The sequence below is a fragment of the Gammaproteobacteria bacterium genome (assembly GCA_016705365.1).
Classification (GTDB): domain Bacteria; phylum Pseudomonadota; class Gammaproteobacteria; order Pseudomonadales; family UBA5518; genus UBA5518.
In genome coordinates this window covers 683,497-739,899 of sequence record JADIYI010000008.1, presented here as the reverse complement: position 1 = coordinate 739,899, position 56,403 = coordinate 683,497, and the positions used below count along the sequence as shown (strand labels likewise).

Annotated in this window: 58 protein-coding genes and 2 pseudogenes (2 of these 60 cut by a window edge); 29 read left to right on the top strand and 31 right to left on the bottom strand. The window is 62.6% G+C overall.

Translation table 11 applies throughout. The annotated features are described in order from the left end of the window. The 14 genes and pseudogenes from IPF49_10985 to IPF49_10920 form a co-directional block, all read right to left on the bottom strand. Window positions 1-101 carry the start of an isoprenylcysteine carboxylmethyltransferase family protein gene (locus IPF49_10985; GenBank protein MBK6288138.1) on the bottom strand. The gene continues 484 nt to the left of window position 1, outside the view, so only the first 101 of its 585 coding nucleotides appear in the window; the start codon lies at window positions 99-101; its stop codon lies beyond the left edge, outside the window. Between the two features lie 101 nt (window positions 102-202). Then, window positions 203-766, bottom strand: a complete 564-nt coding sequence (locus IPF49_10980) for a DUF3365 domain-containing protein (GenBank protein MBK6288137.1) — start codon at window positions 764-766, stop codon at window positions 203-205. 43 nt (window positions 767-809) lie between these two features. Next, window positions 810-1,346, bottom strand: coding sequence for a DUF924 domain-containing protein (locus IPF49_10975; GenBank protein MBK6288136.1), 537 nt, complete (start codon window positions 1,344-1,346; stop codon window positions 810-812). A gap of 147 nt (window positions 1,347-1,493) precedes the next feature. After that, window positions 1,494-2,351 (bottom strand): methyltransferase domain-containing protein, encoded by an 858-nt coding sequence (locus IPF49_10970; protein MBK6288135.1) that lies wholly within the window; start codon window positions 2,349-2,351, stop codon window positions 1,494-1,496. A gap of 193 nt (window positions 2,352-2,544) precedes the next feature. Then, window positions 2,545-2,817 (bottom strand): hypothetical protein, encoded by a 273-nt coding sequence (locus IPF49_10965; protein MBK6288134.1) that lies wholly within the window; start codon window positions 2,815-2,817, stop codon window positions 2,545-2,547. Window positions 2,818-3,018: 201 nt separating this feature from the next. Beyond that, window positions 3,019-3,435 carry a VOC family protein gene (locus IPF49_10960; GenBank protein MBK6288133.1) on the bottom strand — a complete coding sequence of 139 codons (417 nt, stop codon included), beginning with the start codon at window positions 3,433-3,435 and terminating at the stop codon, window positions 3,019-3,021. 63 nt (window positions 3,436-3,498) lie between these two features. Beyond that, on the bottom strand, window positions 3,499-4,374 hold the full coding sequence (locus tag IPF49_10955; GenBank protein ID MBK6288132.1) for a hypothetical protein: 876 nt from the start codon (window positions 4,372-4,374) through the stop codon (window positions 3,499-3,501). Further along, window positions 4,334-4,963, bottom strand: coding sequence for a hypothetical protein (locus IPF49_10950; GenBank protein MBK6288131.1), 630 nt, complete (start codon window positions 4,961-4,963; stop codon window positions 4,334-4,336). The genes IPF49_10955 and IPF49_10950 overlap by 41 nt, the downstream gene beginning before the upstream one ends. Window positions 4,964-5,293: 330 nt before the next feature. Then, the gene (locus tag IPF49_10945) at window positions 5,294-5,614 is read right to left on the bottom strand and encodes a type II toxin-antitoxin system RelE/ParE family toxin (GenBank protein MBK6288130.1); all 321 of its coding nucleotides are present in this window, start codon (window positions 5,612-5,614) and stop codon (window positions 5,294-5,296) included. Further along, on the bottom strand, window positions 5,602-5,859 hold the full coding sequence (locus tag IPF49_10940) for a type II toxin-antitoxin system prevent-host-death family antitoxin (GenBank protein ID MBK6288129.1): 258 nt from the start codon (window positions 5,857-5,859) through the stop codon (window positions 5,602-5,604). Before IPF49_10940 ends, IPF49_10945 begins: the two co-directional genes overlap by 13 nt. Window positions 5,860-6,274: 415 nt before the next feature. Next, on the bottom strand, window positions 6,275-6,487 hold the full coding sequence (locus tag IPF49_10935) for a BrnA antitoxin family protein (GenBank protein ID MBK6288128.1): 213 nt from the start codon (window positions 6,485-6,487) through the stop codon (window positions 6,275-6,277). Then, the gene (locus tag IPF49_10930; protein ID MBK6288127.1) at window positions 6,484-6,645 is read right to left on the bottom strand and encodes a BrnT family toxin; all 162 of its coding nucleotides are present in this window, start codon (window positions 6,643-6,645) and stop codon (window positions 6,484-6,486) included. The genes IPF49_10935 and IPF49_10930 overlap by 4 nt, the downstream gene beginning before the upstream one ends. Next, a pseudogene (locus IPF49_10925) lies at window positions 6,642-7,724 on the bottom strand (IS630 family transposase). The gene IPF49_10930 and the pseudogene IPF49_10925 overlap by 4 nt, the downstream one beginning before the upstream one ends. 38 nt (window positions 7,725-7,762) lie before the next feature. Further along, a complete protein-coding gene (locus IPF49_10920; GenBank protein MBK6288126.1) occupies window positions 7,763-7,930 on the bottom strand; it encodes a BrnT family toxin in 168 nt (55 codons plus the stop codon). A 165-nt stretch (window positions 7,931-8,095) separates the two neighbouring features. Here IPF49_10920 and IPF49_10915 point away from each other — a divergent pair, with 165 nt between their 5' ends. From IPF49_10915 to IPF49_10895, 5 genes are all read left to right on the top strand, one after another. Continuing rightward, complete coding sequence (locus tag IPF49_10915; protein MBK6288125.1) at window positions 8,096-8,347, top strand: type II toxin-antitoxin system prevent-host-death family antitoxin; 252 nt, start codon at window positions 8,096-8,098, stop codon at window positions 8,345-8,347. Beyond that, window positions 8,344-8,598, top strand: a complete 255-nt coding sequence (locus tag IPF49_10910; protein ID MBK6288124.1) for a Txe/YoeB family addiction module toxin — start codon at window positions 8,344-8,346, stop codon at window positions 8,596-8,598. Before IPF49_10915 ends, IPF49_10910 begins: the two co-directional genes overlap by 4 nt. A 167-nt stretch (window positions 8,599-8,765) precedes the next feature. Further along, on the top strand, window positions 8,766-9,512 hold the full coding sequence (locus IPF49_10905) for a site-specific integrase (protein ID MBK6288123.1): 747 nt from the start codon (window positions 8,766-8,768) through the stop codon (window positions 9,510-9,512). Next, a complete protein-coding gene (locus IPF49_10900; protein ID MBK6288122.1) occupies window positions 9,452-9,679 on the top strand; it encodes a tyrosine-type recombinase/integrase in 228 nt (75 codons plus the stop codon). The genes IPF49_10905 and IPF49_10900 overlap by 61 nt, the downstream gene beginning before the upstream one ends. Then, on the top strand, window positions 9,676-10,791 hold the full coding sequence (locus IPF49_10895) for a transposase (GenBank protein MBK6288121.1): 1,116 nt from the start codon (window positions 9,676-9,678) through the stop codon (window positions 10,789-10,791). Before IPF49_10900 ends, IPF49_10895 begins: the two co-directional genes overlap by 4 nt. A gap of 298 nt (window positions 10,792-11,089) precedes the next feature. Here IPF49_10895 and IPF49_10890 read toward each other — a convergent pair whose 3' ends face one another. The 5 genes from IPF49_10890 to IPF49_10870 all read right to left on the bottom strand — a co-directional run bounded on the left by IPF49_10890 (window position 11,090) and on the right by IPF49_10870 (window position 15,701). Beyond that, window positions 11,090-11,881 (bottom strand): GIY-YIG nuclease family protein, encoded by a 792-nt coding sequence (locus IPF49_10890; protein ID MBK6288120.1) that lies wholly within the window; start codon window positions 11,879-11,881, stop codon window positions 11,090-11,092. Window positions 11,882-11,978: 97 nt separating this feature from the next. Continuing rightward, complete coding sequence (locus tag IPF49_10885) at window positions 11,979-12,347, bottom strand: hypothetical protein (protein MBK6288119.1); 369 nt, start codon at window positions 12,345-12,347, stop codon at window positions 11,979-11,981. A 100-nt stretch (window positions 12,348-12,447) separates the two neighbouring features. Then, entirely contained in the window at window positions 12,448-13,404 is a 957-nt protein-coding gene (locus IPF49_10880; GenBank protein ID MBK6288118.1) for a restriction endonuclease, read from the bottom strand. Then, window positions 13,401-14,864, bottom strand: coding sequence for an Eco57I restriction-modification methylase domain-containing protein (locus IPF49_10875; GenBank protein MBK6288117.1), 1,464 nt, complete (start codon window positions 14,862-14,864; stop codon window positions 13,401-13,403). Before IPF49_10875 ends, IPF49_10880 begins: the two co-directional genes overlap by 4 nt. A 120-nt stretch (window positions 14,865-14,984) precedes the next feature. Then, complete coding sequence (locus tag IPF49_10870) at window positions 14,985-15,701, bottom strand: hypothetical protein (GenBank protein MBK6288116.1); 717 nt, start codon at window positions 15,699-15,701, stop codon at window positions 14,985-14,987. A 168-nt stretch (window positions 15,702-15,869) separates the two neighbouring features. Here IPF49_10870 and IPF49_10865 point away from each other — a divergent pair, with 168 nt between their 5' ends. Beyond that, complete coding sequence (locus IPF49_10865; GenBank protein ID MBK6288115.1) at window positions 15,870-16,838, top strand: integron integrase; 969 nt, start codon at window positions 15,870-15,872, stop codon at window positions 16,836-16,838. A gap of 17 nt (window positions 16,839-16,855) precedes the next feature. On the opposite strand, the gene IPF49_10860 is transcribed toward IPF49_10865, so the two are convergent. Continuing rightward, window positions 16,856-17,254, bottom strand: a complete 399-nt coding sequence (locus IPF49_10860) for a CBS domain-containing protein (GenBank protein MBK6288114.1) — start codon at window positions 17,252-17,254, stop codon at window positions 16,856-16,858. 206 nt (window positions 17,255-17,460) lie between these two features. Here IPF49_10860 and IPF49_10855 point away from each other — a divergent pair, with 206 nt between their 5' ends. After that, window positions 17,461-18,960, top strand: coding sequence for a mechanosensitive ion channel (locus IPF49_10855; protein ID MBK6288113.1), 1,500 nt, complete (start codon window positions 17,461-17,463; stop codon window positions 18,958-18,960). A gap of 46 nt (window positions 18,961-19,006) precedes the next feature. Continuing rightward, entirely contained in the window at window positions 19,007-19,876 is an 870-nt protein-coding gene (locus tag IPF49_10850) for an NYN domain-containing protein (GenBank protein ID MBK6288112.1), read from the top strand. A 104-nt stretch (window positions 19,877-19,980) separates the two neighbouring features. Here the strand turns inward: IPF49_10850 and IPF49_10845 are convergent, their stop codons facing one another. The 4 genes from IPF49_10845 to recC are packed head-to-tail and all read right to left on the bottom strand — an operon-like array spanning window position 19,981 to window position 28,975. Then, entirely contained in the window at window positions 19,981-20,397 is a 417-nt protein-coding gene (locus tag IPF49_10845; protein ID MBK6288111.1) for a hypothetical protein, read from the bottom strand. A 27-nt stretch (window positions 20,398-20,424) separates the two neighbouring features. Beyond that, complete coding sequence (gene recD, locus IPF49_10840; GenBank protein ID MBK6288110.1) at window positions 20,425-22,275, bottom strand: exodeoxyribonuclease V subunit alpha; 1,851 nt, start codon at window positions 22,273-22,275, stop codon at window positions 20,425-20,427. Next, the gene (gene recB, locus IPF49_10835) at window positions 22,272-25,760 is read right to left on the bottom strand and encodes an exodeoxyribonuclease V subunit beta (GenBank protein MBK6288109.1); all 3,489 of its coding nucleotides are present in this window, start codon (window positions 25,758-25,760) and stop codon (window positions 22,272-22,274) included. The genes recD and recB overlap by 4 nt, the downstream gene beginning before the upstream one ends. Continuing rightward, a complete protein-coding gene (recC, locus tag IPF49_10830; protein ID MBK6288108.1) occupies window positions 25,757-28,975 on the bottom strand; it encodes an exodeoxyribonuclease V subunit gamma in 3,219 nt (1,072 codons plus the stop codon). Before recC ends, recB begins: the two co-directional genes overlap by 4 nt. Before the next feature lie 180 nt (window positions 28,976-29,155). Between recC and IPF49_10825 the strand changes: the two genes are divergently transcribed. From IPF49_10825 to IPF49_10810, 4 genes are all read left to right on the top strand, one after another. Continuing rightward, window positions 29,156-30,061: a prenyltransferase gene (locus tag IPF49_10825; GenBank protein MBK6288107.1), complete on the top strand. Its 906-nt coding sequence runs from the start codon at window positions 29,156-29,158 to the stop codon at window positions 30,059-30,061. 11 nt (window positions 30,062-30,072) lie between these two features. After that, window positions 30,073-30,453: an MmcQ/YjbR family DNA-binding protein gene (locus tag IPF49_10820; GenBank protein ID MBK6288106.1), complete on the top strand. Its 381-nt coding sequence runs from the start codon at window positions 30,073-30,075 to the stop codon at window positions 30,451-30,453. Window positions 30,454-30,673: 220 nt separating this feature from the next. Then, window positions 30,674-30,922, top strand: a complete 249-nt coding sequence (locus IPF49_10815) for a hypothetical protein (protein MBK6288105.1) — start codon at window positions 30,674-30,676, stop codon at window positions 30,920-30,922. Window positions 30,923-31,026: 104 nt separating this feature from the next. Next, window positions 31,027-31,239, top strand: a complete 213-nt coding sequence (locus IPF49_10810) for a hypothetical protein (GenBank protein MBK6288104.1) — start codon at window positions 31,027-31,029, stop codon at window positions 31,237-31,239. 3 nt (window positions 31,240-31,242) lie between these two features. Here IPF49_10810 and IPF49_10805 read toward each other — a convergent pair whose 3' ends face one another. Together IPF49_10805 and nudE are read right to left on the bottom strand one after the other, a co-directional pair. Continuing rightward, window positions 31,243-32,031 (bottom strand): 3'(2'),5'-bisphosphate nucleotidase CysQ, encoded by a 789-nt coding sequence (locus IPF49_10805; protein ID MBK6288103.1) that lies wholly within the window; start codon window positions 32,029-32,031, stop codon window positions 31,243-31,245. Beyond that, a complete protein-coding gene (gene nudE, locus IPF49_10800) occupies window positions 32,028-32,588 on the bottom strand; it encodes an ADP compounds hydrolase NudE (GenBank protein MBK6288102.1) in 561 nt (186 codons plus the stop codon). Before nudE ends, IPF49_10805 begins: the two co-directional genes overlap by 4 nt. A 113-nt stretch (window positions 32,589-32,701) precedes the next feature. On the opposite strand from nudE, the gene IPF49_10795 reads away from it, so the two are divergent. The 6 genes from IPF49_10795 to IPF49_10770 all read left to right on the top strand — a co-directional run bounded on the left by IPF49_10795 (window position 32,702) and on the right by IPF49_10770 (window position 39,088). Further along, window positions 32,702-34,072 carry an FAD-binding protein gene (locus tag IPF49_10795; protein ID MBK6288101.1) on the top strand — a complete coding sequence of 457 codons (1,371 nt, stop codon included), beginning with the start codon at window positions 32,702-32,704 and terminating at the stop codon, window positions 34,070-34,072. Between the two features lie 11 nt (window positions 34,073-34,083). Further along, on the top strand, window positions 34,084-35,373 hold the full coding sequence (locus IPF49_10790) for a DSD1 family PLP-dependent enzyme (GenBank protein ID MBK6288100.1): 1,290 nt from the start codon (window positions 34,084-34,086) through the stop codon (window positions 35,371-35,373). A gap of 73 nt (window positions 35,374-35,446) precedes the next feature. After that, window positions 35,447-36,118, top strand: a complete 672-nt coding sequence (gene yrfG, locus IPF49_10785; protein MBK6288099.1) for a GMP/IMP nucleotidase — start codon at window positions 35,447-35,449, stop codon at window positions 36,116-36,118. Next, entirely contained in the window at window positions 36,111-36,506 is a 396-nt protein-coding gene (locus IPF49_10780; GenBank protein ID MBK6288098.1) for an RNA-binding protein, read from the top strand. The genes yrfG and IPF49_10780 overlap by 8 nt, the downstream gene beginning before the upstream one ends. Next, entirely contained in the window at window positions 36,503-37,378 is an 876-nt protein-coding gene (hslO, locus tag IPF49_10775) for an Hsp33 family molecular chaperone HslO (protein ID MBK6288097.1), read from the top strand. Before IPF49_10780 ends, hslO begins: the two co-directional genes overlap by 4 nt. A 138-nt stretch (window positions 37,379-37,516) precedes the next feature. Next, complete coding sequence (locus IPF49_10770) at window positions 37,517-39,088, top strand: phosphoenolpyruvate carboxykinase (protein ID MBK6288096.1); 1,572 nt, start codon at window positions 37,517-37,519, stop codon at window positions 39,086-39,088. Window positions 39,089-39,142: 54 nt separating this feature from the next. On the opposite strand, the gene IPF49_10765 is transcribed toward IPF49_10770, so the two are convergent. Next, window positions 39,143-39,802, bottom strand: coding sequence for a hypothetical protein (locus IPF49_10765; protein ID MBK6288095.1), 660 nt, complete (start codon window positions 39,800-39,802; stop codon window positions 39,143-39,145). A gap of 62 nt (window positions 39,803-39,864) precedes the next feature. Between IPF49_10765 and IPF49_10760 the strand changes: the two genes are divergently transcribed. From IPF49_10760 to IPF49_10715, 10 genes and pseudogenes are all read left to right on the top strand, one after another. Further along, on the top strand, window positions 39,865-40,359 hold the full coding sequence (locus IPF49_10760) for a GNAT family N-acetyltransferase (protein MBK6288094.1): 495 nt from the start codon (window positions 39,865-39,867) through the stop codon (window positions 40,357-40,359). 166 nt (window positions 40,360-40,525) lie between these two features. Beyond that, a complete protein-coding gene (locus IPF49_10755) occupies window positions 40,526-40,852 on the top strand; it encodes a TraR/DksA family transcriptional regulator (protein ID MBK6288093.1) in 327 nt (108 codons plus the stop codon). A 21-nt stretch (window positions 40,853-40,873) separates the two neighbouring features. Beyond that, complete coding sequence (locus IPF49_10750; GenBank protein ID MBK6288092.1) at window positions 40,874-43,276, top strand: AAA family ATPase; 2,403 nt, start codon at window positions 40,874-40,876, stop codon at window positions 43,274-43,276. Beyond that, window positions 43,273-44,049: a hypothetical protein gene (locus IPF49_10745; GenBank protein MBK6288091.1), complete on the top strand. Its 777-nt coding sequence runs from the start codon at window positions 43,273-43,275 to the stop codon at window positions 44,047-44,049. Before IPF49_10750 ends, IPF49_10745 begins: the two co-directional genes overlap by 4 nt. Window positions 44,050-44,164: 115 nt before the next feature. Continuing rightward, a complete protein-coding gene (locus IPF49_10740; GenBank protein MBK6288090.1) occupies window positions 44,165-44,644 on the top strand; it encodes a peroxiredoxin in 480 nt (159 codons plus the stop codon). A gap of 11 nt (window positions 44,645-44,655) precedes the next feature. Next, complete coding sequence (locus tag IPF49_10735) at window positions 44,656-44,895, top strand: CDGSH iron-sulfur domain-containing protein (protein MBK6288089.1); 240 nt, start codon at window positions 44,656-44,658, stop codon at window positions 44,893-44,895. Beyond that, window positions 44,873-46,947: pseudogene (locus tag IPF49_10730) on the top strand (molybdopterin-dependent oxidoreductase). Before IPF49_10735 ends, IPF49_10730 begins: the two are co-directional and overlap by 23 nt. Further along, on the top strand, window positions 46,944-47,960 hold the full coding sequence (moaA, locus tag IPF49_10725; protein ID MBK6288088.1) for a GTP 3',8-cyclase MoaA: 1,017 nt from the start codon (window positions 46,944-46,946) through the stop codon (window positions 47,958-47,960). Before IPF49_10730 ends, moaA begins: the two are co-directional and overlap by 4 nt. Before the next feature lie 82 nt (window positions 47,961-48,042). After that, window positions 48,043-48,966: a MoxR family ATPase gene (locus tag IPF49_10720; protein MBK6288087.1), complete on the top strand. Its 924-nt coding sequence runs from the start codon at window positions 48,043-48,045 to the stop codon at window positions 48,964-48,966. Beyond that, window positions 48,966-50,330 (top strand): VWA domain-containing protein, encoded by a 1,365-nt coding sequence (locus IPF49_10715; protein ID MBK6288086.1) that lies wholly within the window; start codon window positions 48,966-48,968, stop codon window positions 50,328-50,330. The genes IPF49_10720 and IPF49_10715 overlap by 1 nt, the downstream gene beginning before the upstream one ends. On the opposite strand, the gene IPF49_10710 is transcribed toward IPF49_10715, so the two are convergent. Both IPF49_10710 and IPF49_10705 read right to left on the bottom strand, forming a co-directional pair. Continuing rightward, entirely contained in the window at window positions 50,327-51,823 is a 1,497-nt protein-coding gene (locus IPF49_10710; protein ID MBK6288085.1) for a DUF3300 domain-containing protein, read from the bottom strand. The genes IPF49_10715 and IPF49_10710 overlap by 4 nt on opposite strands. A 79-nt stretch (window positions 51,824-51,902) precedes the next feature. Then, the gene (locus IPF49_10705; GenBank protein ID MBK6288084.1) at window positions 51,903-53,273 is read right to left on the bottom strand and encodes a M20/M25/M40 family metallo-hydrolase; all 1,371 of its coding nucleotides are present in this window, start codon (window positions 53,271-53,273) and stop codon (window positions 51,903-51,905) included. A 121-nt stretch (window positions 53,274-53,394) separates the two neighbouring features. On the opposite strand from IPF49_10705, the gene IPF49_10700 reads away from it, so the two are divergent. After that, complete coding sequence (locus IPF49_10700; GenBank protein ID MBK6288083.1) at window positions 53,395-54,399, top strand: LLM class F420-dependent oxidoreductase; 1,005 nt, start codon at window positions 53,395-53,397, stop codon at window positions 54,397-54,399. Here the strand turns inward: IPF49_10700 and IPF49_10695 are convergent. Then, the gene (locus tag IPF49_10695) at window positions 54,363-56,201 is read right to left on the bottom strand and encodes a DUF1631 family protein (protein MBK6288082.1); all 1,839 of its coding nucleotides are present in this window, start codon (window positions 56,199-56,201) and stop codon (window positions 54,363-54,365) included. The genes IPF49_10700 and IPF49_10695 overlap by 37 nt on opposite strands. 134 nt (window positions 56,202-56,335) lie before the next feature. Next, on the bottom strand, window positions 56,336-56,403 hold the 3' portion of the coding sequence (locus IPF49_10690; GenBank protein MBK6288081.1) for a PilZ domain-containing protein. Its footprint extends 262 nt past the window's final position; the window shows 68 of its 330 coding nt (coding positions 263-330); the start codon falls outside the window, past its right edge — the gene reads right to left on this strand; its stop codon occupies window positions 56,336-56,338.

The window sequence follows — 56,403 nt, the reverse complement described above, 5'->3', positions numbered from 1 at the left end:
GGGAGCACGAACGGGTTCTTTCCGGTTCGCCTGTAGACGAGTACCGAGCGCCAGATGAACGCGAAAGTGAAGTAGATCAGGAAATAGATCAGGAGTGCCATGTACTGATCCTGCTCGGACTGACAGTCAAAGAGAATCGGTCTTCGGGCAGCGCGTCTGGCAACCGCTCCCGATTCGCCGGAAGGCGAACGCGGTCGCGCACCTAGATCGATCTGCGCACGCTGATGGCGCCACGAATCTGGCCGACAGAGTACCCGGTGGCGAGATCATCGGGGTAGAGCTGCCCGAGAACGGATCTGACGCCGGGAGCGAGTTGATCGACCGGACCGTGACAACTCAGGCAAAGCGGCTGCGTCGGCAGCGCCTTCACGTAACGGTATTCATTGTCGACCATCTCGCCCCGTTCGAGTTGCGCAGGAGGTTCCCCGGCAGCGGCGCGCCTGTCGAAATCCTCGAGGGCCGCCCTCTCCCAGGCATCGGGAACCGCGCGCGCATCGTTGCGCGTCTTGAGGCTGACCCGCCTGATCTTCCAGCCAGTCTGTGCGGATATCTCGACCGCCATCTTCGGCGCCATATCCTTGCAGACCGGAATCGCGCCTGCGGGGCCCGATCTGCCGATTTCTTCCTGCAGAGCCGCCAGCAGCCTTGGCGGCAACATCGTGGCCACCTTGCGTGCTTCGAGCAGTTGCGCGTCCTCCCCCGCATTGGCGAGCGGGCCAAGCAAGGAAGCAACAAGTGCGCAGGCGACTATCAGCGATGTCTTCATGGAATACTCCCGTGCATGGTCAGACTCATCAAATTTACATTAATCAGAATTTTGAACCCGGTTGCTTGAGAAATTCGATTTCTTCCGCACTGGAGACCCGGCCGAGAATCCGGTTGCGATGCGGGTAGCGCCCGAAGCGATCGATTATTTGCTTGTGCTTCAATTCAAACTCGTAGTTCTCCTTCGCTGCATGTTCGCGATAAAGAGCCTCAGCCTGCACGTGAACCAGTCTCGACTCGCTGTGCATGAACGGCAGCAACAGGAAACCGCACTCCAAGGGCGAAAGCACCTTGTGAACGCCGGCGCGGACAGCTTCCTGCGCCAGAACCAGGGCCACGGGATCCTGCGCGAATGCGGCCGGGGTGTCCCGATGAATGTTGCGCGAGAACTGGTCCAGCACGATGATTTCCGCTAGGCGGCCTTTTGGCTCGACGCGCCAAGAAGCCAGCTCCCCGCGAGCGGCCTGTTGCAGCAGGGGCAGGAAGCGATCCTCGATCCTGCGGTCGAAGACAGGATCGGCAGCCCACCACATCCGTGGTGCGGTTTCCTCAAACCAGAAAACCAGGACTTCGTTATGCATTCCAGCACTCGCATTGCGCGCATTCAAGGGATCGAGGTTTCGACGCGGACCGTACCCTGGCGGATTGCGGCGAATCATTCGACCACACTCCGGCGAAGCAACCATGCCGCCCGCGGCAAATCCCGTTCTTCACCGGACAACCGCGTGTCAAATGCCGTTCGTCCCGCGATCTGGCTTTACCGCCAGGGTCTCGATCAGGCTCACACGCTCCTCATCGAGATTGCGATGCAGGTTGTAGGCCTTGGTCTGGATGTCGTTGCCTACCAGCAGATACACCCCCAGCACCGGCAGATTCGGCTCTCCCGCGGGCTCTTTCGCATTGGCAAAAGCTTTCTGCGCGAGATCCGTCTTGTCATTCCAGACTTCAATGACAAAACCGGCCGCTCTCATTGCTTCGCGGAACAACTCCGGTGACAGCAGATAACTCATGGAACCGTCCTGCGCCCACGGCACCGGAAAATACAGTGGCGAGTTCCTGTTGCCGCACACTTCATAGAACACGGCACGCCCACCGGGCTTGAGCACCCGACAGGTTTCTCTCAACCACGACAGTTTGTCCTCGACATTCATGTTCATTTGCAGCGACCAGACACCGTCGAAAAAGTTGTCTTCAAACGGCAATTCGAGCGCGCTGCAGGCGTGGAACGCCACCCGCTCCTGCATATCGAGCAGTTGCGTCAACCGGTTCGCGGTATCGATGTATACATCGCTCAGATCGACACCGGTAACACGGCAGCCGGTTTCGCGTGACAAACGACGGGTTGAGCCCCCGATGCCGCAACCGACATCCAGGATATGCATGTCGGGGGTAAATTCCGCGAGCCTTATCAGTTCCCTGGTTGCGGTATCACCGCGGATATGAAATTCGTCCACCGGCTGAAGATCATCCAGGGTTACGTTCGCCAGATCCTTGCCGAGCTTATCGAGCCCTTCGATTATTTTGCCGAACAAATCATCTGGCGAGTAATAGCCATGGATGTGTTGAATATTCCTGCTCGTGCTCATTTCCGTTTGTGCAGCACATCAGGTCGCGGTGCGCCGACCGCGGCCATAGCTTCGGCATGCAGTGCAGTTGCAGGCGGTTGCACTGTCGGGTTGGCCTTCAACCTGCCATCGCACTTCACTGCAAAGACACAAACCGTTGATCATTGCAGTCGCTCCTCCAGGTTTCCCTGTACCGCTTGGCTGGCAGTACCGGTTATTGCTTCGGCGCATAGGTATCCGGGGCTCCGACTGGTACGTTCGGGTACTTCGCCAAACTTGCCTGATAATTCAGCAAGAGCTTCGTGATCGGATACTGAATCCAGCCATTATAGGGTTCCGCAACTGCGCGCATTTCGCGGGGATCGCGAGTCAGGTCAACGACTTTTGGCACGGTTGAGAATCTAAGGATCGGATCATACTTCGCTTCCTGCCAGGCGAAATGCACCTTCCAGTTACGCCACTTCACCGCCCGCAGGTCGTCACCCACGAAGATCAGTTTTCCGTCCAGTACAACGGCCATTGCCGTTAAAATAGTGGCGTTTCAATGACGGTTAACATGGCGCGACCATACGCCTAAGGCGTATATCTGTCGAGACCTTGTTTGGGAGCCGAACGATGAAGCTCAGCCGTGTCGCGAAGCGGCGTCGGCTGGAGTGATTGGTCGGGTAGTACCTACGAAGCTCGATCTCTAGCCCTTCTTCGCATCGAATTGCCCAAGTGTGATCCCGAATCCACGCTGTGCTGCAGTGTTGAGAAAATATTCCTTGTAGCGCGTGAAGAGTCCATCCAGGTGCCGGTCTATCTCCTCTTGCGTGTAGTCGACGGCATTAGTCGTCTGAATCTCCAAATCCTTTGCGCGCGCAAGGGCATCGTCGGCGTCGTCGACGTTGAATACGACGTTGAGAATGCTTTCGCCTCGTTCATCGAGTAGAGGCGTCAGGAAGCATTCGCGCTCTTTCCCGGGGATTGGCGCGCAGAGTTCGATGCCTGCGTTCCAGCTGATCGCGACTTGAATCCCGAACGGCTCTCCTGTCCAGTTTGCCTCGTGAAAGGTCGCGCCGAGCAGATCGGTGTAGTAGCTCTTCGCCTTCTGGAGATCGTGCACTGCCAGGATTATCCGATTCACGCCTCTTACTATCATGAATGTTCTCCTACTCTCTGCATGACTTTACACTGCCCAACGACGAAGCTCAGCCGCGCTGCGCGGCGGCGTCGGCTGGAGTACTGTAATGGACTCTCCCCGCGCCACGCTTTCTGGCATTGTGGTTTCACCTTTTTCTGTTGCGGAGGATGGTGCCATGAATCGTAAACGCATTTCCGTGGATTTGGCAAAGTCTGTGTTCCAGGTTGCCGAGTCGGTTGTGCCCGAAAAGTCAGCGGGCGGCTGCGGTCGAACAGAAAGGAATTTGCCGCTTATCTCGCGACACTTCCGGAGCCGGTGGAACTGATCATGGAATGCTGCGGCAGTGCCCACTATTGAGGCCGGCTTGCCGGGCAGCTGGGTCATCAGGTCGTGCTGGTGCACGCGCGGGCCGTCAAGGGTTATCCGCTGCGCAACAAGACCGACCGTAACGACACCGATGCGATCCTCGAGGCTTCGCGCTCGGAGAAGGTGAAGCCCATTCCGGTCAAATCGGCTCTCCGGCAACAGATCCAGCAGGTGCACATGATGTGTACGACGGGTCAGCTCGTGCACCCGGTCCTTCAACTTCGCGATGGCCTTGTCGGCCACCTTGAGTCTCAGCCCGTGCCGGCTGATCGTGAAGCCGAGGAACGTGCGGTTCCACGGACGATCCACCTCGCTCTTTCGCGTATTCACTGTGAGTCGCAGTGAGCCTTCGACAAAGCGCTTCACGCTCTCTATCACCCGCTCGCCCGCCCGTGCGCTCGCCAACATGATCTGGCGGTCGTCCGCGTAGCGGGCAAAGCGGTGGCCGCGCCGCTTCAGCCTGCTCATCAACCGGTCGTGATTGACGCGGTCGAAAAACGTTTCCAGATCGAGGTCAACCACCCACGCGCGCCCGTCCCGGATATCCGCCTGCAACTGACGCACCGCGTGGTGGGCCGAGCATCGCGGGCGAAATCCCTAACTGCGCGGATGAAAATGCACATCCCATTGCGCCTGTACAACACTGCGCAATGGCCTGTTGGATGAATCGGTCGAGCACCGTCGGTATCCCCAGCAGACGCACGCGCCCGTCGGGTTTCGGTATCTCCACGCGCCGCACCGGTTGCGGGTGATAGGTCCCCGCCATCAGTCGCTCGCGCAGCTCCAACCAATGCACTTTCAGGTGCTCCGGCAATTCATCGACGGTCATCCCGTCAATGCCCGGCGCGCCTTTGTTCTGGCGTACTTGCTTCAGGGCGCGTTGCAGATTCGAGCGCTCCATCACCCGCTCCAGCAACGCGTTTTTCGGAATCGACTCCGGCGCGTCCGGCTCTCCACCGACAGGGTCATCACGCGAGCATGTCGCGTCCAGCGTAACCCGGTTCTCAGATACGGTCCCGTCAATCATTGCCCTCGTCCTTCGTCCTCCATCGTTCGGGCCTTCGACCGGCGCCATCCAATCTACCATGCCCTCTGCTGACTTCTCCACGGTATGCGGCATCCATTGCTGGCCGCCTTGCTTCATTACTCCGAAGCACCGGGGAGACCTCCCCGGGTAAGACGCGTCACTGTCGCGGCATGAGCGCCGGATTTACAAAGTGCATCCCAATCGCAGATGGAGGGCGGTCACGTGCCCGCTCGCCCCGAATGCACACCGTGCAGCGATACCTGCTGGTGCGTCAGTTCCCCGCGTACCCGCATCGCTTCTGCGTGCAAGACAGGTCCGCACTGCAAACCGCTCTGCTACGCCGAATCTTCGCCCGAGCTATTTCCTATATAAGACGCGCCATCACTCAAACCCGGTCATGTCCAACCTGGGATGAGGTCGCGGCTGCGCGCGACCTATCCCTATTTGTTAGATTTTTGGCGTCTTTTCACGAGATGTTAGCCAAGTCTTGCGAAGCAACTGCTCCGAACGCATGACATACAAGATATACACACGCTTTGCATCTGTCCTATAAAATACCCTGCACGGTGGTTCGGTTATCTGCCTGTAGCGAGCGCCTTTCAGCTCTGGGGGTTTGCTTCCGCTCTTTGGATGAGTCTCAAGTTGCTCCACGTGCCGAAATACACGCTGCACAAGTTCTGAGGCTGCGGCCGAGTTCTCAATGGCGATGTAATCCGCAATCGCGTCCAGATCTGCGAGCGCAGGTTCAGTCCAGATTATTTCAACCATCGGGCCATGCGGGCCTTGGCTTGCGCATGTGATGCGGTGCGCCCGTCCGCCACCGCCATTTCTCCGCGTGCGATGCCTTCTAGCACAGCCAGTCGCTGCTGAAGCAGTTCATAGCTCTCCACGTCCAGCAGATATGCGCTTGGCAATCCGTGCTGGGTGATGAGAATTGGCTTTTTGCTCCGCTCCAGATCCGAGAGGAGCTCGGTTGCCTGCCGCTTAAGCGTAGTAACGAGTTCGGTTCGCATAGAGTGATACTATAGTGGCATTCGACTGAGGGCAACTGGCTTCATCAAAAATCTAACGTTCGAACCAAGCGGGCGACAGCGGTGGGGTGCTTGGCCCCGGATGGCGAAAATGCACAGGGTGGCACACCGGAGATGCCAATCGTGACGGCGAACAGGATTCAGCGCCGTTCAATACACTGCTGAGAGGACGAACAAACCCGCTTTGCCACAGTACAGCGATACCTGCTGGTGCGTCGGTTCCCCGCGTGCCCGCATCGCTGCTGCGTGCAAAACAGGTCCGCACTGCAAACCGCTCCGCTACGCCGAATCTTCGCCCGAGCTATTTCCTATATAAGACGCGCCATCACTCAAACCCGGGCTTCTCCAACCTGGGATAGGTCGCGGCTGCGCGCGACCTATCCCTATTTGTTATACGTCAGCTCGCCCATTTTAGAAGGAGCTTTTTGTTCTCGGCCGCACAATCCCGCAGATACAAATTCATCAGGCTTTGGTATGGAATTCCGCTTTGTTCTGCAAGCGACCGAAAGTATTCAATCGTATCTTCGTCGAGCCGAATCGTTAATTGCTTTTTCGGCTTTTGAAGGTACGGATTCTTTACTGATTTTGAAAAGTCGTAAGATTTCTTCATTGCAGGAACTCCGAATACTGAATTGTCTCCGAGCGATTAGCTTTCCTCGCCGAAATGATTCGAATCACTTCATCATTCTTCCGATAACAATGCACAACAACCAACACCCGAAGCCGAACACTTAGCCCCAATAGAATGAATCTAGTGTAGGTCGTCATACGGTTTGTAACTTATTAAGTTTTTCTCTACCGCGCATCACCTTCTCCAGAATGTCGCTCGCAGATTTGGTCCATATGTAAGGCGCTGGTGCTTTATTGTGCCTTTCAATGAACGCCATGACCGACTCTTCCAACTCGCCCACACTACTGAATACACCCCGCTTCAACTGCTTCTCAGATAGCTCGCGAAAGAACCGCTCCACCATGTTTAACCACGATGCGCTGGTCGGCGTGAAGTGCACATGGAATCGCTTGTGGTACTTCAACCAGCTTTTACTTTCGGATGCTTATGCGTTGCGTAGTTGTCACAAATAATGTGAATCTCTTTATCCTTGGCCGTCGTCTTGTTGATCTCGCGGAGAAATACCAGCCATTCCTGATGTCGATGCCGCTGGGCACAGGTACCCAGCACTTCACCCGTCAGGGTGTTCAGCGCGGCAAACAGCGTCGTAGTGCCGTTGCCTTTGTAATCATGCGTCATGGTCGCTGCCTTGCCTTTTTTCATGGGCAGGCCCGGCTGCGTTCTATCCAGTGCTTGTATCTGACTTTTTTCATCACAACTGAAAACGATGGCATTTTCAGGCGGTGATATATAAAGACCGACAATCGCCTCCAGCTTCTCGGCGAACTCTTTATCGTTTGATAGCTGAACGTGCTTATCCGGTGCGGTTTCAAGCCGTGGCGCTTCCAGATCCGGGCCACCGTTGACATGCTAATGGCTGCTTTCTCCGCCATCAGGCGCTGGCCCCAATGGGTGGCATTTTCCGGCGTCGTTTGCGTTGTAAGCCTGATCACCTGGGCAACCTTGCGTGAACTGATCTTCGGTTTGCGCCCTGGTCGCGGTGCGTCCTGGCTGATGCCATCGATTCCACTCTCGGCGTAGCGCTGTCTCCAGCGACCCGCCTTCTGTCTTGTAACGCCCAGCGCTTAGCAATCTCTTCGTTCGTTCGACTCTTGCCGGCCAGCAAGACAATTTGCGAACGTTCTGCGAGGCGGACCGATACCGAGCGTGACTTTGATAGTTTGCTCAGGTGCGCAACTTCCTCGTCGGATAAGACAATTTTTACTGCAACGCGCACAAAAAGCCCTCTCTGTCTGCAAGAGCCTATATGTTACACTATTTATGGCGACCTACACTAGATTCATCATCAGAGTGTTCCGGATCAGGAATTAGGCGAGCATTTTCATCCAGAAAGGCAGATCGACCCTCTTCGAAGGATACGCCGTGCTTGCGTCGATTTTCCGACGCCTTGCGTTTGTCCCACTGATATACCAGATCACTCATTGCATGAGTGTAACTACACTGTAGGGCATGTCAAGATGACGTATAACGACGAAGCTCAGCCGCGCCGCGAAGCGGCGTCGGCTGCAGCGACTGGTTAAGCGTCAATTGTGGTGCTTGATAAAAGAGAGAAGGCATGTACAATATACTGTACATATGGAGGGGATTATGGATGCTATTACGTACACGACTGCCAGAGCGAAGCTTGCAGACACAATGGATCGTGTTTGCGATGATCATGAAGCAATCATCATCACGCGAAATGGCCAGCAATCTGTTGTAATGATGTCGCTGGATGACTTTAAGGCAATGGAAGAAACAACGTATCTTCTCCGAAGCCCAAGAAACGCTAAACGCCTGCTTGAGTCTATTACTGCCCTTGAAAGTGGTAGAGGAAAGACACGGAAAATTCTCAAGTGAAGCTGGTCTTCTCAGAGCAGGCATGGGAAGACTACCTTTACTGGCAGAAAACGGATAAGAAGATTCTCGTTCGGATCAATTCGATTATCAAGGATATAACCCGATTGCCTTTTGAAGGAATAGGCAAACCTGAGCCACTTAAGCACGCGTTGTCTGGCTATTGGTCTCGACGGATAAATGACGAACACCGGATGGTCTACAAGGTCTCCGATGATTCCGTTTGGATTGCACAACTGCGCTTCCATTATTGACGCATAACGTTGGAATTCAGCCGCGCCGCGAAGCGGCGTCGGCTGGAATGACTGGTTGGACGAAGCCGCTACGCGGAGGAATCGTCTGCTGCGAGGCCACGAATTATGCTGCATCCTCACCCCCTCAATGGCGAGGGGTTTGATTCTGCAAGTGAGGATAAACGAGCATGAAGACAACGGACTCGGCTGCTGGGCACTTTGATCGACAATACCAGACACTTCTCAAGCACCTCAAGCTCAAGGGGCTGCAACCCAAGACCATCGAGGCATACTCGCGCGCAATCCGCCGCACCGGCGACTACTTCGATCAGCGCATTGACACGCTGTCCGAGCAGCAGTTGACGGACTACTTCACCGACCTGGTGGCATCGCACTCGTGGAGCACGGTCAAGTTGGACCTGTACGGGTTGAAGTTCTATTACACGTATGTCTTGCGCAAACCCTGGGTGGCGCCCGGTTTGATCAAGCCACCCAAGATCCAGCGTTTGCCGGACACCGTTACGGTCGAGGAAGCCAGGCGGCTGTTCGCCGCCACCCGCGTCGTCAGTTACCGGGTGTTCTACTTCACGCTCTACAGCTTGGGATTGCGTCTGGGCGAAGGATTGCGACTGCAAGTCGGGGATATCGATGCGCCACGCCGGCGCGTGCACATCCGTGACGCCAAGGGCAACAGGGATCGCTTCGTGCCCCTGCCACAGGCAACCCATCAGCTTCTGCGCCGCTTCTGGCAGGTGCATCGCAACCCCGTGCTGTTGTTCCCCAATCGCCTCGGCGGCTTGAAGGCGGCGGCGAGCGCCTCGACACCGATGGATCGCGGCGGTGTGCAGACCACGCTGCACAAGGTGGTCAAGGCCTGCGGTCTAAAAAAAAGATCACGCCCCATTCGCTTCGACATAGCTATGCAACCCACCTGATCGAAGCCGGTGTCGATCTGATCGAGGTACAGAAATTCCTCGGCCATCACTCCATTCTCACCACCGCCCGCTACACCCACCTGACCGAGCAGACCAAGCATCACGCCATCGACCGCATCAACGGCCTGATGGATGGCTTCGACATCACCTGGGGGAAGGTCAAATGATCCGCCTGGGCGCAATCATCGATACCTTCGAGGCCGACTTCCTGGCGCAGTATCGGGACCGACTCACCTCTGAGCACTATCGAGCACTCGCGGCGATGAAACAGTGCCGCACGCAGGCAAGCCCGATGATGCAGGTCCAATGCACGGGATGCGCGCACCAGAAGCGGGTGCCGCATTCCTGTGGCCATCGCCACTGCCCGCACTGTCAGCACCACGAGAGTCAGCAATGGCTGGAACGGCAGATGCAAAAGCAGGTCCCCGCCGAGTACTTTCTGCTGACCTTCACCCTGCCGGCCGAATTCAGGGCGCTGGCCGGGGTGCACCAGCGCGTCGTCTACGCGTTGCTCCTGCGCTGTGCCTGGGAGACGGTGCGCAGCTTCAGCCAGAACGACAAACAGTTGCAGGGCACACCCGGCGCGATTGCGGTGCTGCACACCAACACGCGCCGACTGGACTACCACCCCCATGTCCATCTGGTCATGCCGGCGGCGGCGCTCGACGGCCAGCGCAAACTTTGGCGAACCAAACGGCGAAAGGCCAAGGGCGGCTATCTGTTCAGCCATAAGGCGCTGGCCAAGGTCTTCCGGGCGAAGATGCTATGGAGCATCGAAGCCGCGGGATTGACGCTGCCCCGGCGTCACCCACACAAGTGGGTGGTGGATTGCAAATCCGTCGGCAACGGCGAGAAGGCGCTTGTCTACCTGGGCCGTTATCTTTACCGGGGCGTCATCGCCGAAAAGGATATTCTCGCTTGCGACAATGGCCAGGTCAGTTTCCGTTATCGCAACGCCAAGACCAGGCAGATGGAACGCAGGACCGTTTCCGGCGCGCAGTTTCTGTGGCTGGTCTTGCAGCATGTGCTGCCCAAAGGCTTCCGTCGTGCGCGCAACTTCGGCTTTCTGCATCCCAACTGCAAGCGTCTGATCGCTTTGCTGCACGTGCTGCTCACGTTCGCTCCGGCTCGGGCGTTGCCTTGGGTCAAGGAGCGAGCGCCGATCGTGTGTTCTTGCTGCGGGGCAGTGATGGTGATCGTGCGAACGCGGATTCGATCGGTGGTCTGCGCGAGCGAGCCAGTGCCCCTTGTTCACTCAGGGAGCGCATTGACTTTGTAAGCACAACGCCCCCTGCAACGTGGCGCAAGTCAGCTCCCGCAAGCTGAGGGATCGGCTTGCCTTGCATCAGGGCAAATCGCCACAACGTAGCTCCTCTATCGAACGCAACGTGCATCGACTGGCGCAACGGCAAACAGGAAACGATGACTCCAGCCCCGCCCTCCCGGTAAAGCGTCAAACCGGAGTACTTCCCAAATACCTATTTTCTGTGCGGACCAACCGGCGCTCCGGGACCGGGCTCGTCCAACAAACGGTTCAGATCGTGGCTCGCTTCGCGATCACGATCTAACCTTATTCGTTAGCCATCATTGCTCAAGAGTCGTATTGATACTGGTGACATTACGTGCACTTCGATATCCTGCATGACGGTGGCGCTTGACTGGAACCAATCTCTTAGCCTAGTTCCACCCATAATTCTCGGAGTTTCATTTGAATTCGCTCTACGATTTATAGTGCCCAAAGTTGACTTGGCTGATTTACCAAGAAACAGCTCTATAGTCTCGCCGTCCGAGCCTATGTAGCGCTGAGCATCGACCCCTACATTGAAGAATCCAGCCTTCCGATATGTAGGTTGCAGGGTGAATTTGAAACGATGCAAGACTGGCGGAAGAGCCAAATGTGCATCTTCAACGACTTGAACTTTCTCGACTCCCTCGGTAGCCATGAGGGACGGCTGTTGATACAGCACAGTTGCAGGCTTCGGCTGAGACCCGTTCCAGTCCGGATTCATTACCCTGATGATGTCATCTTCAAGTGCAGCCGCCAAATTCAGATGAAAGACTCCATAGTGGATTAGTCCTCTGTCTGGCAACGCAAATATCTCAATAGTAGCCCCCGCGGCTATGGCGTCCTTGAGAAGGTTGTGATTCTTTATATTCGTTGACTGAGTCAGGCCAGGATTCTTGTATCCATAAAGTCTTTCCGACAAGGACCTAACGGACTTTCCGACATACTTAACTTGCCCATCGCAAACGAACGAATAGAGAATATTCCTCTCGCTCGCATATCGGATGAGGTTGAATGATAATTTTCCATCAGTAAGGAGCCAGTGACCTACTGCTTTGAAGCCGATGTCGAGGAGGCGATTCATGATGGCTAACGATTGAGCTAAGCCGCAGCCGGCGAGGAGCGAAGCGACGAGACGGATGTCGGCTGGAGCGATTGGTTGGGCGTCAGCGTCGCTTCCATCACGGTATGCGCAAGTCCGCTAGGTACCTGTGAAGTTCAACCATGAGCATCTCTTCCTCGTACGGCGGCTCCATTTTGCCGAGCTCACGATACTGAGTCTGCGCAATGTAAGGAACCATTGGGATGAAATTCCACGCCCAGCGCATTGCTCGTCCAAACAACGGATAACAATCCCAAAACGCAGTAACCACGACATTTCCTTCCGGCATGGGCTGAAGGTCCAACCTATGCAGTACATTGCCGCTCCACCATTGCAACTCCAGGTTCCCGGCGTCGTAGTGAGTGTCACTCGCAACGCTTAGTTCCCGCGTCAAAGCAACTGCGCGGGCGGCCCGTTCAATTTCTTTAGGAAGCAGTGGACCGTTCATCGCGCTTTGGCCGCCAGCCCCTTCCACTGCCGTTCACATGACGCCCAACGTTTGAGCTCAGGCCGCGGCCCGTCAGGGCCGTCGCGCCTGCAGCGAATGGTTATGGCGCACCGTACGGACCTAGAAACCTCTCACCATTGAAGTGAATTAGATGCGTTGGATCGCTTGCGCACCACACCTCGGTTTCCCATGCGACCACTGACAAAAACTTTCTGAAAACTTCTCCGCGGTCAGGAAACGCTGTGACATACACAAGACCCGCTGTAGATTGCTGGAACAACTCTGCAAGCTCTACGTGGCGACCGCTATCAACCGGCCCGCCGCTTGCCACTGCCTCTATAAGAACAAGCCAGTTGCGCTCTCGGTCATACATAACGACGTCAGGCATTTTTCCATGCTGCCCAACTTGAACGCCGAGAGATGAAAGCAACTGAATGTCGAAGTAACCCCACTTCGCACCGGTATCTCCGACATAGACCAACTCGCCGCCCGGAACATAGTTGGAGCCAAAGTCTTCGATAATCGCTCTTATGAGGTCCGAATGAGGGCCAGCGCTGAGCGTGATCTCTTGGTTCTCTCTAACTCGAACTGGAACACGATGCCTATCACGCGCTTTCGCGTACTGCGCAGCGAGCGTTCCGCGCGCTTCCAAGAATGCTGGAAGTGAGTCAGCCCATTCTTTAGAGCCAAACTTCTTCAAAAGCTCGAGCGAGCCAGCCTCAACTTGGTAACAGTTGTCAGAACTGTTTACGGGTCGATCTGGCTTGTCTGGGTTATGCAGTACGATGCCGGCAGATACGAGTTGCTTCACGCTGTATTTTCTTACGCTTTCCCTCGTGTTTTCTGCGTAGTTGACGCCCAACTGCTCGCGAGCGAAATCAAGGATGGCTCGGATGCCGAGCAAAGGATTCTCTGCCTGGCGCCACTGCTTCTGAGGAGAGATGTTGAGGAGCGCAAGAAGGCAAATTGCAGTTCTGTCGTTAAGTTGCTCGCGTGGCATTCCAAGCTCTCGAAGAACCTGGAGAGCTTCTGAGATTCGAATTTCTGGCGTTGTCATTTGCCGCACACCCTTAAAACTGCCATATCAATTTCCTCCTGCTCTATTCCAACTGAGTCTGCAATCTTGCCAAGCGAAATCAGTGCCTCCCGACTCGGATAGCGCATCAATTTTAGGTCTGTGGCATTAACTTGCGTATGCCCACTAAACTGACGAAAGCCCTCGTCTACCATGGTTGTGTTTAAGTACATGGCGAGACCTTTTGCGAGGTGCTCCGACATTCCATGGCGATCCTCATGGAAAACATTCAAGTGGTTCTCGAATCCAAGCACCTCGGCACCAGAAAACCCCGAAGGATCTACAACGCACGCGACAACACGACGGCGCTCTTCTTTGGAGGAAAAGCGACGCACTGCGCAGTAGAACCCAGTTGGATAGAACCACTTCTCCGTCTCGGAATTTCTGACCATAGCATTGGGCTTTTTAATGCCTTCCTGCGGCCAAGCGATGCCATGCCCGGAGAAATGGGCCGGATAAAGTAGTGGCGCGGTTCCTGACTCCGGCATGGTTCTCAAATATTGCTTTAGCCTGAAATCAACAACTGGCCCGGTTGAAATCCCCACTCCGATATCGGCAAGTGAGAATGATGCGATTCCCGTGCTCTCGATACCTACTTTCTTGCTTGAGGAAGGAACGTGAATGAATTTTTCACGATCTCCCGGAATGACAATTCGCTCAAACACGTGGCTATGACTAACTAGATCATGAAATCTGTCATCCGTTGATGACGTGATTTCAACATCTCCCTGAATGCCGCCAACCTCAAGGTGGATGATTACGTTCTCTTGCAGAACGTCGTCGTCTTTGAATGCAGTGCCTCTCGACTCAAACAAGTGAATTCTTTGAAGTGCACACCTAGAAAGTAGCAACTCACGGAATGGCCTGTAATATGGCCCATTGCAAAAGCTTCTAGGAATAATTGCGACGATATGTCCGCCCTTTTCCATCAAAAGAATTGACAGGGCAACAAATGCCGAATACAGGTTTACCGTCTCTATGCCCACATCTTTGAGCATTAGGCGATACCGAGACGAACTTCCGATTTTCTTGTACGGTGGATTCAGTATGGCGTGAGTAAAACCTCGCTCCGCTCCGAATTGAATTCGATTTACAGAGCCTTCAATAAAATCTTCACTTTTGATTTCATAGTTGAACGCCAGTGTCCTCGCGTATGGCGAGAGCGTTTCCCTGAGTTCAGGGTATAGAACATTGTCAATTTCATATGCCGTTAGAGATATTTCCTCGAAGTCAAATCCGCCTGCTGCGCATCTCTCAAGGAATGCACTAGACAACGAACCAATCCCTGCGCCCGCATCCAAGAGTCGGCACACTTTTGAGTTGGCGAGTGGAAACATGGCAGCCATGAACCGTGCCGTAGATTCGGGCGTGAGGAACTGACCGAGCTGCGACTTATGTTTCGCATCGGTTGCCCGTGACACACGCAGCCTAGATTTTTCCATCTCTTGCAGCAAAACCTCTACTCCTGTTGTGCGCCATAACGACGAAGCTCAGCCGCAACGGGCGAGGAGCGAAGCGACGAGACCGTTGTCGGCTGGAGCGATTTGTTGGGTGGCATTCGGTTACTCCTTCGCTGACGGAATTTCATCTGACTGCAAAGTGCGTTTGATGAGGTCTATATTCATGAATCGGACAGCGCCAGCCTTTGAATAGAACACAATCGCCTTTGCTCCATCCAGCAAATGAAAGCCAAGAAGGCCGTCGGCATCAGTCACCAAGTCGTGTAATTCTGATCCGTTAGGTGCAGCGATTGCTATGCGACGCAAAACGTTTGATGCTTTGCCGTTTTGTTGTGCGGGTTCGATTTCTAGGAGCAGTGCGATGGCAATTCTGGATGCCTCACATTCAAAATAAGCGTCACCTCGATGCTTGCATTCTGGCGGGTCCGTTACAAACGATGTTGATTGAATGGCTTCGTCGTTGCTCTTAAAAAGCCATCGTGCCTTCTGTGTGGTGGTATCAAAGAAAAGCAGGTTTCGCGTGTTCGAAACGCCGCCGCTCGAACCAGAACCAATATATTCAGACTTAGTGCCAAGAGGTGCATACAAAATCGAAGTCCCTTTCACCTCGGAAAAGCTGCCGAAGCGAAGAGCCTTATAGTCGATGCTCGTTCCAGCAATTTCTGTGATTTTCTTTTCTGGGCGCTCGTGAGCAGCGAATATTCCAAGATTAACAACTAGCAAGAAGAGTCCGACTAAACCGCCGATGCTCAGAACGAGGAGTGAGACCCCATTTGCTCGCCAAATGTATTTGAATATTCTCTCCGATCGATCTTCCATATGACTATCCTATGACGCCCAACTAATAATTCGGACTTTAATGCGAAGCAGATTATCACGTCGAATGTGACGTGTAATCTGCGGCGGGTCGACGATGTTGTTGATTCGGAACAGCCGAGGCCTTATTTTGTGTTCCCACGCGTCAGTATCCAGGGAGGGAACGACGTCATGGAGAAATCCCCTCGGCTTCTCGAGCAGATGCGCGAACGGATCAGGCTCAGGCATTATTCGATCCGCACCGAACATTCCTACCTTCAATGGGTGCGTCGCTACATCCTGTTTCATGGCAAGAGGCACCCCTGCGAACTTGGCGCCACGGACGTTGAAGCATTTCTGACGCATCTTGCAGTTGCCGGAAATGTGGCTTCTTCTACCCAGAACCAGGCGCTCAGCGCACTGCTCTTTCTGTATCGCGAAGTATTGCGGATCGATCTCCCGTGGCTGAATGATGTGGTTAGAGCCACCAGGCCTCGCCGCCTGCCGGTCGTGCTCGATACACGGGAGGTGACATCCTTGCTTGCGCAGCTCGACGGGCAGCGCTGGCTGATGGCCGCATTGCTGTACGGGAGCGGTCTGCGCCTGATGGAGTGTGTTCGGTTGCGCATAAAGGACGTCGAGCTCAAGCGGTTGCAACTCGTTGTTCGTGACGGCAAGGGCGGCAAGGACCGCCACACCATCTTGCCGGCGAGTCTCGTCGAACCGCTGCAGCGACAGATGGACAGAGCACGCATACTGCATGATATGGATCTGGATGGCGGCTTCGGCGCGGTTTATCTGCCCTTCGCACTGGAGAACAAGTATCCCGGCGCCGCCCGGGAATGGGCGTGGCAGTACGTATTTCCCGCCGCGTCGCGCTCGCTCGATCCGCGCAGCGGTATCGAGCGCAGGCATCACGCCGACGAACAATCGCTGCAGCGCGCCGTCAAGCAGGCCGTGCGATCGGCGGGAATCGACAAACCGGCGTCGTGCCATACGTTGCGGCATTCGTTCGCGACCCATCTGCTCGAGAACGGCTATGACCTGCGCACGATACAGGAGCTGCTCGGACACAGTGACGTGCGCACCACGCAGATCTATACCCACGTGCTCAACCGCGGCGGGCGCGGCGTGATCTCTCCGCTCGATCGGCGCAGCTGAAAAGCGGCGCAAAAAGCTCAGTCGCGCTCGGTTCTGTCCACCGGGCTCGAAAACTCCTTGACCGCGCGCAGGATCTGGCGAATGGTGATCTGTCCGACCAGCTTGCCGTCATTGCTGATTACCGGACGCCGTCTGATTTTTTTCTCCAGCATGTCCGCAGCCACATCAATGATCTGGTCCGTGGGCGACGCGGTATGGAGATTCTGGCTGGTCATGAACTCCCCGACCGTGCCGATGCCGCTGTCGTTGTAGGTTGCGCTCAGCACGCCACGCAGGCAGTCCGTCTCGGACAGCACCCCGATGAGCGTGTTGTTTTCATCGACCACGCACAGGCCGGAAATCTTGTTGACCAGGATCAGGTGGATCGCATCAACCAGGTTTGCGTCGGCCTGAACCTTGACCGGGCTCTGCACCATGTAGCGCTTCAACTCGATATCCTTCAGCATGATTATTCTCCCTTTTGGCGTTGTGAAAGCCCGGAGTTCGGAAGCAGCCTCATCATACACGCGCCGTGTGCCTGCCACTACTGCCGGGGAAGCGGCCGTGCGGCGATGGGCGCGCCGCGGCCTTTGCGCTATGTTATGGGCCTACGATTTCTTGCTGGCAGGGGGGTTTGCTCATCATGGAGGCGGTTTTTCGTCCGGAGCTGGGAATAGCGATACTGGTCGGCGTGCTGGTCGCACTGCTGATGCTGGCGCTGCGACCGGCGAACGGACCCAGTGCGCGCAATGCGCTCGGCTTGCTGCTGCTCTGCGTGCTTGCCGAATTGGTTGCCATGGGGAGTACCGGCCTGGACTATCCCCGGGCCACACGCATCGCCGCCAATTTTGCCAGCTTCGTGGCCGGAGTCGCACTGGTCCGGCTTGGCACAATGATGCTGTTTCGGTTGCTGCTGTCGGCCCTGCGGATCTCGGTGGTACGGATTGCCGAAGACCTTGTCAGCGCCGGGGTGCTGCTGGTCTGGGGCTTTGTCTGGCTCGGTCTTGCGGGCGTCGACCTCGCGAGCCTGGTCACCACGTCGGCGGTAATCACCGGCGTGATCGCCTTTTCGATGCAGGACACGCTCGGCAATATCCTCGGCGGCATCGTGCTGCAGCTCGACGAGTCGATGAAAGTGGGCGACTGGGTACAGATAGATGATGTGCGCGGCCGGGTAACCGACGTGCGCTGGCGCTTTACCGCGATCGAGACCCGCAACCGGGAAACGGTGTTCGTGCCCAATAGTGCGGTGGTGAAGAACCGGTTCACGGTGCTCGGCTCGCGCGCCGACAGCGAAGTGCGCTGGCGCCGCTGGGTGTGGTTCGCGATCGATCTGGGCGCGGCCCCGGCGCGCGTATGCAGTGTGCTGGAGCATGCCGTGCAGGATGCCGAGATACCCTGGGTGGCCAGGGAGCCTGCCCCCTCTGCCGTGCTGATGGATGTGACCGAGGGTTACGCACGCTACGCGCTGCGCTACTGGCTGCGCGAGCCGCGTGAGGACGACGGCACCGACTCGCGGGTACGCTCGCATGCGCTGGCGGCACTCGAGCGCGCCGGCATTCGCCTCTCCGTGCGGCGCGAGGAGCGCCTCGTGGTGGCGGAGGACGACGCCCGGCGCGAGGCCTTGGCCGCGGACGAGCAGGTGCGTCGCCTGCATGCGCTGGGCCGCGTGCCGCTGTTCGCCTCGCTGTCCAGTGTCGAGAAAAGCGAAGTGGCGCGCCACCTGCTGCATGCGCCATTCCTGCAGGGTGACGTGGTCACCCGCCAGGGCGCGGTAGCCCATTGGCTGTACCTGGTGATCTCCGGCGATGCCCGCATCTGCGACGACAGCGGCGGGGAGCGCAGGGCGATCGCCTCGCTCGGACCGGGCGATGTATTCGGGGAGCGCGGCATGCTGACCGGAGAACCACGCAGCGCGACCGTGATCGCGACCAGTGACCTCGAGTGTTACCGCCTCGACAAGGCCGGCTTCGAGGGCGTGATGCGCGCGCGCCCCGACATCGCCGAGGAAATGTCGCGCATACTGACGCAACGGGTCGCGGAACTCGATGCCTGGCGCGCGGCCGGACATGCAAAGGGAGCGCCGCCGCCGACACGCACCGACATGCTCGCTCATATCCGCAGGTTCTTTGGTATCGACTGAGACGCGCACACCCCATCACCTTCATTCAAGAAAATGGAATTGCCTCATGAACGAGAAATCTGCCACCCAGAACATGGCGCTGTTTTGCGACTTCGAGAACGTTGCCCTTGGCGTGCGTGATGCAAAATACGCGGCGTTCAACATCCAGAAGGTGCTCGAACGCCTGCTGCTGAAGGGCAACATCGTGGTGAAAAAAGCCTACTGCGACTGGGATCGCTACAAGGAGTTCAAGAAAGCGATGCACGAGGCGGCATTCGAGTTGATCGAGATCCCCCATGTGCGCATGTCCGGCAAGAATTCGGCCGATATCCGCATGGTGGTCGATGCGCTCGACCTTTGCTACACCAAGTCACATGTCGACATGTTCGTGATCATCAGCGGGGATTCGGATTTCTCGCCGCTGGTGAGCAAGCTGCGCGAGAACAACAAGACCGTGATCGGCGTGGGTGTGAAGAATTCGAGTTCCGATCTGCTGGTATCGGGCTGCGACGAGTTCATCTATTACGACGACCTGGTGCGCGAGCCCGAAAGCAAGCGTCGGCGTCGCCCACGCGCGCCCGCGAAGAAGGCCGCGCGCAAGGAATCCGAGCCGGCTGCCGGCGACGACGGGAGGCCGCCGGTCAACGCGGAGCCGAAGCGCGACGAACCTGCAGATGACAAGCAACAGGAAGCGCTCGACCTGGTAATGGCAACGGTCGAGGATCTGTTCGAGGAGCGCGGCCAGGAAGAAAAGGTCTGGGCATCAATGGTCAAGCAGACGCTGAAGCGGCGCAAACCGGGTTTCAACGAGACCTACCACGGCTTTCGCACCTTCGGCAAACTGCTCGAGGAACTGCAGGCGCGCAACTTGCTCGACCTCGAGCTCGACGAGAAATCAGGCAGCTATATCGTGCGCAGCTTCCACCACGACGAGTAGAAATTCGTGGCGGGAAAATTCGTGCACAACCTGCACGCGGCCAGCAGGACCTGCACCACCAGGATGCGCTTCATCGGATCAACTGCTGTTGCGTATTGCAACACTCAGTGCAGCGAGCCACCGCGCCGCGGTGGCGCGGGCTCTGAATCGCCCGCGTCCTGCTCGCCGGCACCGGCGGCATTCATCTCTTCCTGGGCCAGCTGGTCTAGCACGATACCTCCGACCTGGTCGAGCAGCGCCTGCAGCACCCGGCCCTGCTCATCGGCACCGCGCACATCGAGCGTGTAGATGATCGTGATGAGTGCCTCGACCGCCATCGTCACGCTGGCGGCGCCGGGACGCAGCTCGGGCGAAGCAAGCTGGTGCGACTCGTACTCGAGTTCCTCGACCAGTTGGGCCGCAAGCCGCTGCAGGCTGCAGGCCGGACAGACGCCCTCGTCACCGCTGTGGGCGCGCTCGAGCCGGCGCAGCATTCTGCGCATCTGCACCATGGATAGCCGTCTGCCAGTCGTCTCGCTCATGCCGTTCTCCTTCCGGGGCGCAGGGGATTATACGCGCGCATCGCGGCACTCGGGGCGGGTCAGGCGCTCCCTCAAACCGCTTACGCGTTTGGTCGCGGTGAACCAGCGCTCCTCGAGCCGCGCTTCGGGCAGTATGAAGAGCACACGCCGGCGCGCCCGCGTGATCGCGGTGTAGAGCATTTCGCGGCCCGCCAGGCCCGGCGCACTGGACGGCGGCGGCAGCACCAGGCAAATCTCGTCGAACTCCGAGCCCTGGCTCTTGTGCACTGTCATCGCGAATGCGGTTTCGTGATCAGGCAGGCGCCCGGGCGGCAAGCGTCGCGCGCTGCCATCGGGTGCCCGGAACAACACCTCGTGGTGCCCCTCGAGCCCCGGCACCACCAGCCCGAGGTCGCCGTTGTACAGCCGCAACCCATGATCGTTGCGCGTCACCAGCAGCGGGCGTCCGGCATAGAAAGGGGTGCTGTCATCGATCAGGCCAGCGCTGGCCAGCGTGCGTTCGATCGCGCGATTCAGACCCGCCACCCCGAACTCGCCCTCGCGCAGCGCGCACAGCACGCGAAAACGTTCCTGGAGCGCGAGCAGCTGTTGCGCGTCGGCTCCGGCTCGCAGCGCCCCGAGCAACTCGGTGTAGCCGGCGCGGATTGCCGCCATTTGCGAATCGCCGAGATGTTCTCCGTACACCGTGCGCGCGATGGCCGGATCCGCGCTGTCGAGCAGGGCGTTGGCGCGCTCGCCGTCACCGGCATTGACCGCCGCCGCCAGGCGCCCGATGCCACCGCCGGCATCGAAGCGATAACTGTGACCCAGCAGCGCGATCGTATCCTGCACCGGTGAACACGCTTCTTCCGTCGCAACCACGCAACCTGCGAGCGCCTCGATTTCCCGTGCACGTGCCGCGCTGTAACGACCGGAACCCGTGCACAACGCACCGAACACGCTGCCGGCCTCCACCGCATCGAGCTGCTCGCTGTCGCCGAGCATGACCAGGCGCGCATGCGCCGGCAGCGCGAGCAACAGCGCATCGAGCAGGCGCAGGTCGATCATCGAGGATTCATCGAGCACCACCAGGTCGGCGGGCAGCGGATTTTGCGCATCGTGACGAAAGCCGTTGCTGCCCGCGCCGAGCAGGCGGTGCAGGGTCTCCGCGCCCTGGGGCAGACGCTCGAGCAGCGCTTGCTCGACTGTGCCCGCCGCGCGCATTGCCGCGACTTCGCGCGCCAGCGATTCCCCGACCCGCGCCGCGGCCTTGCCCGTGGGTGCGGCGAGCCGCATCACCAGCGATTTACCCGCGTCACGCGCCGCGGCCGCCAGCAGCACCAGCAATCGCGCAACCGTGGTGGTCTTGCCGGTACCGGGTCCACCGGTGATCACCGCGAAACCGCGGGTCAGCGCAACAATACAGGCAAGCTTTTGCCCGCCGGCGCCGGGCGAGTCCTCGCCAAACAAGCGCCCGAGCAATTCACGCGTTTCATCGCCAGGCAGGTGAGCGCGCGCCGCGAGTTCCAGCAGGCGCGCGGCCACCCGCTGTTCGCTTTGCCAGTAGCGTTGCAAATAGAGCCTGTCGCCATCGAGCACCAGCGGACACGAAGCCATTGCTCCACCGTGCGCGCAGATCGCCGGCTCGCGCGCCAGCGCCGCGCGCAGTGCGGCCACATCGAGCGCCTCGCCGAGTGCCGCAAACGGCTTGCCATCCACCGCTCCCAGGTCCACGCACACATCGCCGTTGCCGAGCGCGATGCTGCAGAGCGCCCCGGCGATCGCGATCGCCTCCGGTTCCGCCACCGCATGGCGTGCCAGTGCGCAGCCAAAGTGGTAATCGATCGCACGGATCAGGCCCTCTGCCTGCAACGCACGCAACCCCTCGCGCGTGATCATGTGCTGCGCCCCGCGAACAACGCATCCAGCGCATCGATCAGTGCCTGCGCGGGCCGCGTGTGGAACACGCCGTAAGCGGCGCCCGCCGCCCGCCGCATGCCGCGCAGGTAGAGGTAGTACACGCCACCCAGGTGCAGGTCGGGATCATAGGCGGCGCCAAGCCGCGCCCGCAGGAAGCGCTGCAGCGCCACGCTGTAGAGCACGTATTGCAGATCATAGCGATGCTCGGCGATGGAGGCCTCGAGCATTGGCGGCGCGTAATCCTCGACGCTGGCACCGAGGTGGTTCGATTTGAAGTCGGCCACGAAATAGCGCCCGCGATACTCGAACACCAGGTCGATAAAGCCGCTCAGCATGCCCCGGATCGTCGCGAAGCCAAGCGCGGCGCCGCGTGCGGCGAGCGGTTCGTGCTGCAGCAGCAGACGGTTGAGTTCGCTTGCGGCGAGCGGCGCGAGCGGCAGCTCGAATCCCATTTCGACGATACGCTGCGCGGCCGACAGATCCGCGAGCCGCAGCGATTCGCCGTCCAGGGTGCAGCCGAGCACATCGTCGATCATCTGCTCCAGTGCCGGCTGCCATTGCGCTTCGCGGGCGCTGCGTGCCAGCGCCGTGGCGATCAGCCCGGCATTGGCGGGCGCCGCGGCCGGTTGCGAGAAATCGACCCGCTCCAGCAAGCCGTGCAGAAAGCTCCCCGCTTCCGCGCCGCGCTCGAAACCGAAAATGCCGCGGTCCCCGCCGTCGCGGCGACTGCGTTCGACACCACCCAGTTCGGGCTGGCGGAATGCGCGCTCGGCGCGTTCGGAGACCGTGCGCACCAGCGCGGAATAGCTGGTGGCACTCCAGTCGCGCTCGATGGCGGCCGTGAACTCGCGCGCTGCAAGCTCCTCTGGCTCTTCCTTTTCCGTGCACGCCAGGGGCAGTGCCGCTTCGGGATCGAACAGGACCGCGCCGGGCAGCGCGATCAGGCGCTCCAGAGCAGCGCGCGCCTCACCCTCCTGCGCACCCAGCAGGTAGCCGAACGCGGTTCTCTCGAGATCGCTCTTCTTCGAGCTGCCGTGCACGATGTCCGCCACGCCGAGCACGCAGCAGTGCACCGCGCGTGTCAGACCGACGTAGAGCAGCCGCATGTCCTCGGCGAGCCGCTCCTCGTCGGCGCGCGCCAGGGAATCCTCATTGCCCTCGAGGTCGTACCGCAAATGCAGGCTCTCGCGATCGTGCCACAACGGCTCGTCGGCCTTGCGGTAGTGCGCCGGAAACGGCAGATACACCACCGGGTACTCGAGACCCTTGCTGGAGTGCAGCGTCACGATCTGCACGCGCCGCGCGTCGCTCTCCAGACGCAGCTGCTGCTCCTCGCGCTCTCCGTCGGGGTTTGCGATGCGCTCCGCTAGCCGCGCGAGCAGTGCCTCGTCACTGTCGAGCGTCTCGCGCTCGGCCTGCAGCAACTCCAGCAGGTGCAGACAGTTGGTGAGCCGCCGCTCGCCATCGGGTTGCGCCAGCACGCGCGCCGGCACCTCGTGCTCGAACAGCAGGCGGCGCAGCGCGGCCTGCACGCCATGCTCGCGCAGGCGCCGGGCATGCACGAAGAAGCGCTGCTGCACCTCGAGCAACGCGCGCTCGTCGCCGAGCAGCGAATCGAGTTCGGCGGCGCCGTAGCCGAGCAGCGCGCAGCCGAGTGCCGCGCGCAGATGGCGCTCGGAGCCCGGATCGAGCACCGCGGCAAGCAGCTGGTGCACATCCAGCGCTGCGGCGCTGCCGAATACACTGTCGCGTCCGCGATACACATACGGAATCGCGTAGCGCTGCAGTTCGCTCGCAAGCGCCAGTGCATCCGGCCAGCCGCGCACCAGGCAGGCGATATCCCCGGCCTCGAGCCGGCGCTCGCCAATGCGCACCGACACATCGGCAAGAAGACCCGCCATATGGCCTGCCGCGAGACGCGCCATCCGCGCGCGATAGTCGCCGGTGCCGATCGGCCTGTCATCGAGATGCGCCAGCAGTTGCAGCGGCGCGAGCGGCTCGCCGTCGCGCGTGAGCGGCTTCGCGTCGGGCCGGTGCGAAGGCCGCACCTCGACATAGGGCATGTCTCCCTTGCCGCGGAACGGATCCTTGTCCTTGCGCAAGCCGAACAGCGCGTTCAGCGACCGTATGAGCGGCTCGACCGAACGGTAGTTGGTATCGAGCGTGTAGCTCTCGCCGGCTTCGCGGCGCACCCTGAGATACGCGTACACATCCGCGCCGCGAAATGCATAGATCGCCTGCTTCGGATCGCCGACCAGGAACAGTCCGGTGCCGGGTGCATCGTAGATGCGCTCGAACACGCACCATTGCAGCGGGTCGGTATCCTGGCATTCATCGATCAGCGCGACCGGGTATTGCTCGCGAATCGCCGCCGCGAGGCGTTCGCCGCCACCCGGCGCGGCCAGGCCTTTCTCGAGCAGACGCAGCAGGTCCTCGTAGCCGAGCAGCCCGGTGCGTTCCTTGAGTTCGGCGAGCCGGGTACGCGCAAGCTCGAGCGCATCGAACAACAGGCGCGCGGACAGCTGGCGACCGGTGTCGAGCACCCGGTCGGCGAGCCGGAACAGATCGAGATCGGGCAGGCTGTTGCCTTTAGCGGCCTTGTTCAGCTGCGATTCGAGGAACGATTGCGAGAGGCCGCTCACAATCATCCGATCGAGTGCGGTCGGCTCCCCGGCCTCGAGCGCTGCCAGGCTGGCACAGAACGCCTCCTTGCCCGACTTGTTGAGCTTGGTGCTTCCCATCACCCCGCGCACACTGCTGCCGTGCGCACGCCACCAGTCCAGAAGCGTGTATTCGCCATCGGCCAGCTCCTGCAACAGCTCGCTCCAGGACGCCGCCGGCAGGTTGTCGAAGCGCAGTCCCTGTTTGCCCAGCAACTGGCGTGCGCGGTCGATGAATTCCCTTGCGCTCGACTCGTCGAGCACCGTGCTCGCCGGCAGCGCGGCGAGCGGGTACACGCGCTCGCGCCACACATCGCGCAATGCCTCCTCGACCACACGGCGGTCATCCTCCGAGATATCCGCGGCGAACGACGCGCCGCTCTCGAAGGCATTGCGTTGCAGCATGCGGCTTGCGAAACCGTGGATCGTGAAGATGCTCGCGAGATCGAGGTCCATTTCCGCCAGCGCGAGGCGGCGATGATCCACGACTCGATCGCTGCTCGCCAGGCGCAATTGCGCGATGAATTCATCCTCGCTGATGCCGGCGTCTTCCTCGAACGCAAGCCGCGCCTCGCGCAGCCGCGCGCGGATGCGTCCGCGCAGTTCCTCCGTGGCGGCGCGCGTGAAGGTCACGATCAGGATCTGCTCGATGCGCCGCGGGTTCACACCCGTGGCGGTGCCGTCGTGTCCGAGCAGCAGGCGCAGCACGATGCTGGTGATCGCGTAGGTCTTGCCGGTGCCGGCGCTGGCCTCGATCAGGCGCCGGCCATGCAGCGGCAAGGTGAGGGGGTCGAGACGATTCATCGCGCATCCTCCGCCAGCGCCTCGGCAAGCGGCATGTAGACGAGCCGCACGAGTTGCGCGAATTCGCCATCGAGCGCGCTTACAGCATCGGGATACGCGCGCGCGATGTAGCGATCCCCGCCTTCGCCGGGGATATCCTTGTAGCCGGTAAACGCGACCCGCGCGGCCTTCAGCGCCTGCTGTTCATCGCCCTTGTCCTGCATGCTCTTTGCCCATGCGAAACCGGATTTCGCGAACAGCGGAAGCGGCCGGCGCATGCCATCGTCGTGCAGCGTGATCAGCTTCGCGAGGTGGGTGCGGGCCGTGTCGGGATCGATCCGCGCGAGCGTGTGCGTGCGCTTGCTGTCGTCCAGCGTGCTCTCACCGTCCAGCACACCACCGGCACACGCGCAAAGGTGACGGATCCAGAACTCCATCAGCGTATGACCGCGCGCTTCCGCCGAAACCGTGAACGCACGCAAGTGTCTGTCGCGTAGCCCGCCGATGGTGCCGCGCAGCGCGCGCGTGCCGATCGTGAGTTCGACCTCCACGCTGTGCGGCGCGATACACGACCAGGGTTCGATCCGGACGACCAGGCCCTGCACCTTGTCACGTGCGTCGCGCAGCAATTGCAGGCCGGCCTGCCCGAGCGGCAGCTCTCCGCGCGCAAGCAGCGAGTGCTCGGCGGCGCTCGAGTCCGTTGCGCGAAGCGCGGCCTGCACCAGTTCGCCCTTGATCGCGTGCGCCTGCAACGCATCGAGCGCAAAGGGTTCGCAGTCCTGCCCGACTTCGCCAGGTTCCGCGAAACGCACCCCGAAGCGCTCGTTGAAGAACGCCCGGCAGGGGTTGCGATAAAAGCGCGCGAGCGCGTCGAGCGCCAGCGCGGCTTCCGGCAGCGGCGCGAGCGCCTCCGTGCAGAAGCGCAGCTGCTGCCTGCAGGGACGTGCTGCCGGCAGCCACTCGCGCCGGTAGCTGAACATCCCGCTGTCGGGCCGGAAGTACCCGGCGTTGAAAGGCTTGAGATGGTGGCGCCGCGTCAGGGCATCGGCCGCACCCGGCGACCAGTGCCTATCGAGGTAGTCGCGCAACTCGCTCAGTGGCAGCGCGGGTTCGCGCGCCGCGTTGCTGCGCTCGTCGCGCGCGACGTGACTGATGTACAGGCAGTCGCGCGCGGCGATCAGCGATTCGAGAAACAGGTAGCGGTCGTCGTCGCGGCGGGTAGGATCGCCGATGCGCCGGTGCTGTCCCATCAGGTCGAAACCGGGACGCTCGTGGTTGCGCGGAAACGCGTCGGCATTCATCCCGAGCACGCAGACCACCCGAAACGGAATACTGCGCAACGGGGTGAGCTGGCAGAAATTCACGCCGCCGCGCAGGAACTGGTGCGAGCCCTCGGTCACGCCGAGCCGCTCACCGAGCAGCTCGGTGATGAACTCGCGCTCCATGACGCCGCTGAAACCCGATTCATCGAGCAGCTCGAACACCGCCGCGATCACGGCGCGCAGTTCCGCGAGCTCGGCTTCGAAGGCCCGCTGCGGGGCGTAGAAATCCGCAACCAGCATCGCCAGGCTGGCGCGCCACTCAACGACGCTGCGCGGCGCGGGCAGTGCGCGGGCATGGCGCTCCAGCGTCGCGACGAATTCCGCCAGCATGCCGATCCGCTCGCCCGCTTCCGCGCCACCCAGCGCGAGCGGCGCCACATCGCCGAACAGCGCATCGCCGTCAAGGGCTACCCCGAGCAGCATGCGCTCCAGCCCGAAGCGCCAGGTATTGCGCGCGATACCGGGGCCGACGCCCACGCCACCTTCGCCGCCGAGCCCCCAGCGGATACCGCTGCGCACGATCCAGCCACGCACTTCATCGACCGCCGCCTCGTTCAGCCCGAAGCGCGCCGCGATCGGCGGCACGGCCAGCAGCGCGCCGATCTCGCTGGCGCCGAAGCGGCTCTCGGGCAGCGCCAGCAGGTGCAACAGACTCTGGGCGAGCGGGCTCTCGGCCGACGCGGCCCGGTCCGCGATGCTGTAGGGAATGTAGCGCGCGGCGCCACGCATTTCGCCGAACACCGACTCGATGGCGCTCGCATAGAGTGCGATATCGGGCGCCATCACCACCACCTCACGCGGATGCGGCGCGTCCACGGCCGCAAAGCGTGCCAGCAGTTCGTCGTGCAGCACCTCGACCTCGCGCAGCCGGCTGTGCGCCTCGGCGAACAGCAGGCTGGTATCGCCGGCTGCGATGGCGCGCGGCGCTTCGGGCTCCGCGAGCGCACGAATGTCCTGCTGGATCGCGGCCAGAACCGTCGTCGCCTCGCGCGCTGCAAAGCATGGCGTGATATCGCCCGAGGTGTGCTCGAGCAGCAGCTGCAGCTGCTCGCGCCCGAGCCTGCCCCAGGAACCGAGCAGCGCATTGCCGACCTCGGCATGTTCGGCGCGCCGTGGCTCGAGCAGCGCCCAGCGCGCGCGGGTGCGTTCACTGACGGTGTCGCCCCAGAACTCCTCGCAGGGATTGAACTGAAACAGGTGCACCTCGGCATGTGCACCGAGCACCTCGAACAATTCGAGCCACAGCGGCGGCAGGGCACCGAGCCCGAAACCGGTGATTCGCGCCGGCACGCCCGACTGACGCGATCCCGCCCCGCGCAGCGTGTCGATCAGCACGCGTGTGCGCGCGGCGCCGTGGATCGCGCCCGGGTGCTCCCGGTCGATCTGCGCGATCAGCGCACGCCACAGCGGCGCTTGCCAGGGGGCGCCGGACTCGGGGTTGCCGGGTGCCGCGCGTTGCTGCTCCCAGGCCAGCATCCAGTCCGGGCGGTACACCAGATATTGATCGAACAGCGCCGCGATGCGCCGGCTGAGCGCGAGCAGGCGGCGCGGCTCATGCCGGTTCTCGAGATAGGCGCGCACCTGGGCGAAGCCCGGTTCGGCGAGCAGCGTCGGCAGCAGGCGCAGCAGCCGCAGCGCGAGCTGTTCCTTGGCATAGGCGTGGTCGACCGTGGCATCGCCGCCGGAGAGCACCGTGCCCGCGAGCCGCGCCACGAACGCCGCGGGCAGGTCACTGGCGAGATGCGCGGCCACGCCGAGACGCGCCGCGATTCCCTGACGCAGCCACTTGGCCATGCCGACGTTCGGCACCACGAGGAACTCCGGCACCAGCGGCGGTGGCGGGTCCTCGGCCAGCAGCTCGCAGGCCAGCTCGCGCAGAACCTCCATGTCATTGCCGTGATACTGGTGCAGCATCGCGTCGCGGGCCCCGGATTGGTCGAAGCCGGATTGTGACGCAGCGCGGCGCGGGGCGATAGCCGCCCGGCGTGTGCAGTGTGATGGCCAAGGGCTTATGCTCTGGACACGCCGTGCGTGAGCGAAAGGCCCGCGATGTACCCTGCCTCTGGCGGCGCGCAAGGGAATGGAGGAATCGACATGAGTTTTGGCGCCGGCCTCTGGCGGCTCGCGGACCCCAAGGTCTCGCTGGCCTCATTCGCCTCGCTGTTCCTGGGCCTGGCGGTTGCCGGCGCGCGGGCGCCGCTCGCCTGGGGCTGGCTGGCGCTGACCGTCGCCGGCATCTTTGCGGTGGAGGTCGCGAAAAACGCCTCCGGCGAGGTCTTCGATTTCGACAGCGGGGTCGACCAGGCGGTGAGCGACGAGGATCGCAGCCCATTCTCCGGCGGCAAACGGGTACTGGTCGATGCGCTGCTCACCCGCCGCCAGACCTGGGGCATCGCGCTCGCGGGCTACGCGCTCGCGAGCGCGGCTGGCCTGGCGATCTGTACATTACGCGAACCACGCGTGCTGCTGCTCGGCCTCGCCGGCATGGCACTGGCATTCTTCTACCACGCGCCACCGCTCAGGCTCGCGTACCGCGGTTGCGGCGAGTTGGCGGTCGGCATCGCCTACGGGCCGCTCATCGCGCTCGGCGCATTCCTGGTGCAGACCGGCGCCACGGACGCCACGCTGGCGTGGCTCTCGCTGGCGCTGGGACTGCTGATCGCGGCGTTCCTGCTGATCAACGAATTTCCGGACTACCGCGCCGATCGCGCGGGCGCCAAGCGCAACCTCGTGGTGCGCCTCGGACGCGGGCGCGCGGCGCGCCTCTACCTGCTCCTGGCCGGGCTCGCATACCTGGTACCGGTGTGGCTCACGGCCACGCAGGCAAAGCCCTGGCTGCTCGGCGCGCTGCTGGGGCTACCCGCCTCTTGCTGGGCGGGCGGGCGCCTGCTGCGCGAGTCCGCCAACACCGCGCGGATCGTCCCCGCGCAGGCCGCCACCCTGATCGCATTCCTGCTGTTCGCGCTCGGTGCGGGCAGCGGTTCGTTGCTGGGGGGCTGAAGCGCACACGCATGGATTACGACGCCGCCCGCAATTACCTGCTCACGCGCCCCGAGGCCTTCGAGGACTACCCGTTCGGACCGGAGGTGGCGGTTTACAAGATCCGCCGGCGCATGTTCGCACTGCTCGTCACCCGCGACGGCAACTCGCGCATGAACCTGAAATGCGATCCGCTCGAGGCGCAGTTCCTGCGCGATATGTTCGAGTCCGTGAAAGCCGGCTACCACATGAACAAGACTCACTGGAACACCGTGATCCTCGACGGTTCGATCCCGCGCGGCGAGCTCGAGCGCATGATCGACCGCTCATACGGGCTGGTGGTGCGCCGACTGCGCAAGGCTGATCGGGTGGCGCTGGAGACGCTTTACGGCAGCGAAGCGATCTATCGGTAGGCGCCGGGAGCCGCGGCAGAAGCCTTCGGGCCAACCCGGTCCGGATCATGAAATCGCGCGGCAATCAGTGATGCATTTCCCATATGTCGTGGCTTCTGCGGATTTTTTCCACAACATATGGTAGCGGTGCACGGAATCTTGCACTAGGCTTCAAGCAGCTTGCGCATCTCCGGATACGCTCTATACTGTACGTAAACACAGCATGTATGGAATTACAGCCATGAAGTCCAGTAACAGCTTTTTTGTTCAGGTCGACCAGGCCGAGTTCAAGCTCCGGCTGGATCGTTGCTCCGATCTCGATATCCGCCGCAAAGCCTACGAGACCGTGATCTACGACCGCGCCGGCGACATCCTCGGGATCCTGCACGCGGCGTCCATCGACGAGAAGGGCCGCTGCCACCCGACCGAGTATTACCTGCGCCGGATCGACCCGCCGCAGCGGCAGCGCCATTCGCGCCTGGTGGCCTGAGCCGGCCCACGCCGGCGGACGAGCGTGATTTTTGCGGATTGCGCCGGTTCCGGGGCCGGCGGTTCCTATGATTGAGGGCGTCAGCACCCACAACGGTGGCGCCCATGCATCTGCCCGCACCCCCCGAGACGTATTTCAGCGACCATGGCAAATGGTATTTTCACACCCATGACAGCGTGATGGGGCCGTTCCACGACAAGGCCGAAGCGCAGATGGCGGTGTTGTATTTTCGCCAGCGGATGAAATGGCCCAGCGCGCGCCAGCTTCACGAATTCATGGACATCGGCCTGCCAACACGACGCGACAACCATTCCTGAGTTTCAGGTGTCGAGCAGCGCCCGCCAGTCGAAACGCGGGTCCGCTACCGCCACAAAATCCTCGTTGTACCAGCCCGGCGACTCGTCATATCGGTAGCCGCTCCACGTGCGGTCATACACCGCCCCGCCCGCCGCCTCGAGCACCGCCTGCCCCGCCGCGCTGTCCCAGCCGCAACTCGGCGACCAGCGCGGATAGAGGTCCGCTTCGCCCTCGGCCAGGCGACAGAATTTCAACGCCCCCGGCAGGGCTTCAATGCGATGCGCCGCAAAGCCGCGCTCGAGCGCTGCCACGAACGAAGCCGGCAACGCGGCACGCTCGCCGGGACTGACCAGCACCAGCGGCGCCTCGCCGATGACTCGCGCCGCGAGCGGCACACCGTTGCGCCAGGCGCCGCCTCCGCGCAAGCCCCAGTAGGTGGCGCCGACCAGCGGCGCATGGACCACCCCGAATACCGGCTCGCGGTTCTCGACCAGGGCCACGTTCACAGTGAACAGTTCACCGCCACGCAGGAACTCGCGCGTGCCATCGAGCGGGTCGACCAGCCAGAACCGCGTGGCCCCTCCGGCATGCTGCGCTCCTTCCTCGCAGATAACCGGCAGCGCGGGATCGAGCGCCCGCAACCGCTGCCCGACGATGCGGCTGGCCTCACGGTCGGCGGCACTGACCATGCTGCCATCGGGCTTGCGCTGGATCGTGTATCCACCCACCTCACGCGCCGTGCAAATTGCCGTGCCCGCCGCGCTGCAGGCCGCGAGCACCGCCTCCAGCCAGCCCTCCGGCAGGTAGTTCACGCGGCGGCATTTCCGCGCAGGCGTTCACGCGCCAGGAACAGCGCGGCTACCGCGTAGGCCTCCTGAAGCTCCCTGCGGGCCTGCAGCGCAAGCAGTTCCTCGAAGCCGTGCCAGCACACCTGCGGTGGCTCCGGCTCGTCGCCGGGCAGCTTTTTCTCGAACAGCTTGCGCGCCAGCACGATCGTGATGCGGTTGCCCATGTAGGACGGCGACAGCGCCATCTCGCTCAGCACCTCGAGTTCGTGGGCGCCAAAACCTGTCTCCTCCATCAACTCGCGGTTGGCCGCATCGAGCACGGATTCCTCCTCCTGCAGCGCCCCTTTGGGAAACGACAGGTAGTAATCCCCGATCCCGCCGCCGTACTCGCGCACCAGCAGCAGGCGGTCGTCGGCGCCCACCGCCACCACCATTACCGCCCCGTGAAAGCCCGGGTTGAGCCGCTCGTAGGTGCGCTCGACGCCATTGCCGAAGCGCAATCGCTGCTCCTCGACATGAAACAGGCGGCTGTGCGCAACCCAGCGGGAATGCAGGATTTCGGGTTTCTGGTATTCGCTCATCGGAAATATCGGGTCGCGGAATCGAAGCCCGCACACTACACGTCACCAGGGCCGCGCGCAAAGCCGTGGCGATTGCTATGATCGCGGTCCAGCGCCGCGCCATGGAACACGCCATGCAGCCTCCACACCTGACTCGCCGCCACCTGCTGCAGCAATCCGCCATTGCGCTGCTCGGTGCCGGCATCCTCGGCAACCGGGCGGGCGCCCAGGCTCGCGGCTGGAACAACTGGTCAGGCAACCAGAGCGCCACGCCCGCGGACATCCTGTATCCGGGAGACGAAGCCGAGCTGTGCCGCATGCTGGCCGGCGCCGACGCGCCGGTGCGTGCATTCGGCGGCAGTCATTCGTTCACCCCGCTGGTGCCAACCACCGGCACCCTGATCTCGCTCGAGCGCATGGCGGGGCTGATCGGGCACGATGCCGCCACCCAGCAGGCTACCTACGGCGCCGGCACACGTATCGGGCTCGCCAGCCAGCTCGCTGCCGGTATCGGCCAGAACCTCCGGAACGAGCCGGATATCAACCTGCAATCGTTGGCGGGCGCGATTGCCACCGCCACGCATGGCACCGGTGCCACGCTGCAAAGCCTGTCGGGTTATGTGCGCGCCCTGAAACTGGTGCTGGCCGATGGCAGCGTGGTCAGTTGCTCGGCGCAGCAGGATCGCGAGCTGTTCGATGCGGCCCGCGTCTCGCTTGGTGCACTCGGCATCATTACCGAGATCACGCTGCAGAATCGCCCGGCCTACCGGCTGGCGGCCGAAACGCAGGTGATGGATATCGCCGCCGCCTGCGATCTGCTCACCGCGCGCCGCGATCTCGACCGCCATATCGAGTGCTTCGTGTTTCCGTACGGCGATACCGCGATCGTGAAGCGGATGAACATCACGACGGACGCAATCACGCCGCCGACAGAGCCCTCGATCGACGAGGACGCGGTGCTGGAATTCGCGGCCGAGACCGTGCGCCGGCTGCCGTTCACGCAGGGCCTGCTGCAGCGGCTGGTCGCGGCCTTTGTCCCGCACTCGAACAGCGTCGGACCCGCCGAGCGGATCTTTCCGAGTCCGCGCCTGTTGCGCTTCAACGAGATGGAATACACCGTGCCGATGGAACGTGGCATGGAGTGCCTCGAGGAGCTGATCGCGGTGATGCGCGGCCTCGACATCGGGGTGTTTTTCCCGCTCGAGTTCCGCTACATCGCCGCCGACGACACCGCGCTCGGGATGTGCAGCGAGCGCGCCGGCGCCGCGATTTCCGTGCACCAGTATCACCGCCAGGATTACCACGAGCTGTTCGCCGCACTGGAGCCGGTATTGCGCAAATACCAGGGACGTCCGCACTGGGGCAAGCTGCACACCCTGCAGGCCGCCGAGTTGCGCGAGCTGTACCCGCGCTGGGAGACATTCCTCGCGGTACGGCGCCGGGTGGATCCGCACGCGCGCTTTCTGAACCCCTATGCAAGCACGCTGCTTGGCGTGCCCGCCTGAGCACCGCCACCATGCAACGCCGTCACTTCCTGTATGCACTCATCGCCGCCGGCACCGGTTCGCTGCTGCTGCGCCCCGCGGATCGCGGCGCACCGCACGATGGGTATTTCGCCGCGCTGAACCGCCTGCTGCGCGACCAGGGGCCCGGACGCCCGGTGCTGGTGGTGGACCTCGCGCGGCTCGAGCGCAATTGCGAGAGGCTGGCGCGCAGCATCGCCCCCGGCAAGGATCTGCGCATCGTCGCCAAGTCCCTGCCCAGTATCGCGTTGCTCGAACAGGTGCTGCGCGCTACCGGCAGCCGCCGCGTGATGGGCTTTCATCAACCGTTCCTGAACGCGCTCGCATCGAGCCTGCCGCAGACGGACCTGCTGCTCGGCAAACCGATGCCGGTGCGGGCGGCGGAGCAGTTCTACCGCAAGCTGGCCAACGACGGCGCCTTCGATCCGCGCCGCCAGCTGCAATGGCTGATCGACACCCCGCAGCGCCTCGCCCAGTACACGCAACTGGCCCGCACACTCGGCACCCGCCTGCGCATCAACCTGGAGATCGATGTCGGCCTGCACCGCGGCGGCTTGACCGAGCCGCAGCAGCTCGATGCCCTGCTCGTCCAAATCGCCGCCGAACCCGCGCACCTCGAATTCGCCGGCCTGATGGGTTACGACGCACATATCGGCAAGGTGCCGCCGTTGCTGGAGAGCCGTGCGCGCTCGCTGGAACGCTCGAGTGCGATCTATCGCAACTTTGCCGAGCAAGCGCGGGCACACGGCCTTGCCGCACCCGAAACGCTGACGCTGAACGGCGCCGGCAGCCCCACGTTCCGGCTGCACGGACCGGACTCGCCGCTGAACGAGGTCGCGGTCGGTTCGGCGCTGCTCAAGCCCGCCGATTTCGATCTCGATCTGCTGGCCGATTTCGAGCCCGCGGCATTCATCGCCACTCCGGTACTGAAGGCTTTGGATGGCTTGCAGCTTCCCGGCCCGGCACCGCTCGGCGAGATGTGGGCGCTGTGGGATCGCAACCGCCGGCGCAGCTTCTTCATCTACGGCGGCAAGTGGATGGCTCGGTTCGCCTCGCCCACCGGGCTGCTGGAAAACCCGCTGTTCGGTACCAGCAGCAACCAGGCCATCGTGAATGCTTCGGCCGCAGTCGATCTGGCAGTCGATGACTACCTGTTTCTCAGACCCACGCAGAGCGAAGCGGTGCTGTTGCAGTTCGGCGATCTGCTGGCGGTACGCGACGAGGCCATCGCAGGCTGGTGGCCGGTACTTTCTCCGGGGCATGAATCGGGGCCTGCCACGTGATACCTTCCACTTTGAAGACATGCGCGGCGCTGGCGCTGCAAAACGCCACGGCTTCGTGCACGGGAACCGGATCATGATCGACTGGGATGATATCGATACCGTGCTGCTCGATATGGACGGCACGCTGCTCGATCTGCATTTCGACAATTTCTTCTGGCTCGAGCATCTTCCAAGGCGCTACGCGGAAATCCATGACCGCGCACAGGACGAGGCACGCCACCACCTGGTCGAGCGCTTTCGCTCCGAGCAGGGCAACCTGAACTGGTACTGCGTGGACCACTGGTCGCGCGAGCTCGACCTCGATATCCGGGCGCTGAAAGAGGAATTGCGGCATCTGATCAGCGTGCGCCCGCACGTCGAGGAATTCCTGCAGCGCCTGCACGCCAGCCAACGTCGGGTGCTGCTGGTCACCAACGCCCACCACAAGAGCCTCAGCCTGAAGCTGGGCCAGACCGGACTGGAGTGCTGGTTCGACGCCGTAGTGTGCTCGCACGACTTCAATCTCGCCAAGGAGCAACCGGGCTTCTGGGCCGCGCTGGACAGCGTCGAGCCGTTCCGGCGCGAGCACACGCTGCTGATCGATGACAACCACGCGGTGCTGCAATCGGCCCACGACTACGGCATCCGCTACCTGCTGACGCTGTTGCAGCCCGACAGCAAGCTGGCCGCGCGCACCAGCACCCACTTCCCCGGCATCCTTCATTTCGACGAGATCATGCCGGAACTGGACCGGATCCGTGCCTGAGCAGCGGGTGCGCCTCGACAAGTGGCTGTGGGCGGCGCGCTTCTTCCGCACCCGCAATCTCGCGCGCCAGTCGATAGAGGGCGGCAAGGTCTGGTATGACGGTGCGCGCGCAAAGGTCAGCAAGGAGGTGCGCATCGGCGCCGAATTGCGTATCCGCCAGGGCTTCGACGAGAAGACCGTCACGGTGCTGGCGCTGGCGGAGGAGCGACGCGGCGCCCCCGAAGCCGCGCGCCTGTATGGCGAAACCGCCGCGAGCATTGGCGCGCGCGAGCAACGCGCCGAGCAGCGCAAATTCGAGCGCGCCGGTGCGATTGCCAGTGCGGGTCGCCCCGACAAGCGCGAGCGGCGATTGATTCACCGGTTCAGGGAACGACAGTCCGATTCATGAGCACCCCCGACAGCGATACCCTGCAACGCTTTCATTTCGAGACAGCCGCGGTGCGCGGCGAACTGGTACGCCTCGGCGCAAGCCTGCGCGAGATCCTCGGCCAGCATTTCTACCCGGCGCCGGTGGCGGTCCTGCTCGGCGAAACGCTGGCGGCAAGTGCCCTGCTCAGCTCCACCCTCAAGTATTCCGGCACCCTGAGCCTGCAGGCCAGGAGCGAGGGACCGCTCGTCATCCTGTTCGCGGAATGCAGCCATGACCGCCAGCTGCGCGGTTATGCGCGGGTGGCCAGCGCGGCGCTCGGCGAAAACTTCGCGGACCTGCTGCCCAACGGCACCCTCGCGATCACCATCAGTCCCGACCGCGGACAGCGCTACCAGGGCATCGTGCCGCTGCATGCACCCGATCTCGCCGGCTGTCTCGAGCATTATTTCGCCCAGAGCGAGCAGTTACCTACGGCCATCTGGCTGGCCTGCGATGGCGAACACGCCGCCGGCCTGCTGCTGCAATCGCTGCCCGATGCCGAGCGGCGTTTCCCTGGGCAACGCGCACGCTGGGACCATCTGCACCAGCTGGCCAGCACCGTCAGCCCGCGCGAGTTGCTCGGCGAGCGCTTCGAAACGCTGCTCTACCACCTGTTCCACCAGGAGCGGGTGCGGGTGCAGGGTGCCGAAGACATGCGTTTCGGCTGCCGCTGTTCGAATGAACGGGCCAGTGGCACGCTGCGCTCGCTCGGTGAGAAGGAGGTGCGCGCGATGCTCGCCGAGCAGGGCCTGATCCGGGTGCAGTGCGAGTTCTGCCAGCAGGAATATTGCTTCGACGACAGCGCACTGCAGCGCATGTTTGATGCCCCGGGCGCTGAGACCATGCATTGAGGGTCGCTCGGGCCACTTTGGCTACCCGTTCACCCTGCCGGCAGTTTTTGCCATAATGCATGTTCCCCGTTCGCGGACGGTTCCGCCGGGATTGGCTGAGAATCAGCCTAACCTATTGAGCAACAAAGGATTCTGTTAATGGAGACTGGAACCATCTCGACCAGCACCTTGTACGCGGACCTGAGCTCCGCGCTCCTCGTCGAACATGCGGTACGGCGCAGGGAAGGACATCTGGCGGACACCGGGGCACTGGTGGTGACCACCGGACGGCGCACCGGGCGCTCGCCGGCCGACCGCTTCATCGTCGATGAGCCAAGCTCCAACGATGCCATTGACTGGGGTGCGATCAACCGCCGCTTCGATGCGGAGAAATTCACCGCGTTGTGGGACCGGGTGGTGGAGTTCAGCTCCGAACAGGATCGCTACGTCACTCATCTGCATGTCGGGGCCGATCTCGAATACTACATCCCGATCCGCGTCACCACCGAAACCGCCTGGCAAAACCTGTTTGCGCGCAACATGTTCATCCGTCCGGACAAGTACAACCCGCGCGGCAAGGAAGAGTGGCAGGTACTGAATATCCCGTCATTCGTCTGCGACCCCGAGCGCGACGGCACCAACAGCGACGGCGCGGTGATCATCAACTTTGCCCAGCGCAAGGTGCTGCTCGCGGGGATGCTGTACGCCGGAGAGATGAAGAAAGCCATGTTCGGGGTACAGAACTTCCTGCTCCCCGAGCGCGATGTGCTGCCGATGCACTGCGCTGCAAATATCGGGGCCGATGGCGATGTGGCGCTGTTTTTCGGCCTCTCGGGCACCGGCAAGACCACGCTGTCGGCCGACCCCGAGCGCTACCTGATCGGTGATGACGAGCATGGCTGGGGCGAGGATTGCGTGTTCAACCTGGAGGGCGGGTGCTACGCGAAAACCATCAACCTGAGCCGCAAGAACGAACCGATGATCTGGGACGCGATCCGCTTCGGGTCGATCGTCGAGAACGTGGTGGTCGAGGGCGAGAGCCGCATCGCCGACTACAGCGACACCACGCTCACCGAGAACGGACGCTGCTGCTATCCGCGCGAACACATCGAGAAGCGCGCCGACAGGAACGCCGGCGGCGAACCGAAAGTCGTGATTTTCCTGACCTGCGACGTGACCGGTGTGTTGCCCCCGGTATCGATTCTCTCCAAGGAAGCGGCGGCCTACCATTTCCTGAGCGGCTATACCGCCCTGGTCGGGTCAACGGAGGTCGGTGCCGGCACCGGCATCAAGTCGACATTCTCGACCTGCTTCGGTGCGCCTTTCTTCCCGCGCCCGGCCCATGTCTATGCAGATCTGCTGGTGCGCCGGGTGGAGGGGTTCGGCAGCCAGGTCTACCTGGTCAACACCGGCTGGACCGCGGGCTCCGGTGGCGTTGGCGGCAAGGGTTATCGCTTTCCGATTCCGACCACGCGCGCGATCATCACGGCGATCCAGAGCGGTGCGCTGATCGGCGTCCAGACCCGGCATCTGCCGGGTCTGAACCTCGATATCCCGGTTCATGTGCCGCATATCGAGGACAAGATCCTGAACCCGCGCAACACATGGGAAGACAAGGACGCCTATGAAACCGCGATGCGCGGCCTGATCGGTCAGTTCCTGCAGAATTTCCGCAAGTTCAGCGGCGTTGCCGATGCAATCATCGCGGCGGGTCCGCACATGCCCGACTGAGCCACACCCGAGAGCGTGTTCCGGTACCCGCCCGCGTGGTGCCGGAAAGTTCCGTCAGCGCTTTTCGGCTTCCTTTGTCCTGGCCGGCAGCCCGGCCAGCGTCCGTCTCATCATGGTGAGCAGTACCTCGTGCAGCCACTCGCCCTGCGGATAGTCGCTGGCCAGCGAGCGCCGCGCACTCCCTTCCCATGCGACTCGCCCGCTGTCCGCCGGAATCAACAGCACCGTGACCGACAGAACCTTGTTGAATGCGGCGTCGGCCACCGTGTGATCCATCGAGCCGGTGCCGTCATCGATGCCACCGACCCTCCAGCTGCCGAGATAATCCGAGGGAGAGTCGAGGCGCTTCTCGTTGACGCCACTGGTTTCGCGCACCGTGTAGTCGACGATCAGCAGCGGCCGCGCGGAATCGTCCTCGAGCAACGCATAACCGCGCTCGGCCAGCACCGCGACCAACGCGTCGCGCAGCCCCTGGTCCATCGCGCGGGTGTGCGGTGAAACGCCGTTGTGTTCCCCCAGCTCGCGACTGGCAAAGCGGAAACCAGCACAGGACTCGATGGGCACCGAGCGGTCGACCTGGCGCAGCGCGACTTGCAGGTCGGTACAAGCCGCCGCGCCGAGCAGCACGAGCAGCACGAGCAGCAGCCACGGCAGGAGCCTCGACTTACGCTGGCCCGGACCCGACGTTACACTGGCGGCGCAATGCTGATTCATCGAAGAGGACACCCGAATTGATTGCCGACACATCCGTGTTCATCGCCCCGAATGGACTCGCCCTGCGCCGCGCCGTTTGCCACGACGCCGCCCAGGTGCTGGAATTTGTACGTGCGCTGGCCGTCTATGAAAAGCTCGAACACCAGGTCAGCGCAACCGTCGAGGACATCGAGAATAGCTTATTCGGCGAGCGCGCGTATGCCGAGGTCGTGATCGCGGAACATGCCGGGCGGGCCGTCGGGTTCGTGCTGTACTTTCCCAATTATTCCACTTTCCTCGGCAAGCCCGGGATCCACATCGAGGATCTGTTCGTTCTGCCGGAGATGCGCGGACGCGAATTCGGACGCACCCTGCTCGCCTATATCGCGCATCTCGCCGTGCAGCGCGGCTGGGGCCGCGTGGAATGGTCGGTGCTCGACTGGAACCGGCCGGCAATCGATTTCTACCGATCGATCGGCGCCGCATCAAAGAATGAATGGGTGCTCCAGCGCCTCGACGGCGAGGCGCTGGCAGCGCTGGCAAACAGTCATCGGGCGGCAGTCGATGGTGCGGCGTGAAATCCCCCGGTTCGAGCACTGATGCAGCGTAATTCTTGATCTGCCTCACCATATGCAGGCGTACGGGCAGCAACACCTGTCGCTGCGGGACAACGAAGGCGTATCATTTTCCGGGGGCGCTGCATGACGCAGTGCAAAATGATCGTTCAGCGGAGAAATTCATACCATGCCCGACAGGAATGCCGTACGCGAGCGACTGCTTGCCAAACGCGATGAACTCGAGGAGCGCGTGCGGCGCATCGACCGCGATCTGCACAAGCGTGACGAGCCGATGTCGGCGGATTTCGCCGAACAGGTGGTCGAGCAGGAAAATCTCGACGTGTTGTACTCGCTCGAAGCCGAGGGGCGCACGGAACTCGCGCGTGTCGAGCGCGCTCTCGAGCGTATCGCCACCGACGAATACACGGTCTGCAGCCGCTGCGGCAAGACCATAGCGCCGCAGCGACTCGAGGCTATTCCGCACGCCGATACCTGTATCCGTTGCGCTGACTGATACCAAGAGGAGCCCCGAACGATGCCTGTTGCAGCACTGAATGTCGAGGCACTGCTGAGGGCAACCGATCCGGCAGCGCTCGGCTTTCATTCCACCGATGAGCTGAACGATGTCGACTGTGCGATCGGACAGGATCGCGCGATCGCCGCGATCGAGTTCGGCGTCGGCATCCAGCGCGAGGGCTATAACCTCTACGTGGCCGGGCCGAGCGGCATCGGCAAACGCACGCTCATCGATCACCTGCTCGCGCGTCATGCCGGCGAGCGCGGCGAGCCCAGCGACTGGTGTTATGTCAACGACTTCGACAACCCCTCGCGCCCACGTGCGCTGAACCTGCCAGCCGGCAAGGGTGTGCAGCTGCGGCGCGACATGGAAAAACTGATCGAGCGATTGCTGACCACGGTGCCTACGGTGTTTCGCGGCGACGAGTACCGGCGTCGGGTCACCGATATCCAGGAGGAGTACCAGGACCAGGAGGCCAAACTGTTCAGCGAGCTGAACGACGATGCCCGCGCCCGCGGCATGGTCGTGATCCGCACCCCCGGGGGATACACCATCGGCCCGGTGCGCGAAGGCAAGCTGATGACCCCGGCACAATTCAACGATCTGCCCAAGGCCGAGCAGGATCAGGCCAAAGCGGTGATCGAGGATCTCAACCACAAGCTCAAGACCATCATCGAGTCGATCCATGGCTGGCAGGAAGAGAGTGTCGAGCGGGTAAAGGCCATCGACAGCGAGTTCATCCACGACATCATCGACCCGATGCTGGCGTCGCTGAAATCACGCCACCAGATGTATCCGGCAGTGCTGGATTTCCTGACTGCCGCGCACCGCGACATGGTCGAGAACATCTTTGATTTCCTGCCCGGCGAACAGCAGGATGCGAGCACGCCGCTGCGCAAGAAAGTGTTTGCCAGCGAGCATCTGCGCTACCACGTCAACGTGCTGGTCGATAACGATGGCGCATCCTGTGTCCCGGTGATTTACGAGAACAACCCCACATTCCAGAACGTGATCGGACGGATCGAGCACATTGCGCAGATGGGCACGCTGGTCACGAATTTCACGCTGATAAAGCCCGGCGCACTGCACCGTGCCAATGGCGGCTACCTGATACTCGATGCGCGCAAGGTGCTGAGCAATCCGTTCGTGTGGGATGCGCTCAAGCGTGCCCTCCGCTCGCGCGAGATCCGCATCGAATCGATCGAACGCATTCTCAGCCTGGCATCCACCACCTCGCTCGAACCCGAGGCCATTCCCCTCGACCTGAAAATCGTGCTGGTCGGCGATCGCTATCTCTATCACCTGCTCAAGGCCTACGACCCCGAGTTTGGCCTTTACTTCAAGGTGAACGCGGATTTCAGCGACAGCATGGATCGCTCGACGGAGGCGGTGACGCTGTATGCGCGGATCATCGCCACGCTGGCACGGCGCGAGAAGTGCCGTCCGCTGTCGGCCGCCGGCGTGTGCCGGGTAATCGACCAGAGCGCCCGCGAAGCCGAGGACAGCGCCAAGCTCTCGCTGCATCTGGGTTACCTGACGGACCTGCTGCTAGAGGCCGATTTCTGGGCTGCCCGTGACGAATGCGCGCTGATCGAAACCAGCCATGTCGAGCAGGCCATCGACCAGCGACGCTTCCGCGACAACCGGTACCAGGAGCTGCTCAACGAGCAGATCGACAAGGGCGTGATGCTGCTCGCCACCGAGGGCACAGAGGTCGCCCAGATAAACGGCCTGTCGGTAATCCAGCTGGGCGATTATCGTTTCGGTCGACCCGCACGGATCACTGCAACTGCGCGGCTCGGCGCAGGCAAGCTGATCGATATCGAGCGCGAGACCGAGCTCGGCGGCCCGCTGCATAGCAAGGGCGTGATGATCCTCGGAGCATTTCTTGCCAAACGCTACGCGCACAGCCAGCCATTGTCGTTGTCGGCAAGCATCGTCTTCGAGCAATCCTACGGTCGCGTCGATGGCGACAGCGCCTCGATGGCGGAACTGATTGCGCTGCTGTCGGCGATTGCCGCGCAACCCATCCGTCAGGACCTGGCGATCACCGGCTCGGTGAACCAGCTGGGCGAGATGCAGGCCATTGGCGGGGTGAACGAGAAGATCGAGGGCTTTTTCGATATCTGCAACGGGCGCGGGCTGAGCGGCACCCAGGGCGTGCTGATACCGCGCTCCAATGTGCAGCACCTGATGCTGAAGCCCGAAGTGGTGGCGGCATGCCGCGAAGGGCGCTTCCACGTCTACGCCGCAAGCTCGGTTGACGAGGCGCTCGAGCTGATGACCGGCCTCGAAGCAGGCACGGTCCAGGCCGATGGCACCTTCAGCACCGGCTCGATGAACGAACGCGTGCGTGCACGCCTGGGCGAGCTTGCCGATATCGGCAAACAACTCCGCGCCTCCGCCGAGACCAAGCCGTGATCACGCCCAGGGGCGAACACAAAGCCTCCATCCGGCGCGTGATGATGGCGCTGGACGCGATGAATTGCGAGTCGCCGTTGATCGAGGCGGCGGCCCTGATCGCAACCAAGCTCGGCGCGGATCTCGATGCGCTGTTCGTCGAGGATCCCGATGTGCACGCCGTAGCGGTGCTGCCGTTCACCCGCGAGATTTCCCGTTCATCGGCCCAGCCACGCGAGATATCCGGGGATCGGGTGGAACAGGCCCTGCGCGCGCTGTCACGCGAAGCCCAGGCGCGCTTCAGCGCGGTGACTCGCCGCAGTCGCATCCGCGGCAACTTCGAAGTTGCCCGGGCGCGGCGCAACGAAGCGCTGTTCGATGCCCTTGGTCGTGCGCAACTCCTGTTGCTGCAACCGGCCCAGGGCACGCTGCTGCGCATCCGCGTCGAGCCGGCACGCGCCCCGCAGGTGTTTGCGATCTGCTCCGGCACGCCGGCCAGCGCCCGCACCCTGGAACTCGCCGCGCACCTCGCCCGCCAGGACCACCATGTGCTGGAACTGGTGGCTGCCGGCGATATCGACAGCGACCTCGTTGCGGCGATCGAACAGCATGGCATCCGGCTAAACCGCCATCCAATGCTCGCCGATGCCGGCATAGTCGAGTTGCTGCAACAGGTCGAGAACCGTGTCGGCAACACGCTGCTGATTGCCGGCGACCTGCCGGCAGGCGCCGATCGCGGCCGCCTGCTCGAGGCGCTATCCCGAATGCGCTGCCAGGTGCTGCTGGTCAACTGAATTTCCATACAACTGTAAAGGTTAACGGGGAATTTCCCCACGAATCTCCCCCGTCACGAATTTCCCCTGCTACCATACGTTTCCACATCCCGGAACCCGCACAAAGGAGATCATCATGACTATCAAGGTCGGCGAACGCATCCCATCGCTAACGTTGAAGAAAATGGGCGAGAAGGGCCCCGAAAACATCAGTACCGACGACATCTTCGGGGGCAAGAAAGTGGTGTTGTTTGCAGTGCCCGGCGCCTTCACCCCGACCTGCAGTGCCGCGCATCTGCCGGGCTACGTGGTCAATGCCGACAAGATAAAAGCCAAGGGCGTGGATACCATCGTGTGCATGTCGGTGAACGATGCCTTCGTGATGGGCGCCTGGGGCAAGGCTCACAATGCCGAGGAACTGCTGATGCTGGCCGATGGCAACGCGGAACTGACCAAGGCGCTCGGGCTGACACTCGATGGCAGCGGCTTCGGGCTCGGCCTTCGTTCGCAGCGCTTTGCGATGGTGGTCGACAACGGCGTGCTCACCCAGCTCGCGGTGGAATCCGGCGCCGGTCTCGATGTATCCGCCGCCGAAAAAATCCTGGCGCTGCTCTGAGGAGTTCGATCATGGCGCAAGCAAGACGTGCCGGAGACACTCCGATCGGGGTCGACGTCGAGGCCGGCAAGAGTTACTGGTGGTGCAGCTGCGGGCAGAGCGCCAAGCAGCCGTTCTGCGATGGTTCGCACAAGGGCAGTGATTTCACGCCGCTGAAGTTCGATGCCATCGAGACCAAGAAGCTCTACTTCTGCGCCTGCAAGGCCACCGCCAACCGGCCGCTCTGCGATGGCAGCCACAAGCCAAAGTGAACTCGCCGCCGGGCAAGCAACGGAGACCGTATTCCGTTCCTGCCCGGTGTGCGAAGCGAGCTGCGGGCTTGCGCTGGAAGTCGACCGCTCGGGCAATCGCGTGGTCGCGGTTCGTGGCGATCCCGAGGATCACCGCTCGCGCGGTTATGTGTGCGCCAGTCCCCGGTCAGGATCTCCGGAAGGAGTGGGACGCCGCTCGCCCGGGGTCATTCGCTACTCGATACCCAGCGCTTCTTCTCGGCGGGTTCAGTCGACCAGCAGCCCAAGAACCTGAGCTGCGAGCTGCTTTACGGCAGCGCGTGGACCTTTCCGATTCCCGATATCGATCGCTGCGATTACTTCATCTGCATGGGTGCCAACCCGCTGGTATCGCAGGGCAGCCTGATGTCGGCACCCGACGTGGGTGCACGCTTCAGGGCACTGCGGGAGCGCGACGGACGACTGGTGGTGATCGACCCGCGGCGCACCGAAACCGCGGAGCTCGCCGACTGGCACCTGTCCATCCGCCCGGGCACGGATGCGTTCCTGCTGCTTGCGATCGTGAACCTGCTGTTCGAGAACGAGCGTGTGCAACCCGGACATCTCGCGGAACATATCGACGGGCTCGAGCGGTTGCGCACGCTGGCGCGCAGCTTCACGCCCGGGGCAGTGAGCCCGATCACCGGGATAGGGGCACCCGATATCCGCCGCCTGTACGAAGAATTCTGTGCCACCACCCGCCCGGTCGTCTATGGGCGCATCGGTCTGTGCACCCAGGAGTTCGGCACGCTTTCCTCGTGGCTGGTGGATGTGGTCAACCTGTTGCGCGGGCGCCTCGACACCGAGGGCGGCGCGATGTTTCCACGCCCCGCAACAGGGCAGGGCGAGGACAGCGATGCGGTCGGCGAGTTGCAGCGTGCGCGCTGGCATAGCCGGGTGCGCGGCTTCCCGGAATACATGTCGATGCTGCCCGCGACACTGATGGCCGAAGAGCTGGCGTGGGATGGGGAAGATCGCGCGCGGGCGCTGATCACCGTGGCCGGCAACCCGGTGCTGAGCGTGCCCAACGGGGACCGCCTGCATGCCGCGGTCGGCAAGCTCGACTTCGTGGTCGCGCTGGATATCTACATCAACGAGACCTCGAGTCTCGCCGATGTGATCCTGCCCTCGACGGTGCAACTCGAGCACAGCAATTACGACTTCCTGTTCCAGAGCACCGCGGTCCGCAACTTCGCCCGCTACTCGCCGCGCGTGCTGGAGCCCGAACCCGGGGCGCGCGATCAATGGCAGCTGCTGCTGGAACTGGTCGGACGCATGAATGCCATGAGCGTGGAGCATCTCGATCAACTCATATTCGACGGTCTCGCGCAACGGATTGCCGACACGCTACCCGATTGCGATGTGGCCCGGATAAAATCACTGGCGGGAGATGAGTGCGGACCGGAACGGCTGCTCGACATGATGCTGCGCGCCGGCCCCCATGGCGAGCGCTTCGCGGGCGGCGACGGGCTCACGCTGGCACGGCTGAAGAGCGCCGAGCATGGCATCGATCTCGGCCCGCTGATGCCAGGGCGGCTGCCGGGCATCCTGCGTACCGCCGGCAAGCGCATCCGCCTGCTGCATCCGCTGATCGAGGCGGATGTCGCACGCCTGCGGCAGCGCCTCGGCAAGCAAAACCCCGCGGGCTTGCTGCTGATTGGCCGGCGCCATATCCGCGACATGAATTCCTGGCTGCACAACCTGCATCACTTCGTGCGCGGCAAAAGCCGTTGCACCTTGCGCGTGCATCCCGAGGATGCCGCTCGCCTCGGTCTGCGCGACGAGGGCCAGGCGCAAGTGCGCTCTGCCGTCGCCGAGCGCATCGTAACGGTCGAGATCAGCGACGATGTGATGCCCGGCGTGGTCAGCCTGCCGCACGGTTTCGGACACCGTTACCCGGGCACCCGGCAGGCGCTGGCAAGCGAGCATGCCGGTGTCAGCGTCAACGATCTCGTCGGCGACGGGCTCGACCTCCCGTCCGGCACCAGCATCGTCAATGGCGTGACGGTCGAGGTGAGCGCGGTGGCACCATGAACGCCGCAACCTCGCCCGTCGCAGCCAGACTGCTGGTCGATCGTTTCGGTCGCCAGGTCAATTATGTGCGGCTGTCGGTCACCGATCGCTGCGATTTCCGCTGTGTCTACTGCATGTCGGAGGAGATGCAATTCCTGCCCCGCAGCGAGATCCTCAGTCTCGAGGAACTGCTGCAGGCGGCACGCGCCTTCACAGCGCTCGGCGTCGACAAAATCCGCCTTACCGGCGGCGAACCGCTGGTAAGACAGAATATCCTGTGGCTGGCCGAGCGCATTGCCGCGCTGCCCGGGCTGCGCGAACTGGTACTGACCACCAACGGTTCGCAACTGGTGAAACTGGCAGGACCGTTGCGCAAGGCCGGCCTCAAGCGCATCAACATCAGCCTCGACAGCCTCGATGCGGTGCGTTTCCGCGAACTCACCCGCACCGGCAATCTGCGCGTGGTGCTGGCCGGCATCGACGCGGCCTGCAACGCGGGGTTCGACGCGATCAAGCTGAACAGCGTGATCCTGCGCGGACGCAACGACGACGAGGTGCTGGATCTGGTCGAGTTCGCGCGTGCGCGCGCCATCGATATCTCGTTCATCGAGGAGATGCCGCTCGGACAGATCAGCGAACACGACCGTGCCGCGAGTTTCTGTTCGAGCAGCGAACTGCAGGCGCTGATCGAACAGCGCCACCCTCTCACGCCTGCGCCCGAGAGCACCGGCGGCCCCTCGCGTTATTTCCGCATGTGCGACAGCCGCAGCCGCATCGGTTTCATTTCGCCTCACAGCAACAATTTCTGCCATCTGTGCAACCGCGTGCGCCTGACCGTCGAGGGCCGCCTGCTGCTGTGCCTCGGCAACGAACACTCGGTGGATCTGCGCGCGCTGATGCGCGCGCGCCCCGACGATGAAACGGCGCTGCAGGAGGCCATCGCGCAGGCTATCGAGCACAAGCCGGAGCGACATCATTTCGAACTCGATGCCGCGCCGCAGATCGTGCGCTTCATGAACATGACCGGCGGCTAGCGCCGCTCTCCACGTATTCCTCCGTGTGCCCGGAAAACCGATGACGCGCCCTGACCTGCCGCCGCAAATACACACCACCCTGATGAATACGCCGGAGGATATCCGCAGCGGCTTCGAGGCCGAGCACTACATCTGCAACGCCCAGGTCGCGCTTACGATCTACCTCGCATACCAGCTGCAGAAGCCGATCCTGGTGGAAGGGCCGCCCGGTGTCGGCAAAACCGAACTGGCAAAAACCACCGCACGCTACCTGTCTCTGCCGCTGGTGCGCTTGCAATGCTATGAAGGGCTCGACGAATCGAAAGCGCTTTACGAATGGAAATACGGCAAACAGCTGCTGTACACCCAGGTCCTTAAGGATCAGCTCGGCGATGTGCTGAAAGGCGCGCACGGGCTCGCGGAATCGGTACAGCGACTGCACGAGTTCGGCGATATTTTCTACAGCGAGGAGTTTCTCGAACCACGTCCGCTGCTGAAGGCGATGCGCGAGGACGGCGGCGCGCTGTTGCTGATCGACGAGGTCGACAAGGCCGACCAGGAGTTCGAATCACTGCTGCTCGAGGTCCTGTCGGACTACCAGGTCTCGGTTCCCGAGATCGGCACGGTACGCGCGCACCACACGCCGCTGGTGATCCTGACCAGCAACAACACCCGCGAGGTGAGCGATGCGCTCAAACGTCGCTGCCTGCATCTCTACATTCCGTTCCCCGATGCCACGCTCGAAAACCGCATCGTGCGCAGCCGGGTGCCCGGAATCGCTGAAGGCCTGCGGGCGCAGATGGTGCGTTTCATCCAGGAACTGCGGCTGCTGGATCTGAAGAAACCGCCGGCGGTGAGCGAGACCATCGACTGGGCGCGAAGCCTGCTGTTGCTGCACGCGCAAGCGCTCGACGAGACGCTGGTCAGAAACACCCTCAATGTGCTGCTGAAATTCGAGGACGATATCCAGTCGGTCAACGAAAGCCTGCTGACCCTGCTCGGAAAGGCACGCAGCGGAAAACCCTGATGGAATCGACGGTCACGGATTTCGTGCGCGTGCTGCGCAACGCCGAAGTGCGCGTGTCTCCGGCGGAAACCATGGACGCGGTGCGCGCACTCGAGCTGGTCGGTTATGGCGAGCGCGAGCGCGTGCGCCAGGTACTGGCCGCAACACTCGCCAAGACCATCGACGACAAGATCCTGTTCGATGAATGCTTCGAGCGCTTCTTCGCGTGGCATGACGCCGCGCCGGAGCAGGAAACAGAACCGTTGCCGCCTGCCATCGACGCCGCGCGCCCGGATGCTCTCCATGAAAGTGCGCTTTCGGAGCTTGCGGCGCTGCTGGTGGCGGGGGATGCGGCGCGTCTGCAGCTGGCGATCGCTGCCGCAGGACGCGCCGCCGGGCTTGGCAACATGCGCATCTTTACCCAGCGTGGCCTGTACACGCGCCGGGTGCTGGAAGCGCTCGGCTGGCAGGAACTGCAGGAGGATATCCTGAACCTGGAGCAGGCACCGGAGGGTGCCGACCCCGGGCGCTCCACCGGGCTCGCGCTGAAGCGCCAGGCGGAGCGTTTGCGCGATCGCGTGAAGGATCATGTCGAGGCGCAGTACCTGTTGTTTGCCAGCAGCAATGCCCGTGAACTGCGCGAGTCGGTGCTGCGCACGGCGCGCCTGACGCAGCTCGAGAAGCGCGATATGCAGCAGATAAACCGCCTGGTGCGGCGCATCGCCCGGCGCCTCAGCGCGCGCTACTCGCAACGCAAGCGAACCTTCAAGCGCGGCCTGCTCGATGTGCCGCGCACGCTGCGCGGCGGTGTCGCGCACGACGGCCTGATGTTCGAACCACGCTGGAGAAGTGTGCGCCGCGATCGCCCGTCACTGATCGCGGTCTGCGATGTGAGCGGGTCGGTGCGTGCCCATGCGCGCTTCCTTCTGCTCTTTTTGTACAATCTCGGCGATGTACTGCCGCGGGTGCGCAGCTTCGTGTTCTCGAATGAACTCGCCGAGGTCACGCCGCTGTTCGAGGAAAATGCGCCGGAAGTCGCGATCGACATGGCGCAGCGACGCTGGGGGGGCGGATCCACCGATTATGCGGCAGCCTTTCGCGGTTTGCTGCAGGCTGCCGGGCGCGAACTCGATCGCGGCGCGACCGTGGTGATGCTTGGCGACGGTCGCAACAATTACGGCGATCCGGCACTCGAGGAATTGCGTGAAATCGGCCGCCGCAGCCGCCGCCTCATCTGGCTGAACCCGGAATCGATCAGCGCCTGGGGCAGTGGCGACTCCGAGATGCTGCGCTATCGCACCTGCTGCAGCGACTCGCGGGTCGTGCAGTCGATCACCCACCTCGAACGCTTTGCCGATGATTTGCTGCGCAAGGCGATGAACTAGTCCCTGCGCGACCACGATTGCTGGCGCTGTCCGCCACGATCCGCGGACTCGCGCGCCGGTGCAGCGCTGCGCGGCGAGTCTCTGCGCTCGGCACGTGGCTGGCTTTGGGCGCGCGGCGCGGGTGCCTGAGGCGCAAAACCCCGGGATATTCCCTGCTGCTGCGCGCGCTGCCCGCGTGCGGCAAACGCTGAGCCGGCGCGTGGCGCGCCCCCGGCCGCTCTCTGATCAGCGTTCGGACGAATGCGTTGCGCTGCGGCCGGTGGTGGCGCGCGCGTCGCATTGGCCTGCGCCTGCGGGTCGCGGCGAGGCTGTCCCTGGCGCGCGGGGCCGGCATCGTCCGGGCGCGTACGCTCGCGTTGATCGACAGCGCCGGCGAGCTCCTGCCCGCTGCGCTGGGCGCGCTGAAAGGTCCGCTGCGCGCGATCGACGTAGGCTGACTCGCGGGTGGTCCGATCGGGGGCGCCGCGCGGTTGCCGGGTTGGCGCACGATCCTGATCTCCCGAGCCTGGAATTCGATCCGGCCGGGCCGCGCGGCTCGCAGTGCGCTCCAGGTCCGCGCGATCGGGCAGCACACCGCGAGGTGCCGGTTGTTCCCGGTTCGCGCGGTAGGGGCTGTCGGCGTGATCGACCCGGGGCGGCCGTGCATGCCCGCCGGCGTATTGTCGATGTAGCTGCAGGCTGCGATAGGGGACGCCGCGCCGGTGATGGCTGTCATGCACCCATCTGTAGCGAGGGGGCGGCGGGCGATGGTAGTAGAACGGCGGACGATGTACCACGCGTACATCGTGGTGGTACCAGTCGTAATCACCGTAGAAAAAGCCGTTCCCGACGAAGATACCCGGCCCCCAATGGAACCCGTTGTATCCGTAGCGCGGGTAATAGCCGGGCCAGGGCGCCCAACGCACCGGACGGTAATCCGCCCACCACCAGTTGCCATACACCCGATAGGGATCGTAGTAGGGGACGTAAACGACCTCGGGTTGCACCTGGCGCACCACGATCGTCGGCCCCTGCTCCAGCACTTCAACCTGTTCGTTCGAGCTCAGGTTGCCCTCGGTCCCGGCCCGCCGCCGCAACTCCTGCACGCTATCCATCAACTGTGTCTGCTGGGCGAGAAAGGCATCTCCCAAGCGCCCGGTCCAATCCAGATCGGCATCCATCTGCCCGAGGATTTCCGGAAACGCGACCATCGCCTTCACGCTCGGATCCCAAGTCTCGGTATCCACCGCGCGTACTGCAGCCTCGCCGTTCAAACCGGGATTCGCGCGCGACCAGCGTGCCGCCTGCACGATTTCGAGCGGATAGGTGGCGGCCATGAGCATCTGCGACAGCAATTGATCCGGATACAGTGCAATCGGCGCGAGCATCTGGTCGAGCTCGGCCTGCGAGAACAGCGGAACCTCCGCCAGCGGCGCTTCCTCGGCAAATGCCGGTGGCAGCGCCAGGAACAACGCGAACAGCTGGTAAAGCAGTGTCCGATACGCGGCTTTCATGGGCCTTCCAAAAAGGCTGTGTCTCGCTCTTACAACGCTGAACGGGTGATTTGGTTGACGCGGGCGCACCCGCGCCGGCTCAGAACGCCAGCGCGCGCACCAGCCGATCGAGAAACTCGCGCGATTCGTAGAACGACGACACCGGCAACCGCTCGTCCTTGCCATGGGCACGGTAATCGCCTTCCGCGACAAAGGCGCCGCTGATGCCGTAGGTAGCGATGCCGGCATTGCGGGTCAGCGCGCTGTCGGTGGCACCAAGGCCCATCACCGGCACCACGACGGCGTCGGGCCATATCGCGGCCGTGATCGAGCGCACCGGCTCCATGATCACGGGATCCAGCGGCGAAGGCGGGCTGAGCGTCGCCACCTCGAGCGGCGTGATCAGCAGCTGGTCGTCGGCAAGCACCCTGGCCAGCGTCGCGGTCACCGATGCGATCGTCTCGTGCGGCAGTACCCGGCAGTTCACCGTGGCGGTGGCGCGCATCGGCAGTGCGTTCTCGGCGTGCCCGCCGGCAATCTGCGTCGCCACGCAGGTGGTCCGCAGCACGCCGTTGAATTCCGGTATCGCGGCGAGGCGCTGCTCGGCAACCGGATCGAGGGGTTCCTCGAGTATCGCCAACATATCGGCGGCGAGAACGCCGCTGCGCAGTTTCGCCTCCTGGCGAAAGAACTCGCGGGTGCCTTCGTTCAGGTTCACCGGAAACGCGAACGCGGCGATACGCGACACGCCCGCCGCCACCCGGTAAATCGGATTTTCCCGGGTCGGCAACGCGCTGTGCCCGCCCGGCCCGCTGGCTTGCACGCGATAGCTCTGATACACCTTTTCACTGAATTGCAGACCATTGGCCAGCGCACGCCCATCGACCAGCGTGCCCTTGCCGCCTTCGTTCAGCGCCAACTGTGCATCGCGTATCTGCGGCCGGTTTTCCAGCAACCATTTCACTCCGTTGTTGCTGCCGCCTTCCTCGTCGGCGGTCAGCGCCAGGTAGATGTCCCGCTTCGGCACGCGCCCCTCGCGCACGTAGGTGATCAGATTGCTGACATGAATCGCCGCCGAGGCCTTGTTGTCCGAGGTGCCACGGCCGTAAAAATAGCCGTCCTTCTCGCTCAGCTCGAAAGGAGCGACGCTCCATTCCCCGGCGGCGGCCTCGACGACATCGATATGCGCCAGCAACAGCAGCGGGCGAGCGCTGCCGTCACCCTTGAGATGCGCCAGCAGATTGCCGCGCGTCGCGGTTGGTCCGATCACCTCGATCGCATCGCCGGCGAGACCGGCGTCGCGCAGGCGCCTCGCCATCGCCTCCGCGGCCACCGTGGTGCTGCCGGTGGAATGCGTGGTGTCCATGCCTATGAGCTCGGCATATATCTCTCGTGCCAGCACATCCTGCTCCGAGGCCTGCGCGAGCAGCGCGGCGCACAGCAACACGATTCCCGTTACCCAGGTATTCATACCGTATGCCCTTTTCCTGCCTGTTTGCGTACGCTTTCGGGAAACCCGCTCCACACCGAAACACCACACCCCGCGATGTTACAGTTACAATCCGGATTCAGGCCAGCAGGAGAAGTTTACCGTGCCACCGCGCTTTCGCACCGCCATCACGCTCCCCGGGCTGAGCGGCAACGTTGCCGATACCATTGCGCTCGCCAGACGTGCCGAAAGCGCCGGTTACGACGATCTTTGGCTGGCCGATGCCGGCGGCATGGATGCACTCACGCTGGCGGCGATACTCGGGCAGAGCACCAAGCGCGCGCGCATCGGGATCGCCGTGGTACCGGCCTACACGCGCACGCCGGCGGTGCTGGCCAGCACCGCCGCAACGATCGCGCAGCTGGCCCCCGAGCGCTTCGTGCTCGGACTCGGAACCTCGAGCCACGCGATCATCGAGGGCTGGCACGGCCTGCATCTCGACCAGCCCCTCACCCGCATGCGCGAGACGATGCTGTTGCTGCGCCAGATGCTGGCCGGCGAAAAGACCAGCTTCAGCGGGCAAACCCTCCGAAGCCACGGCTACCGCCAGGACGCCGTGCCCGGCGGCCTGCCGATCATGCTGGCCGCATTACGGCCCGGCATGCTCGAACTCGCGGCAGAGCTCGGGGACGGCGTGATCCTGAACCTGTTTCCGCGACGCGCGCTCGCGAAAATCCGCGACCATATTCTTGCGGGCGCCGCGCGTGGCGGGCGCGACGGCGCCGAGGTGGAGATCGTGTGCCGTCACCAGATCGCGGTGACCGAGGATCCGCACGCGGCGCGCGAGCTGTTTCGGATGGTGTTCGCGTCCTATTACGCCACGCCTGTCTACAACCAGTTCCTGGCGTGGACTGGCTACGAGGACGTGGCACGCGAGATCCGCGAGGGCTGGGCGGCGAAAGACCGCAAACGCACCGCCGCCGCGATGAGCGATCAGCTGATCGACGAGATCGCGATCATCGGCACGCGCGAACAATGCCAGCAACGGATCATCGAATATGCCGAGGGCGGGATCCACACCCACATCGTTTCATGCCTGGGATTCGAACCGGCGCTGGTCGATGCAACCTATCAGGCGTTTGCACCCGAACACTTCAGACTCGGCTGAGCGATGCCGCGCTCGAGCTTGTCCAGCGCCGCGACCAGCGCCGTATCCAGCAGGTCCTGGGCGGACAGCGCCAGCGCGTCCCCTGCCGCCAGCATCTGCGCCAGCTCCTCGCGGCCATGACACACCAGCTTCATGCCCTGGCGATCGACGAACAGGAGACGCTCGGGCTTGCCGAGGCGCAGCGCCAGTCTGCCACATGCCGCCGGAGCCACGAAACGTACCCAGGTCCCGCGCGCCAGCCCGTCCACTTCACGCAGTCCGTCCGCGAGCGGTAAATCGGGTTTCCCGGCATCGCTGTCGCCGCTTTCACCGACCTGGACCTGTACCAGGGCGACCGGCAACGGTACAGGAGGTGTCCACACGCGCAGATCGTCCTCGATGCTCTCGAGCAGCATCTCGGTACGCAACGGATCGCATCCCGCATGCATCATTCCTTCGCGCAGGCGCGCGCCAAGGAGATCGGGCAGCTTGTTGGTCGCGCCGCTTTCCCACAGCTGCGCGAATGCGCCCAGTATCGCGAGCGATTCCCGCCATTGCACGCCGTGCGCACCGCCGCGCAGATACGCCAGTGTCATCACCCGTCGCCACCCGTCGCGCAGCAATTCCTCGGCCGCGGCGGGCAATCGGCAATCGCCAAGCTGCTCGGCGAATACCCGTTCAATCGCCGCGCGCGCCGAAGTCTGCAGCATGCGTGATCGTTCCGCGTCCTCGGTTCGTCGCTGCGTCAGCCGCGCGATCCGGAGTTCGTCCTCCGCATAGGCGCTGAAATCGGCCAGGATCGCCGCGTTGCGCGGTTCGCTTGTGCCAAGTCCGTCCATTGCGCGTGCGAGCATCCCGGCGAACGCATCGGGTTGTCCGGATGCGGTGGATTCACGACCCAGCGCCAGCATCGATACCTCGGCGAGGAATCGTCTCAGGGGGTTCGTGGCCGAGGAGAAAAACGCATTGTCCCTGATCGCCGCATCCTGCACCGCGCCGCAAAGACCGGCCAGCAAGCCGCGCGTCTGTACCGTGAGGCGCGTATCCCCGGCAATCGCTTCGAAGGCCAGCGCCACCAGCATCCGCGTCTGCTCGCGACGGTTCTTCGCCACGATCCGCTCACGCAGCGCGCATTCGCTCGCCGCCGCAGCGTTGCGCGCCGCCGAATCATCCGCAACGGCATGCACTCCGGCATCGCTCAGCATGCTGGTGCAACGGGCACAGAACTCCTCGAGTTCGCCAAGCACATTGCGTTCGAACTGCTCGAACACGGCGCGCGTCGCCGCACCGGAAAATCCCAGATCCCTGGCAGCGCTCATGCAGCACGCCGCCAGCAGTTCCGGCCCCAGCATCGAATCGGCAGCGGCATCGAACCGGCACGCGCCCGGCAATGCGTTCAGGAGATCGTTGAGTTCCGCGAGCGGGGCACGGTGGGCAAGCACGGCGCGACCGACCAGCTCGTCGAGCATCTGCAGCTCACCGGCACTGCCGACCAGGGACGCATCGCGATGCACCGGCACGCCACTGTCGAATGCTGCCGTGGAGCGCTGCCGGAACCGGTTCACGCAGCAGGCACGGAAATCTCCGCCCGCGCCGCGCAACTTGTTCATTGCCTCGAAGTAGCCATTCTGTTCGGCGCTGCTCGCGGCATTCACTGCCATCTCCAGCAGCGCGTCGTCGAGTTGTTCGAGCATGATGCCGATGCGCGCGTCGAGCCAGCACACCGTCGATTCGCGCAGCGCGGCTACCAGCGCTTCGCCATCAACGCAGGCGGGTGACGTTTGCGCCGTGCAACAGGCACCGTTCGCAACCAGGGTATTCATCTCGCTCCACACGGATACCCGTCATTGGATCAAGGTGGAGTATAGAAAGGTCCGGGGCGGCTCTGCTCGCGCCGCTCCCGAAGTGTGACGCAGTACAGGGTCGGATGTTCGAGTGGATCACCAACCGCGGCGTGTCAGGGTGCGGCTTCTCCGGTGCCGGCGAAACGCAATGCCACGATATCGCCTTCGTGACGTGCCACCC

Coding starts and splice junctions, on each gene's coding strand:
- IPF49_10980 (MBK6288137.1), bottom strand. CDS start 766: ATGAAGACATCGCTGATAGTCGCCTGCGCACTTGTTGCTTCCTTGCTT.
- IPF49_10975 (MBK6288136.1), bottom strand. CDS start 1,346: ATGCATAACGAAGTCCTGGTTTTCTGGTTTGAGGAAACCGCACCACGG.
- IPF49_10970 (MBK6288135.1), bottom strand. CDS start 2,351: ATGAGCACGAGCAGGAATATTCAACACATCCATGGCTATTACTCGCCA.
- IPF49_10950 (MBK6288131.1), bottom strand. CDS start 4,963: ATGAAGCAAGGCGGCCAGCAATGGATGCCGCATACCGTGGAGAAGTCA.
- IPF49_10945 (MBK6288130.1), bottom strand. CDS start 5,614: ATGGTTGAAATAATCTGGACTGAACCTGCGCTCGCAGATCTGGACGCG.
- IPF49_10940 (MBK6288129.1), bottom strand. CDS start 5,859: ATGCGAACCGAACTCGTTACTACGCTTAAGCGGCAGGCAACCGAGCTC.
- IPF49_10935 (MBK6288128.1), bottom strand. CDS start 6,487: ATGAAGAAATCTTACGACTTTTCAAAATCAGTAAAGAATCCGTACCTT.
- IPF49_10930 (MBK6288127.1), bottom strand. CDS start 6,645: ATGACGACCTACACTAGATTCATTCTATTGGGGCTAAGTGTTCGGCTT.
- IPF49_10920 (MBK6288126.1), bottom strand. CDS start 7,930: ATGAGTGATCTGGTATATCAGTGGGACAAACGCAAGGCGTCGGAAAAT.
- IPF49_10915 (MBK6288125.1), top strand. CDS start 8,096: ATGGATGCTATTACGTACACGACTGCCAGAGCGAAGCTTGCAGACACA.
- IPF49_10905 (MBK6288123.1), top strand. CDS start 8,766: ATGAAGACAACGGACTCGGCTGCTGGGCACTTTGATCGACAATACCAG.
- IPF49_10895 (MBK6288121.1), top strand. CDS start 9,676: ATGATCCGCCTGGGCGCAATCATCGATACCTTCGAGGCCGACTTCCTG.
- IPF49_10890 (MBK6288120.1), bottom strand. CDS start 11,881: ATGAATCGCCTCCTCGACATCGGCTTCAAAGCAGTAGGTCACTGGCTC.
- IPF49_10885 (MBK6288119.1), bottom strand. CDS start 12,347: ATGAACGGTCCACTGCTTCCTAAAGAAATTGAACGGGCCGCCCGCGCA.
- IPF49_10880 (MBK6288118.1), bottom strand. CDS start 13,404: ATGACAACGCCAGAAATTCGAATCTCAGAAGCTCTCCAGGTTCTTCGA.
- IPF49_10875 (MBK6288117.1), bottom strand. CDS start 14,864: ATGGAAAAATCTAGGCTGCGTGTGTCACGGGCAACCGATGCGAAACAT.
- IPF49_10870 (MBK6288116.1), bottom strand. CDS start 15,701: ATGGAAGATCGATCGGAGAGAATATTCAAATACATTTGGCGAGCAAAT.
- IPF49_10865 (MBK6288115.1), top strand. CDS start 15,870: ATGGAGAAATCCCCTCGGCTTCTCGAGCAGATGCGCGAACGGATCAGG.
- IPF49_10860 (MBK6288114.1), bottom strand. CDS start 17,254: ATGGTGCAGAGCCCGGTCAAGGTTCAGGCCGACGCAAACCTGGTTGAT.
- IPF49_10855 (MBK6288113.1), top strand. CDS start 17,461: ATGGAGGCGGTTTTTCGTCCGGAGCTGGGAATAGCGATACTGGTCGGC.
- IPF49_10850 (MBK6288112.1), top strand. CDS start 19,007: ATGAACGAGAAATCTGCCACCCAGAACATGGCGCTGTTTTGCGACTTC.
- IPF49_10845 (MBK6288111.1), bottom strand. CDS start 20,397: ATGAGCGAGACGACTGGCAGACGGCTATCCATGGTGCAGATGCGCAGA.
- recD (MBK6288110.1), bottom strand. CDS start 22,275: ATGATCACGCGCGAGGGGTTGCGTGCGTTGCAGGCAGAGGGCCTGATC.
- recB (MBK6288109.1), bottom strand. CDS start 25,760: ATGAATCGTCTCGACCCCCTCACCTTGCCGCTGCATGGCCGGCGCCTG.
- recC (MBK6288108.1), bottom strand. CDS start 28,975: ATGCTGCACCAGTATCACGGCAATGACATGGAGGTTCTGCGCGAGCTG.
- IPF49_10825 (MBK6288107.1), top strand. CDS start 29,156: ATGAGTTTTGGCGCCGGCCTCTGGCGGCTCGCGGACCCCAAGGTCTCG.
- IPF49_10820 (MBK6288106.1), top strand. CDS start 30,073: ATGGATTACGACGCCGCCCGCAATTACCTGCTCACGCGCCCCGAGGCC.
- IPF49_10815 (MBK6288105.1), top strand. CDS start 30,674: ATGAAGTCCAGTAACAGCTTTTTTGTTCAGGTCGACCAGGCCGAGTTC.
- IPF49_10810 (MBK6288104.1), top strand. CDS start 31,027: ATGCATCTGCCCGCACCCCCCGAGACGTATTTCAGCGACCATGGCAAA.
- nudE (MBK6288102.1), bottom strand. CDS start 32,588: ATGAGCGAATACCAGAAACCCGAAATCCTGCATTCCCGCTGGGTTGCG.
- IPF49_10795 (MBK6288101.1), top strand. CDS start 32,702: ATGCAGCCTCCACACCTGACTCGCCGCCACCTGCTGCAGCAATCCGCC.
- IPF49_10790 (MBK6288100.1), top strand. CDS start 34,084: ATGCAACGCCGTCACTTCCTGTATGCACTCATCGCCGCCGGCACCGGT.
- yrfG (MBK6288099.1), top strand. CDS start 35,447: ATGATCGACTGGGATGATATCGATACCGTGCTGCTCGATATGGACGGC.
- hslO (MBK6288097.1), top strand. CDS start 36,503: ATGAGCACCCCCGACAGCGATACCCTGCAACGCTTTCATTTCGAGACA.
- IPF49_10770 (MBK6288096.1), top strand. CDS start 37,517: ATGGAGACTGGAACCATCTCGACCAGCACCTTGTACGCGGACCTGAGC.
- IPF49_10765 (MBK6288095.1), bottom strand. CDS start 39,802: ATGAATCAGCATTGCGCCGCCAGTGTAACGTCGGGTCCGGGCCAGCGT.
- IPF49_10755 (MBK6288093.1), top strand. CDS start 40,526: ATGCCCGACAGGAATGCCGTACGCGAGCGACTGCTTGCCAAACGCGAT.
- IPF49_10750 (MBK6288092.1), top strand. CDS start 40,874: ATGCCTGTTGCAGCACTGAATGTCGAGGCACTGCTGAGGGCAACCGAT.
- IPF49_10740 (MBK6288090.1), top strand. CDS start 44,165: ATGACTATCAAGGTCGGCGAACGCATCCCATCGCTAACGTTGAAGAAA.
- IPF49_10735 (MBK6288089.1), top strand. CDS start 44,656: ATGGCGCAAGCAAGACGTGCCGGAGACACTCCGATCGGGGTCGACGTC.
- moaA (MBK6288088.1), top strand. CDS start 46,944: ATGAACGCCGCAACCTCGCCCGTCGCAGCCAGACTGCTGGTCGATCGT.
- IPF49_10720 (MBK6288087.1), top strand. CDS start 48,043: ATGAATACGCCGGAGGATATCCGCAGCGGCTTCGAGGCCGAGCACTAC.
- IPF49_10715 (MBK6288086.1), top strand. CDS start 48,966: ATGGAATCGACGGTCACGGATTTCGTGCGCGTGCTGCGCAACGCCGAA.
- IPF49_10710 (MBK6288085.1), bottom strand. CDS start 51,823: ATGAAAGCCGCGTATCGGACACTGCTTTACCAGCTGTTCGCGTTGTTC.
- IPF49_10705 (MBK6288084.1), bottom strand. CDS start 53,273: ATGAATACCTGGGTAACGGGAATCGTGTTGCTGTGCGCCGCGCTGCTC.
- IPF49_10695 (MBK6288082.1), bottom strand. CDS start 56,201: ATGAATACCCTGGTTGCGAACGGTGCCTGTTGCACGGCGCAAACGTCA.